General features: G+C 65.5%; 54 protein-coding genes (2 of these 54 running past the window's edge). 11 read left to right on the top strand and 43 right to left on the bottom strand.

From position 1 onward, the window contains the following. Both U5775_RS06450 and U5775_RS06445 read left to right on the top strand, forming a co-directional pair. Positions 1-564 carry the 3' portion of an alpha/beta hydrolase gene (locus tag U5775_RS06450; RefSeq protein WP_322057297.1) on the top strand. The gene continues 321 nt to the left of window position 1, outside the view, so only the last 564 of its 885 coding nucleotides appear in the window; its start codon lies off the left edge, out of view; it ends in the stop codon at positions 562-564. Positions 565-598: 34 nt separating this feature from the next. Then, complete coding sequence (locus U5775_RS06445) at positions 599-1684, top strand: porin (RefSeq protein WP_322057296.1); 1086 nt, start codon at positions 599-601, stop codon at positions 1682-1684. Between the two features lie 45 nt (positions 1685-1729). On the opposite strand, the gene U5775_RS06440 is transcribed toward U5775_RS06445, so the two are convergent. The 12 genes from U5775_RS06440 to U5775_RS06385 all read right to left on the bottom strand — a co-directional run bounded on the left by U5775_RS06440 (position 1730) and on the right by U5775_RS06385 (position 14566). Continuing rightward, the gene (locus U5775_RS06440) at positions 1730-1942 is read right to left on the bottom strand and encodes a hypothetical protein (protein WP_322057295.1); all 213 of its coding nucleotides are present in this window, start codon (positions 1940-1942) and stop codon (positions 1730-1732) included. A 56-nt stretch (positions 1943-1998) separates the two neighbouring features. Next, on the bottom strand, positions 1999-3036 hold the full coding sequence (locus U5775_RS06435; RefSeq protein ID WP_415913525.1) for a GlxA family transcriptional regulator: 1038 nt from the start codon (positions 3034-3036) through the stop codon (positions 1999-2001). A 184-nt stretch (positions 3037-3220) separates the two neighbouring features. After that, a complete protein-coding gene (locus U5775_RS06430; protein ID WP_322057294.1) occupies positions 3221-4222 on the bottom strand; it encodes a LysR substrate-binding domain-containing protein in 1002 nt (333 codons plus the stop codon). A gap of 251 nt (positions 4223-4473) precedes the next feature. After that, on the bottom strand, positions 4474-5967 hold the full coding sequence (locus tag U5775_RS06425) for an aldehyde dehydrogenase (RefSeq protein ID WP_322057293.1): 1494 nt from the start codon (positions 5965-5967) through the stop codon (positions 4474-4476). A 17-nt stretch (positions 5968-5984) separates the two neighbouring features. After that, on the bottom strand, positions 5985-7316 hold the full coding sequence (locus U5775_RS06420; RefSeq protein WP_322057292.1) for an FAD-binding oxidoreductase: 1332 nt from the start codon (positions 7314-7316) through the stop codon (positions 5985-5987). Between the two features lie 6 nt (positions 7317-7322). Further along, entirely contained in the window at positions 7323-8210 is an 888-nt protein-coding gene (locus U5775_RS06415) for a dihydrodipicolinate synthase family protein (RefSeq protein WP_322057291.1), read from the bottom strand. Positions 8211-8268: 58 nt separating this feature from the next. Next, entirely contained in the window at positions 8269-9564 is a 1296-nt protein-coding gene (gene glyA / locus U5775_RS06410) for a serine hydroxymethyltransferase (RefSeq protein WP_322057290.1), read from the bottom strand. Between the two features lie 118 nt (positions 9565-9682). After that, entirely contained in the window at positions 9683-10567 is an 885-nt protein-coding gene (locus tag U5775_RS06405; protein WP_322057289.1) for a glycine betaine ABC transporter substrate-binding protein, read from the bottom strand. 83 nt (positions 10568-10650) lie between these two features. Next, positions 10651-11532, bottom strand: a complete 882-nt coding sequence (locus U5775_RS06400) for a proline/glycine betaine ABC transporter permease (protein WP_322057288.1) — start codon at positions 11530-11532, stop codon at positions 10651-10653. Further along, entirely contained in the window at positions 11529-12818 is a 1290-nt protein-coding gene (locus U5775_RS06395) for a glycine betaine/L-proline ABC transporter ATP-binding protein (RefSeq protein WP_322057287.1), read from the bottom strand. The genes U5775_RS06400 and U5775_RS06395 overlap by 4 nt, the downstream gene beginning before the upstream one ends. 554 nt (positions 12819-13372) lie before the next feature. After that, a complete protein-coding gene (locus U5775_RS06390; protein WP_322057286.1) occupies positions 13373-13618 on the bottom strand; it encodes a hypothetical protein in 246 nt (81 codons plus the stop codon). A gap of 72 nt (positions 13619-13690) precedes the next feature. Further along, entirely contained in the window at positions 13691-14566 is an 876-nt protein-coding gene (locus U5775_RS06385) for a glyoxalase/bleomycin resistance/dioxygenase family protein (protein WP_322057285.1), read from the bottom strand. A gap of 201 nt (positions 14567-14767) precedes the next feature. Between U5775_RS06385 and U5775_RS06380 the strand changes: the two genes are divergently transcribed. From U5775_RS06380 to U5775_RS06370, 3 genes are all read left to right on the top strand, one after another. After that, positions 14768-15604, top strand: a complete 837-nt coding sequence (locus tag U5775_RS06380; protein ID WP_322057284.1) for a cytochrome c — start codon at positions 14768-14770, stop codon at positions 15602-15604. Positions 15605-15741: 137 nt separating this feature from the next. Then, positions 15742-16299: a carboxymuconolactone decarboxylase family protein gene (locus tag U5775_RS06375; protein WP_322057283.1), complete on the top strand. Its 558-nt coding sequence runs from the start codon at positions 15742-15744 to the stop codon at positions 16297-16299. 33 nt (positions 16300-16332) lie between these two features. After that, positions 16333-17187 carry a helix-turn-helix transcriptional regulator gene (locus U5775_RS06370; RefSeq protein ID WP_322057282.1) on the top strand — a complete coding sequence of 285 codons (855 nt, stop codon included), beginning with the start codon at positions 16333-16335 and terminating at the stop codon, positions 17185-17187. Between the two features lie 111 nt (positions 17188-17298). Here the strand turns inward: U5775_RS06370 and U5775_RS06365 are convergent, their stop codons facing one another. After that, positions 17299-17697: an FKBP-type peptidyl-prolyl cis-trans isomerase gene (locus tag U5775_RS06365; RefSeq protein WP_322057281.1), complete on the bottom strand. Its 399-nt coding sequence runs from the start codon at positions 17695-17697 to the stop codon at positions 17299-17301. A gap of 248 nt (positions 17698-17945) precedes the next feature. Here U5775_RS06365 and U5775_RS06360 point away from each other — a divergent pair, with 248 nt between their 5' ends. Next, entirely contained in the window at positions 17946-18866 is a 921-nt protein-coding gene (locus U5775_RS06360) for a LysR family transcriptional regulator (RefSeq protein WP_322057280.1), read from the top strand. 200 nt (positions 18867-19066) lie between these two features. Here U5775_RS06360 and U5775_RS06355 read toward each other — a convergent pair whose 3' ends face one another. The 13 genes from U5775_RS06355 to U5775_RS06295 form a co-directional block, all read right to left on the bottom strand. Next, positions 19067-20257 carry an NAD(P)/FAD-dependent oxidoreductase gene (locus U5775_RS06355; protein ID WP_322057279.1) on the bottom strand — a complete coding sequence of 397 codons (1191 nt, stop codon included), beginning with the start codon at positions 20255-20257 and terminating at the stop codon, positions 19067-19069. Next, positions 20254-20424 carry a rubredoxin gene (locus U5775_RS06350; protein WP_322057278.1) on the bottom strand — a complete coding sequence of 57 codons (171 nt, stop codon included), beginning with the start codon at positions 20422-20424 and terminating at the stop codon, positions 20254-20256. Before U5775_RS06350 ends, U5775_RS06355 begins: the two co-directional genes overlap by 4 nt. Before the next feature lie 22 nt (positions 20425-20446). After that, positions 20447-21502, bottom strand: coding sequence for an aromatic ring-hydroxylating dioxygenase subunit alpha (locus U5775_RS06345; protein WP_322057277.1), 1056 nt, complete (start codon positions 21500-21502; stop codon positions 20447-20449). Between the two features lie 225 nt (positions 21503-21727). Then, entirely contained in the window at positions 21728-23110 is a 1383-nt protein-coding gene (locus tag U5775_RS06340) for an MFS transporter (protein ID WP_322057276.1), read from the bottom strand. Positions 23111-23478: 368 nt separating this feature from the next. After that, positions 23479-24729 carry a YbfB/YjiJ family MFS transporter gene (locus tag U5775_RS06335; protein WP_322057275.1) on the bottom strand — a complete coding sequence of 417 codons (1251 nt, stop codon included), beginning with the start codon at positions 24727-24729 and terminating at the stop codon, positions 23479-23481. Between the two features lie 161 nt (positions 24730-24890). Beyond that, positions 24891-26150 carry a serine hydroxymethyltransferase gene (gene glyA, locus U5775_RS06330; protein WP_322057274.1) on the bottom strand — a complete coding sequence of 420 codons (1260 nt, stop codon included), beginning with the start codon at positions 26148-26150 and terminating at the stop codon, positions 24891-24893. Between the two features lie 72 nt (positions 26151-26222). Beyond that, positions 26223-27434, bottom strand: coding sequence for a M24 family metallopeptidase (locus U5775_RS06325; RefSeq protein ID WP_322057273.1), 1212 nt, complete (start codon positions 27432-27434; stop codon positions 26223-26225). 165 nt (positions 27435-27599) lie between these two features. Beyond that, positions 27600-28643 carry a GlxA family transcriptional regulator gene (locus U5775_RS06320; protein WP_415913524.1) on the bottom strand — a complete coding sequence of 348 codons (1044 nt, stop codon included), beginning with the start codon at positions 28641-28643 and terminating at the stop codon, positions 27600-27602. 121 nt (positions 28644-28764) lie between these two features. Beyond that, positions 28765-29646: an intradiol ring-cleavage dioxygenase gene (locus U5775_RS06315; RefSeq protein WP_322057272.1), complete on the bottom strand. Its 882-nt coding sequence runs from the start codon at positions 29644-29646 to the stop codon at positions 28765-28767. 190 nt (positions 29647-29836) lie between these two features. Continuing rightward, positions 29837-31129 (bottom strand): TRAP transporter large permease subunit, encoded by a 1293-nt coding sequence (locus tag U5775_RS06310; protein ID WP_322057271.1) that lies wholly within the window; start codon positions 31127-31129, stop codon positions 29837-29839. Then, entirely contained in the window at positions 31126-31686 is a 561-nt protein-coding gene (locus U5775_RS06305; protein WP_322057270.1) for a TRAP transporter small permease, read from the bottom strand. The genes U5775_RS06310 and U5775_RS06305 overlap by 4 nt, the downstream gene beginning before the upstream one ends. Next, entirely contained in the window at positions 31683-32699 is a 1017-nt protein-coding gene (dctP, locus tag U5775_RS06300) for a TRAP transporter substrate-binding protein DctP (protein WP_322057269.1), read from the bottom strand. Before dctP ends, U5775_RS06305 begins: the two co-directional genes overlap by 4 nt. 69 nt (positions 32700-32768) lie before the next feature. Beyond that, positions 32769-34349 (bottom strand): alkaline phosphatase family protein, encoded by a 1581-nt coding sequence (locus U5775_RS06295; RefSeq protein ID WP_322057268.1) that lies wholly within the window; start codon positions 34347-34349, stop codon positions 32769-32771. Positions 34350-34450: 101 nt separating this feature from the next. Here U5775_RS06295 and U5775_RS06290 point away from each other — a divergent pair, with 101 nt between their 5' ends. Continuing rightward, positions 34451-35263 (top strand): IclR family transcriptional regulator domain-containing protein, encoded by an 813-nt coding sequence (locus tag U5775_RS06290; protein ID WP_322057267.1) that lies wholly within the window; start codon positions 34451-34453, stop codon positions 35261-35263. On the opposite strand, the gene U5775_RS06285 is transcribed toward U5775_RS06290, so the two are convergent. From U5775_RS06285 to U5775_RS06250, 8 genes are all read right to left on the bottom strand, one after another. Beyond that, positions 35260-37239: an FAD-dependent oxidoreductase gene (locus tag U5775_RS06285; RefSeq protein ID WP_322057266.1), complete on the bottom strand. Its 1980-nt coding sequence runs from the start codon at positions 37237-37239 to the stop codon at positions 35260-35262. The genes U5775_RS06290 and U5775_RS06285 overlap by 4 nt on opposite strands. Before the next feature lie 23 nt (positions 37240-37262). Further along, positions 37263-38081, bottom strand: a complete 819-nt coding sequence (locus tag U5775_RS06280; RefSeq protein WP_322057265.1) for an enoyl-CoA hydratase/isomerase family protein — start codon at positions 38079-38081, stop codon at positions 37263-37265. A 66-nt stretch (positions 38082-38147) separates the two neighbouring features. Beyond that, positions 38148-39164 (bottom strand): succinylglutamate desuccinylase/aspartoacylase domain-containing protein, encoded by a 1017-nt coding sequence (locus U5775_RS06275; protein ID WP_322057264.1) that lies wholly within the window; start codon positions 39162-39164, stop codon positions 38148-38150. Further along, a complete protein-coding gene (locus tag U5775_RS06270) occupies positions 39157-40341 on the bottom strand; it encodes a pyridoxal phosphate-dependent aminotransferase (RefSeq protein ID WP_322057263.1) in 1185 nt (394 codons plus the stop codon). Before U5775_RS06270 ends, U5775_RS06275 begins: the two co-directional genes overlap by 8 nt. Positions 40342-40438: 97 nt before the next feature. After that, positions 40439-41134 (bottom strand): ABC transporter permease subunit, encoded by a 696-nt coding sequence (locus tag U5775_RS06265; protein WP_322057262.1) that lies wholly within the window; start codon positions 41132-41134, stop codon positions 40439-40441. Between the two features lie 49 nt (positions 41135-41183). After that, a complete protein-coding gene (locus U5775_RS06260) occupies positions 41184-41900 on the bottom strand; it encodes an ABC transporter permease subunit (protein ID WP_322057261.1) in 717 nt (238 codons plus the stop codon). A 34-nt stretch (positions 41901-41934) separates the two neighbouring features. Beyond that, the gene (locus U5775_RS06255) at positions 41935-42729 is read right to left on the bottom strand and encodes a transporter substrate-binding domain-containing protein (protein ID WP_322057260.1); all 795 of its coding nucleotides are present in this window, start codon (positions 42727-42729) and stop codon (positions 41935-41937) included. 93 nt (positions 42730-42822) lie between these two features. Then, positions 42823-43659, bottom strand: a complete 837-nt coding sequence (locus U5775_RS06250; protein ID WP_322057259.1) for an ABC transporter ATP-binding protein — start codon at positions 43657-43659, stop codon at positions 42823-42825. 238 nt (positions 43660-43897) lie between these two features. Here U5775_RS06250 and U5775_RS06245 point away from each other — a divergent pair, with 238 nt between their 5' ends. Next, positions 43898-44551 carry a TetR family transcriptional regulator C-terminal domain-containing protein gene (locus U5775_RS06245; protein ID WP_322057258.1) on the top strand — a complete coding sequence of 218 codons (654 nt, stop codon included), beginning with the start codon at positions 43898-43900 and terminating at the stop codon, positions 44549-44551. 106 nt (positions 44552-44657) lie between these two features. Here U5775_RS06245 and U5775_RS06240 read toward each other — a convergent pair whose 3' ends face one another. From U5775_RS06240 to U5775_RS06200, 9 genes are all read right to left on the bottom strand, one after another. Next, positions 44658-46265, bottom strand: coding sequence for a 5-guanidino-2-oxopentanoate decarboxylase (locus U5775_RS06240; protein WP_322057257.1), 1608 nt, complete (start codon positions 46263-46265; stop codon positions 44658-44660). Between the two features lie 52 nt (positions 46266-46317). Continuing rightward, positions 46318-46956: a MarC family protein gene (locus tag U5775_RS06235; protein ID WP_322057256.1), complete on the bottom strand. Its 639-nt coding sequence runs from the start codon at positions 46954-46956 to the stop codon at positions 46318-46320. 35 nt (positions 46957-46991) lie between these two features. Continuing rightward, the gene (locus tag U5775_RS06230) at positions 46992-47927 is read right to left on the bottom strand and encodes an electron transfer flavoprotein subunit alpha/FixB family protein (protein WP_322057255.1); all 936 of its coding nucleotides are present in this window, start codon (positions 47925-47927) and stop codon (positions 46992-46994) included. Between the two features lie 22 nt (positions 47928-47949). Next, complete coding sequence (locus U5775_RS06225) at positions 47950-48699, bottom strand: electron transfer flavoprotein subunit beta/FixA family protein (RefSeq protein WP_322057452.1); 750 nt, start codon at positions 48697-48699, stop codon at positions 47950-47952. Between the two features lie 24 nt (positions 48700-48723). After that, entirely contained in the window at positions 48724-49440 is a 717-nt protein-coding gene (locus U5775_RS06220; protein WP_322057254.1) for an NAD(P)H-dependent oxidoreductase, read from the bottom strand. A gap of 25 nt (positions 49441-49465) precedes the next feature. After that, positions 49466-50260 carry an ABC transporter permease gene (locus U5775_RS06215; protein ID WP_322057253.1) on the bottom strand — a complete coding sequence of 265 codons (795 nt, stop codon included), beginning with the start codon at positions 50258-50260 and terminating at the stop codon, positions 49466-49468. 28 nt (positions 50261-50288) lie between these two features. Continuing rightward, positions 50289-51164 (bottom strand): ABC transporter permease, encoded by an 876-nt coding sequence (locus U5775_RS06210; protein WP_322057252.1) that lies wholly within the window; start codon positions 51162-51164, stop codon positions 50289-50291. Positions 51165-51251: 87 nt separating this feature from the next. Then, positions 51252-52361 carry an extracellular solute-binding protein gene (locus U5775_RS06205; RefSeq protein WP_322057251.1) on the bottom strand — a complete coding sequence of 370 codons (1110 nt, stop codon included), beginning with the start codon at positions 52359-52361 and terminating at the stop codon, positions 51252-51254. A gap of 97 nt (positions 52362-52458) precedes the next feature. Further along, on the bottom strand, positions 52459-53616 hold the full coding sequence (locus U5775_RS06200; protein WP_322057250.1) for an ABC transporter ATP-binding protein: 1158 nt from the start codon (positions 53614-53616) through the stop codon (positions 52459-52461). A gap of 177 nt (positions 53617-53793) precedes the next feature. Here U5775_RS06200 and U5775_RS06195 point away from each other — a divergent pair, with 177 nt between their 5' ends. From U5775_RS06195 to U5775_RS06185, 3 genes are all read left to right on the top strand, one after another. Further along, complete coding sequence (locus U5775_RS06195; RefSeq protein WP_322057249.1) at positions 53794-54582, top strand: enoyl-CoA hydratase/isomerase family protein; 789 nt, start codon at positions 53794-53796, stop codon at positions 54580-54582. Positions 54583-54585: 3 nt separating this feature from the next. Continuing rightward, entirely contained in the window at positions 54586-55743 is a 1158-nt protein-coding gene (locus U5775_RS06190) for an acyl-CoA dehydrogenase family protein (RefSeq protein WP_322057248.1), read from the top strand. Positions 55744-55868: 125 nt separating this feature from the next. After that, positions 55869-56787: the start of an acetate--CoA ligase family protein gene (locus U5775_RS06185; protein ID WP_322057247.1), read on the top strand. Its footprint extends 1217 nt past the window's final position; 919 of the gene's 2136 nt are visible here — the first part of the coding sequence; it begins with the start codon at positions 55869-55871; its stop codon lies off the right edge, out of view.

Raw genomic sequence — 56787 nt, 5'->3', positions numbered from 1 at the left:
AACAACTACGCGCTCGCGCCGGACGCATCGCTCGACACGATGGTCGCGCAAACGCGCAAGGCACTCCATTGGCTGCACCGCCACGCGGCGCGCTTCGGCATCGACGCGAATCGCCTCTACGTCATGGGGCATTCGGCCGGCGGCCACCTGGCCGCGATGATGCTGACGACGCACGGCGCGATGAACGACGTAGCCGCGCCGGTGCGAGGCGCGATCGCGCTCTCCGGCGTGTTCGATCTCGTGCCGCTCGTGAACACGAGCATCAACCGCGCGCTCGGTCTCGACGAGGCGAGCGCGCAGCGCCTGAGCCCCGCGCGCCTCGCGCGTCACAGCGATGCGCCCATCCATACGCTCGTGGGCGAAGGCGAAACTCGCGGCTTTCACGAGCAGCGCACGCTGTTGAGCCGCCAGTGGCCGGGCGTGCATCATCTCGCGCCCGTTGCGGGCCGCCATCACTACGACATCCTCGATCTGTTTCGCGAGCCGGACAACGCGTGGCTCGAATCGATCGTCGGCATCGTGAGCGGAACACCGAACGCAAGCAACGCAGGCCCCGCCCTGTAGACGCCATTCGAATCAAACCCACTCTGGAGCACACGTGAAAAAGAGCTTGATAGCGCTTGGCGCAATCGCACTCGGTTCGACCGCGCTCGCCCATGCGCAAAGCAGCGTGACCTTGTACGGCAATCTGGATACCAGCGTTGCGTTCTTCAACAACGTCGGCGGCAAACAGCTTTATTCGACCGAGGACGGCAATTTCATTCCCGACTTCTTCGGCCTCACCGGCGCCGAAGATCTGGGCGGCGGACTCTCGGCCATTTTCCGGCTCGAATCGGGCTGGCTGCCCAGCAGCGGCAAGTTGACGGTTCCCAACCAGATCTTCCAGCGCGAAGCCACGGTGGGACTTTCGTCGGACCGGTTCGGCACGCTGAAGCTCGGTCATCAGCCGAGCTTCATGTTCGACGTGCTTTCGCCCATGAGCACGGGCTGGATCGGCGGCGGATTCAACACGTTCCATCAAGGCAATCTGGACGAGCTCGCCAATACGTTCGAATTCGATAATTCGGCGAAATACGTGAGCCCGACCTGGTACGGCGTTTCATTTGGCGCGCAATTCGGCTTTGGCAATCAGCCCGGCAATTTCGCCGAAGGCCGCAATTACGGTTTTACCGTTCAATATAAAAATGGACCGGTGAAACTGGGCGCGGTTTATACGAATGAAAACAACCGCTTTCTCGAACTCGTCGACTTCGTGGGGCTCCGGTCATTGCTGGGCGCGCCGCTGCCCGCGCAAGGCATGACGGCCGACCGCGTGCAGAACTGGGGCGTGGGCGGCACCTATGCGCCCGGCAACTGGCTGCTGCACGCGCTGTTCACGCAAACGCGCATCGACATGCCGGGGCAAAGCACGAATGCCAATACCGTCGATGCGGGCGCGAGCTATACGTTCGCAAAAGTCGATACGGTCGGGTTTGGCGGCTCGGTCGAGAATCTCGACGGCGGCCATTGGGTGACGCTGAGCCTCTCGAATCTTTATTCGCTATCGAAGCGCACCGTGCTCTATCAGCAGGCGATGTATCAGCACGCGTCGGGCGCCAATGCCGTGGCTTCGCTGCTCGGTGCGGGTCCGGCTTCGGGAAGCTCGCAGGTGGGCGTGGCGGTCGGTATTCAGCACTTCTTTTAAGCAGACGGCGTCAAACGGGCCATCTTTTATTCGATGGCCCGTCAATTACGACGCCAACGCGCCAGCCGAGGCTTTCAACGCGTCATAGAGCGACGCCATCGGCAAATCGCCAATCTCTTTGCGCACATACGCCGTGAATGCGCGATCGTAGAGCGCGCGTCCCTCGGCGCTTTCCATCGTCATCTCGAAGCCGCCCAGCACCAGTTCGGCAACGGAATCGGCCTCGATCAGAATGTGCTCGGCTCTGTCCCTGTTCATGCTCGTATTCATGTTCATGTTCGTTCTCGCTTCCAGCATCGTCATGATCGGGAATTTTAGGGGATTTGCGCGGAGCCGGGCAGCGCCTCGTGCATTTCGCGCGTCTCGTGTGCGCCGTGCACGTCTTGCGCAGCCGGCACCCGCGTCGTGCGATATTCATTGGGCGATTCGCCGAACTCCTTGCGGAACTCGCGCCCCAGATGCGAGGCATCGGAAAAGCCGCACGACGAGGCGATATCGGCCACGGTGCGGTCCGAGCTCGTCAACAGCCACGAGGCCATGCGGATCCGGATCTGCCTCGCATAGGCGCCCGGCGAGCGGCCCGTTTCCGTGGTGAACAGGCGCTCGAGTTGCCGCACCGACACTTCGAGCCGGCGCGCCAGTTCCGGCAGGCTCAGCGGCTCGCCGATGTGCTGCTCCATCAGCAGAATCGCGCGCCTGACCTTGGGATGCGTGGCGGGTTCGAGCCCCGGCGGATGCGGTTGCGGCGCGTTGCCTTTCTGCGCGTCGTCCACGAGCAGGATACGCAGCGCCTTGCGGACGATCGTGGCCTCGACATGGCGCAGCAGGATGGCCGCGGCCACGTCGATCGACGCACGGCCCCCGGAGCAGGTAATGCGCCGCCGGTCGATCACGAAGAGCCGGTCGGCCACGAGATCACGCTCGTCGACGTGCGGGAAACGCTCGACGAAATCCCAGTAGTGGAACCAGCTCACGCAGACCCGGTAGCCGCTCATCACGCCGGCCCGCACGAGCGCGAACGCGCCCGTGCAAATGCCCACGAGCGTGGCCGGTGTTTCGGCCATCGCGCGAATGAAGGCGATGGTCGCGTCGCTGGCCGGCTGGCCCGAATGCAGCAGTCCGCCCACGATCACCACGTAATCGAATGCCTCGGCCTCGTTGAACGTCGACCACGGCGTGATCTGAATACCGCAACTGGCCCGCACGGGCACGAGATTTTCGCCGACGATGGTCCACGAGCAGCGCACGGGCCGGCTCATATCGCCTTCGTCGCTCGCGAGGCGCAGCAGGTCCACGAAGCCCGAGAAAGCGGTCAGCGTGAAGTTGGGCAGCAGCACGATGCCGAAGCGCAACCGCTTCGGCGCGCCGGCCTCGCTATCAATCGCGCTGTTGGTTACGCTGTTATTCGCGCTGTTAATCGGATGGTCAATCATGGGGAGCCGCCTGCATCAAAGCATTCCAGACAATCGAAGACGATGGAAAACAATCGGGTTTCGCCGGCGCCGGCGGGGCGGGCAAACTCGACATCGTCGTTCGCTACCCCGTCACCGTCACGCCGGTATCCACCCAGTCGCGCATCATCGCACTCGCCTCGTCGCTTAGCCAGTCCCTGAACTGCATATATTCGGTGCGCGGCCGCGCGTTCCGGTTGGTCACCAGATAGTGATAGCGGTCGCGAAACACGAGCGCGTCGGGCACGGGCCGGATCAGCCGCCCTTGCCCGATCTGCTGATGGAGCAGATGATGCCAGCCCAGCAGCGTGCCTTCGCCGGCCTCCGCCTGCGCGACGAGCAGCCGATAGTCGTTGCTCTCCAGATGCCGGTTGTCGGTCAGCGTATCGGTGCCGTCGCCCTGCTGAAACCAGTTGCGCCACACGCGCCAGTCCACGTGCTCGCAAACCTGGGCTCGGCCCAGCAACGAGAGATTGAGCGTGGGATGCGATAGCAGGTCCAGCGGCTTGAGCTTCTTGCCGCGAAAATACCGGTCATGGAACGACGGGCTGCAGACCGGATAAACGACGTCATGAAACAGGGGCTCGACCTCGTATTCCGGCTGGCGCGGCGGAATCTTCGTGATGATGATGTCGGGCTCCATGAGCTCGTCGAGCTCCATGAAGTGCTCGGTGACCATCACGTTGAGGCGGATATCGGGGAATCGCTCGCGAAACGCGGGCAGCCGCGACGAGAGCCACAGCGCCGAGAACGTATGCGAAACGCAGATCGTCAACGCGTGCCGATCGGTGCGGCGCACCGCCTCCGCCGCCTCGGCGATATTCATGATCGAGAGATACGACGCGTTGTAGAGGATGCGTCCCGCGTCGGTCAGCGCGATATGCCGGCCGGTGCGCTCGAACAGCGCGACGTCGAGCGAATCTTCGAGCTCTTTTATTTGTCTGCTGATTGCGGCCTGCGTCACGCAGAGCACCTCGGCCGCCTGCGTGAAGCTTTCATATCTCGCGGCCGTCACGAAGCATCTGAGTGCCCGGAGCGACGGCATCTGGGCCAACAGTCGGTCTGCGAATAGTTGCTTCTTTAACATGGCTGCGCTCTCAAGACGGATAACTCGCGGATGCTCGCATGGCGCGCCGAACGCCGCTGGAGCGGCGAGGCTGCGCGCCGGCGACGCGCGCTTATCCCGCCACGAACCGTAAAGGGATCCGGATGACAATAGTTTGCGAGCCCGCTTGCCTGGTGGCAAGTGAGGAATCCATATTCGGGGTTGGATAAGCGCGGAATGCCCGAATGCGAGCGGGCCCGGACGGGCCGCTCGCGTTTTTTATCGTTGCGGGTTCAGGCCAGCTTCAGCCAGGTGGTCTTGAGCTCGCAATACTGATCGTGTGCATAGACAGACTTGTCGCGCCCACCAAACCCCGATTGCTTGAAGCCGCCGAATGGCGTCGAAAGGTCTCCCTCGCCAAAGCAGTTCACCGTGACGGTTCCCGCGCGGATGCGCGCCGCGACCTTGTGCGCGCTGTTGACGTTATCGGTCCACAACGAAGCGGCGAGCCCGTAGCAGGTATCGTTGGCGATCCGGATCGCGTCTTCCACGTCCTCGTAGTCGATCAGGCAGACCACGGGCCCGAACACTTCCTCGCGCGCGATGTCCATCTCGGGCGTCACCTGATCGAAGATCGTGGGCTCGACGAACCAGCCGCCGGTTTCCACCAGCGCGGCGCGTCCTCCGCAAACCACGCGCGCGCCCTGCTCCTTCGCCTTCGCAATGTGCGCGAGCACTTTCTCGTAGTGCTTCTGCTCGATCAGCGCGCCGAGCTTCACCTCGGGATCGAGCGGATCGCCGGTCCTCCAGCCCGCGAGCACGGCCTGAATTTTTTCGACGAGTTCGGCACGCTGGCTCGCGGGAACGATGATGCGCGAACCCGCGCTACAGTTCTCGCCCATGTTCCAGAACGCGGCGGCCACGGCCTGTTCGGCCACCGCCTCGAGATTCGCGACGTCGGGCAGAATGAGCTGCGGATTCTTGCCGCCGCACTCGAGCACCACGCGCTTGAGGTTGGTGTCCGCCGAATAATGGAGGAAGCGCTTGCCGGTCGCAGTCGACCCCGTGAACGCCACGAGGTCGACGTCGGGATGGCGCCCCAGCGCCTGGCCCGCGCTCTCGCCGAAACCCGTCACGACGCTGAACACGCCTGCGGGCACGCCGGCCTCCAGCGCGAGATCGGCGATGCGCAGCGTGGAGAGCGAGGTCTGCTCCGCGGGCTTCACGATCACGCTGTTGCCGACCGACAAGGCCGGACCGAGCTTCCAGGCGAGCATCAGCGCCGGAAAATTCCAGGGCAGCACCGCGCCCACCACGCCAATCGGCTCGCGGGTAATCATGCTGACGACATCAGCGCCCGAAGGCGAGAGCGCGTCGTAGCGCTTGTCGGTTACTTCGGCATGCCAACGAATGCAGGCTGCCGACTCGGGAATATCGAGCCCGAGGCATTCGCCGATGGGCTTGCCCGCCTCCAGCGCTTCGAGCAGCGCCAGTTCCTCGGCATGCTCGTCGATCAGCTGCGCGAGGCGCAGCAGCACCGCCTTCCGGTGAGCCGGCGCCGCCTTCGACCACACACCCGATTCGAACGCATTGCGTGCCGCCACGACGGCGCGATCGATATCGGCCTCGCCGCATTTCGCCACGTCCGCCAGCGCCTGGCCCGAGGCGGGATTGAGCGTGGCGAAGGTTTCGCTCGAAGCCGCCGCGCAGCGCGCTCCGTCGATGAAGGCCCGGCCGTCCAGCGACAAGGCCGCTGCCTTCTGCTTCCATTCCTGATGCGTCGTCATTTAGTATCCCCAATGAATTAAAGCTCGGCCCCGGCCGACATTTCCTTCGCCCAGATCGTCGCCGAGACCGCCACGTCCACAATGGGCCGAACCGGCAGCGAGCGCGGGTGCGGCTGGTTCAGCAATTGGCGCACGAGTTCGTTGGTCTGGCCCAGCGCATATTCGGCAATGAGCTTGCCCGACGAAGACCCCCGGCTCAGTCCCAGGCCATTGCATCCGACCGCTTCCAGGATGCCGTCTTCGCGCCGCCCGAACAGCGCGCCGTTGTTCGCGGAAAGGCATAGCGGGCCGCCCCACGTGTACTGAAGCTCGACGCCCTTGAGCATGGGAAAGCGCCGGTCGAACGAGCGCTGATGCAGACTCTTGGCCTTCGTGAGATCGGCATGGGACACCTGCAGCCCCGGCCGGAACGCGAAATGGTTGCGCACGCAAATACGGTTCGTGCCTAGCCTGCGCACGGTCGTGCCCATCGGGTCCGCGGGAATCAGCGACCACGAGGGCGTGCCGCCCAGCCTTTCGATCTCGGCCGCGTTCATCTCGCGCGTCATCGACGCGAACGTATAAACGGGCAGCAAGCCGTTCGGGTGAATGCCGAACGTCGCCGCATAAGCGTTGGTGCAAAGAATCACCTGCCCCGCGACGATCTTGCCGCCCGCGAAATGCAGCACTTTCACGTCGCCGCGATGCTCGATTTCAGTCACCGCGCTCAGCTCGAACACCTTGACGTTGTCCGGCTGCGTGGCCGCGAGGCCACGCATGAGCGCCGCGGGCTGCACCGTGCTGCAGCCCGGCGTGAACAAGGCGCCCTGATAGAAGTCCGTTCCCGTTACCGCGCGAATGGCCGGCTGATCGAGCCACTCGAAGGCCTCGTCGATGCGCCGCAGGCCCTCCGCGAAATGCGTGAGCGCATCGAGTCCCTTGCTGTTGACCGACGCATGAAATTTGCCGTCGTCGCGCCAGTCGCAATCGATGCCGTGCTGGCGCACGATCGAGCGCACATAGTCGATCCCGTGCCGCTGGAACCGCACGTCGGCCTTGTCTTCTTCCACGCTGCGCGAGTAGCTTTCGCTGCTGATGTCGTGCGGCAGGTCGACGAAGAACCCCGAATTGCGTCCGGCCGTCGTGCGCCCGATGCGGTCCGCCTCCACGAGCGCGATCGACGCCCCGGGCGCAAGCTCGGCGAGCCGGCGCGCCGCGCACAGTCCGGTGATGCCGCCGCCGACCACGACCCAATCGAAACGATGCTCCGACGACACCGTGCGGGCCGGCGTCGCGCCCGGCAGCGTCTCCCACCACCCGTTAACGCCGTCGGGCGCGGGAAACCGTGCGAATTCCAGGTTCGAGACCATGTTCGGTTATTGGGCGTTGCGGATCAGCGGCTTCACGAGCTGGGCAAACGCGCTGCGCTCCTGCTCGGAGAGCGGGCCGAGCGGTGCGCGCGCCACGCCCACGGGCAGCCCCGCGAGTTCGCAGCCGTAGCGAACGTATTGAATGAACTTGCCGCTGCGCTCGAGCAGTTCGAGCACCGGCAGCAATTGCGCCATCAGCTTGCGGCCCAGCACGAAATCGTTCTGCTTCACGCAGGCGTCGAAGAGCGCCGTGTGCGCTTCGGGCAGGAAGTTGGACGCGCCGCCCACCCAGCTCTTCGCGCCCCACGCGAAGAATTCGAGCGCCTGGTCGTCCATCCCGCAACTGAGCACCAGCCGGTCCTTGAGGTGCGTGACCAGATAATGCAGATGCGAAATATCGCCGGTGCTCTCCTTCATAGCCATGAAGTTCGGACGCTCGAGCAGCGTTGCGAGCACGCCATCGCTGATTTCCGTTCCCGTGCGGGCCGGGAAGTTGTAGAGCATGACGGGCATGTCGAGCGCGTCGTCCACCTTCAGCAGATGGGCGAGCAGTTCTTCCTGGGTCGGCTGCGCATAGTACGGCGCGGCCACCAGCAAGGCCTGCAAGCCCGCGCGCCTGGCTTCCTGGCCGAGGCGAATCACTTCGCTCGTGGTGGTCGCGTTGATGCCCGCGGTCAGATACGTCTTGCCGCCGGCGGCCTCGGCAACGGTGTTGAAGGTCTTCACGCGTTCATCGAAGCTCAACGCGTAGTATTCGCCCGTGGTGCCGCCAATCCCGAGCCCGGCCACGCGGCCGGCGAGATCCAGCGCGTGTTTGCCGAGCAAGGCATGGTCGATTTCACCGTCTTCCTTGAACGGTGTGACCAGCGGAGTATGTACGCCCTCGAAACTCATTTGGATTCCTCTCTTTATCGATCCTGAAACGGGTAATCACTCGCGTTACGCGATCACGTCACGCCAAAGCGTCCGCATGCGAATAAATCGGAAACTGGTTGCACAGCTCTCTCACGCGGCTGCGCACCGCGCGCTCGACCTGGTCGTCGCCGCCGGGCTCGCGCGCGAGCGCCGACAACACTTCAAGAATCATTTCGCCGATCTGCTCGAACTGCGCCGTGCCGAAGCCGCGCGTCGTGCCAGCGGGCGTGCCGAGCCGGATGCCCGAGGTCACGGTCGGGTTTTCCGTGTCGAACGGAATGCCGTTCTTGTTGCAGGTGATGCCCGCGCGTTCGAGCACTTTTTCGGCCTGCGTCCCCGTGATTTTTCTGGAGCGCAGATCGACGAGCAGCAGGTGGTTGTCGGTGCCGCCCGTGACGAGCGAGAGCCCGCCCGACTGCAGCACGTTGCCGAGCGCCTCGGCGTTGCGCAGCACGCGATCGATATAGGCCGGGAATTCCGGACGCAGCGCTTCGCCAAACGCCACCGCCTTGCCCGCGATCACGTGCATGAGCGGGCCGCCCTGCAAGCCGGGGAACACGGCAGAATTGATCTTCTTCGCAATGTCGCCGTTATTGGTGAGGATGAAGCCGCCACGCGGGCCGCGCAACGTCTTGTGCGTGGTCGACGTCACCACGTCGGCGTAATGGATCGGGTTCTCGTGGCGTCCCGCCGCGACGATGCCCGCGATATGCGCCATGTCGACCATCAACAGCGCGCCCACGCTATCCGCGATCTCGCGGAACGCTGCGAAGTCGAGCGCGCGCGGATAAGCCGAGTAGCCCGCGATAATGAGCTTGGGGCGGTGCTCCTGGGCAAGGCGGCGCACGGCGTCGTAGTCGATGCGGTACGTCTGCGGGCTCACGCCATACTGCACCGCGTTGAACCACTTGCCCGAGAGCGCGGGACGCGCGCCGTGCGTGAGGTGGCCGCCCGCGTCCAGCGACATGCCCATGACCGTCTCGCCGGGCTTGACGAGCGCGAGCATGACCGCGCCATTGGCCTGTGCGCCCGAATGCGGTTGCACGTTCGCGTATTCGGCGTCGAACAGTGCCTTCACGCGGTCGATGGCGAGCGCCTCGATGCGGTCGACGTGCTCGCAGCCGCCGTAATAGCGCTTCGACGGATAGCCCTCGGCGTACTTGTTGGTCAGTACCGTTCCTTGCGCCTCCATCACCGCGGCCGAAACAATATTCTCGGAAGCGATCAATTCGATCTGCGTTTGCTGCCGGCGCAATTCGAGCGCGATCTCCGAAGCAATGACCGGGTCACGGCTCTGGAGCGTTTCAGAAAAGAAGCACGAGTTTTCGCTCACTGGTCACTCCAGGAAGTAATCGTGTAAAGCAGGCCTTGCGAGACTGCGACCATCGTCGGGGCAGCGGCCCTTTCCTGCCCCGACGACCATGAAACTCCGGTTACGGGTGACTGCGCGGTTACTGCTGCAGCCACGCCTTGACCTTGTCCGGGTGCGCGTCGACGAACTTCTTCGCGGCGGCCGCATAGTCGTTGGTGCTGTTGCCGTCGAATTCGATGGCCTCGACGTCGGCGAGCGTCAGCTTGAAGTGCTTGAAGAACACATCGGCGCGCGGGAACTTGCCGGCGAACTGCTTGGACGCGAACGCGTGGATCTGCTCCTCGCCGCCCAAAGTCCCCTTGGGGTCCTTCAGGTAGCGCATCTGCCACTTCTGCCAGAGCCAATGCGGGCTCCAGACCGTGGCCACGACCCATTGCTTCTGCTGATACGCGCGCGACACGGCCGCCAGCATCCCGGCCTCGCTCGACGATTGCAGGTTGTAGCCCGACAGGCCATAGGCCTGCACCGTCTTCTCGGAGGCCTGCATCAGGCCCGAACCGGGGCCGATGCCCTGGATCGTGCTATTGAGCTTGCTTTTGACATCCGGTTTGTTCAGGTCCGCAATCGACGAGAGTTCGGACTCCGGAACATAGGCCGGCACCGCCCAGCCGTTGCGGCCGCCCGTGTAGATGACGCCCACGTCATCCATATCGTTCTTGTACTTGGCGTAGTACACCGCGTGGGTGACCGGCAGCCAGCCGCCCACCATGATGTCGAGGTCGCCGCGCGCCACACCCTGGTACTGGATGCCGATGTCGGCATTGACGAACTTGACCGGCTGGTTCAGCCTGGTCTCGAGCACGTACTTGGCGACGTTGGCCGTGGCCAGCACGTCGGCCCAGTCGGTGATCGCGAGCTTGATCGGCTCGGCGGCCGAGGCCGATCCGGCGCCCATGCCCATACCCATGGCGACCACGGCCGAGATCGCCACCTTGGCTACGAGCGATTTAAGAATGTTGTTCATCACATTAGGACTCCAGATTTATATTGACATTACGAACGCTGCGCAGAGGTCGGCCCCGTGATTTCAGATGGAGCCGGGACTGCTCAGGTACGTGCCGCGTCGGTGGCGCCCACCTTTGCCGCCTTCGCGACGGGTCTCCTCTTCTTCGACTTCACGCCGAACGTTTCCGTCAGGCGGTCCAGCACGATGGCCAGCAGCACGACGCCGAGGCCACCTTCGAAACCGATGCCGATGTCCAGACGCTGGATGCCGCTCAGCACATACTCGCCCAGCCCGCCGGCGCCGATCATCGAGGCGATCACCACCATCGAAAGCGACATCATGATGGTCTGGTTCACGCCGGCCATGATGGAGGGCAGCGCGTTCGGCAACTGGATCTTCCAGAGCAACTGGGCGTCGGTGCTGCCGAACGAGCGCCCCGCTTCCAGCAGCTCCTCGCGAACCTGGCGGATGCCCAGCGTCGTGAGCCGCACGACGGGCGGCATCGCGAACACCACAGTGGCGATCACCGCGGGCACGCGGCCGAGGCCGAACAGGATCACGGCGGGAATGAGGTACACGAACGCCGGCATCGTCTGCATGAAGTCGAGCAGCGAGCGCAGGATCACTTCCACGCGCCTGTTGCGGGCGCCCCAGATGCCGAGCGGCACGCCGACGATGAGACTGAAGCATGTCGCGGCCACGACGAGCGCCAGCGTGGAAGTGGTTTGCGGCCACAGGCCCATGTAATGAATCAGCATCAGCGCGATGCCGACGAACACCGCGAACGCGATGCCGCGGCGCCACAAGGCGAACGCCACGAGGAAGACGAGCATGGCGACGAACGGAATCGCCCCGAGGCCGTCTTCGAGCAGCTTGACAACGGCGCCCAGTGCCGCCGAGAACGCGTTGAAGCCGCCCTGGAAATGATTGAAAAGGAAATTGACCGCGTTCTCTGCAAACTGGCCGATGATCGACGAATTCATGCTGCCCTCCGCTCCATAACCTGCTTGAGTATCGTTCGGCACGACACGACGCCCGCGAGCTTGCCGGCCGAGTCGGTCACCGGCACGTCGTGCTGCTGGCCCAGCGCAATCGCGCTGAGTTCGTGCAGGTCGGTGTCGAGCGAGACCGTGCTCAGGTCCTGGAGCAAGGCTTCGCGCAGCGGCCGTGCACCGGTCTTGTGCAGCGACGCGGGCGTGACGCAACCCTGGTAGCGGCCCGATTCGTCGCACACGTAGCCGCACTCGACGCCGCTGTCGATCAGTTGATTGAGGTAGCGCTCGGCCGGTGCGCCGATGTCGGCGGTAATCAGGCCGCGCTCGACGCGGGTCAGCAGGCTATGGGCCTTGAGGAAGCGCGAGACGTCGACGTGGCGGAAAAAGTCCCGCACGTAGTCGTCCGCCGGCGACTGGATGAGCTCGGCCGGCGTGCCGACCTGAATCAGGCAGCCGTCCTTCATGATGCCGATGCGCCCGCCAATCTTGATGGCCTCCTCGATATCGTGCGAAATGAACACGATGGTGCGCTGCTCTTCCTTCTGGAGGCGCAGCAGCTCGCTTTGCATTTCGAAGCGGATCAGCGGATCGAGCGCGGAGAACGCTTCGTCCATCAGCAGCACCGCGGGATTGACCGCCAGCGCACGCGCGAGGCCCACGCGCTGCTGCATACCGCCCGAAAGCTCGACGGGCAGCAGCTTTTCATACGAACCCAGGCCCACGCGCGTGAGTGCGGCCCGCGCGATTTCGTAGCGCTCGGCCTTCTTCATGCCGGCCACTTCGAGGCCATATGAAATATTGTCGAGCACCGTGCGGTTCGGGAGGAGTGCGAACGACTGGAACACCATCGCCATTTTCTTGCGGCGGACTTCGCGCAGCTCCAGCGTCGACATCGGCGCGATGTCGCGGCCTTCGAGAACGACCTGGCCCGAGGTCGGCTCGATCAGCCGGTTGAGCAGCCGCACGAGCGTGGACTTGCCGGAGCCCGAGAGTCCCATGATGACGAAAATCTCACCGGCCCTGACGTTGAGGCTCACGTCGTTGACCGCCACCATGTTACCGGTGCGCTTGAAGACTTCGTCTCGTCCGAGCCCCTGCTTGATCAGTTGCGCGGCAAGCTCGGGCTTCGGGCCGAAGATCTTCGAGAGGTTCTTGACCGTCAGGATATCGGTGCCCGACACGGCGACGGGCCGCGCCACAGAGGCCGTGTCCGTGGGATGGATTGCGCCTGGCGGTAGCACGTCGTTCGGCGCGAACGTCAGATTTGGGGTCATTCTGTCTTCCCAACTGGCTGGTTCAAAAAATTGACGCTGGCGAACTCCCGCTTGAGAGGAAGCTCGCCCACTCGCCACCGCACGCCTGCCGTTGCTTTTTTGCTGCGTTGTTGCTACTCGGGCAAATTCGTGTGCTGGTGGGCCGTTGATGCAGTGATTGCAGCGTATCAATCCAATTTGCGCGCTCCAGCTACATTTTCTTCGCCCTTTTCCATACCTTTGGTAATGCAAAGGAGGCGCGGCGCGGGCCATCGCGCGGCGGCGCCGAAGGGGAAATGACGTGCAGGTGCCCTATTGGCGGGGCTGTGCGGGGAAATGAAGTGCCGTATGGGGGCGCCTGCGCCGCTCGTTCGTGGATCGGCGAAAACCAGGCTGGACAAGGGAAAGTCCTGGGGCGCTTATTCCAGGGAAACTACCAGGGCGTGGGCGAATGCTCGCACCAGAAAGGGGCAATGTGGCTCGCGCGAGCCGCCTGGGCTGGCGATATCAACGCACAAATCAGCGGACGAATTGAGGATCGCCCGAAGCAGAAAAAGATATCGGGAGCGCCTGGCTCATCCGTGGCTATACCGGAGATCGTCTTCTCCGCGCGCCACGCCTGCATTGTGCCGGTCGAGTGCACGCGCCAGATCCTCCAGATAAGCGTTCGCGGCCCGCTCGAATTCCGGCGATCCATAAGCGAAATCATCGGGATTCGTTTTCCCCTGGGCGCGGCGAATGACCGACACGGTCATCACCATGGCGCGATCGAAGGCGAGATCGATTTTCGCCTTGCGCTGCTTGCGATTTGTATTTTCCATGCCCGCTTTTTCGGCACGGATCGAGCGAACTTTAGGGTGCGTTCCAGATGCGATCCGCGTGACGACAAACGCCTAAAACACCCCGCTGCGCCCATCGCCGCCGCTGCGATAGTTCCGGTTGCTCTGCGCAGGATTCCGGTTCACCAGCGGTCTCGCATAGAGCGGATGGCGCTGGCTGCGGACCTCGTGTTCGAGCTTGAAGCAGTGCGCGCCGCTCACGGGATCGACAATGTCGGCGAATCGATATTGATGAGGCTCCTCGCCATAAGTCAGCCCGCGCGCAGCGAGCCACGCATGCGGCCCGGAAAAGTTGGCGACATAGATCTGGATATGGTGCCCGTCGTACTCGGGAATCGCCGCGCGCGTTTCCGCAAAGATCAGTTGCTGATGCGTGCCGACCGCGATGACCGCCTGCTGCAAACCGTTGCCGTCGCGGACCTCGGCGGGCGCGTCGAGCACCTCGCGGTAAAAGGCGGCAATCGATCCCGCGCAGCCGGCCGGAACGTCCAGTTGCACATAAGCAATGCCGAGATCGAGGCCCGACCACGGCGCGCTCCCGCGCGAAGCCTCTGGGTCGAGGCAGTCGTAGCGGTTGCCCCACGGGCAACTCACCTCTACCCGATCGGCCTGCTCCGTCCATCCGAACGCGGTTCCATCGAGCACCGGCCGGACCGCGCGCAGCCTCTCCAGCAACGCCTGGCGTGCGCCCACCACCAGGCCAACGCGCCCGCGCAAATGCTGCGCGTGGCCGTGCGGCAGATGAATCTGCGAGCGGCCCGCATTGATCCACATATTGGTCACGCCGGTCATCAGATACGGATCGCGCGTGAGTCCCAATGCGCTGACGTAGAACGCCGTCGCAAGATACTGGTCCGGTATCGTGAGGTTGACATGCTCGAGCAGCACGATATTGCCCGTGTCCTCGCGCGCGTAATCGGAACGTTTCATTTTTCGCCTTCCGAACATGCTGTGTCAGATGACGCCATGTTAACGAAAGCGCGTTGCGGATGTGTTCGCCTGAATCGCGCGGCGCGCCGCCAGCGTCGCGGCAATATTAGCAAATGTCCGCACGCGATCGGGCCGCTGGTCACGCTTTCTCCGCATGTCGCCGAGCCGCTATGATGTATCGATACGAACCACGGAGGACGCATGTTGAAACGCATATTGTTCGTGGTCCTACTGCTCACGCCAGGTATCGCCGGGCGTTGCATGGCCGCGCAGCCCGCCATGGAACTCACGATCGGCGGCAAGACGCAGTCGTTCACTCAGGCGGCCTTGCTCGCACGCCCCGACACCACCGAAATTCACGTTCCGCGCGACGTTGCCTACGGGACCTCGACCACGTATCGCGCAGTGCCGCTGGCCGATTTGCTCGAAGGCGCGGCGATACCCTCGGACGACGTGCTCGAAGCGCGCGCGACCGACGGCTTCGCCGCGCAACTGCCGATGGACCTCGTGCGCAACCGCGATCCCGCCACCGCCGTCGCGTGGCTAGCCGTGGAAGACCCGGCGCGGCCCTGGCCGTCGCTGCCGGGCAAGACGGTCAGCGCGGGGCCGTTCTACCTCGTCTGGATCGGCAAGCAAGCGGCGTCGGTTCGCAGCGAGCAGTGGCCCTATCAGATCGCGCGGCTCGCGACGCAGCCGTCTCCGTCCGCGCGTTGGCCCGCGCTCGCCGTCGATCCCGCGCTGCCCGCAACCGACCCCATCCGCGCAGGCCAGAGCCTCTTCATCACCCAATGTCTCGCCTGCCACCGGCTCAACCACGCGGGCAGCGCGAATACGGGCCCCGACCTCAACGTGCCGATGAATCCCGTCGAATATTTTCAGCCCGCCGCATTGCGCCGCTATATTCGCAATCCCGCTTCGGTTCGCGACTGGCCGGGCCGCACCATGCCCGCTTTCCCGCCGGACCAGCTCAGCGATCGCGAGATCACGCTGATTGTCGATTATCTTGCGTATATGGCGCGGCGAAAGGTTGGGCAGTGACGGACGCTTCTGCGGAATTCGTATGCGGCCTTGCCGCGCGATGATTACATCGCATGTAATTGGCGCATGGAGCAAGCGCTTTTACTCTTCGGCTAGCGCGCCTCCATTCCGGTGGCGCTCATCGCCAAGGAGTTAGCATGTCCCGCTATCCGCTTCACACGATCGACACCGCGCCCGCAGCCTCGCGGCCCGTTCTCGAACAGCTACAGCAGGCGTTTGGCATGGTGCCCAACGTCGCGGCCAAAATGGCCGCATCGCCGGTGCTCATCAACGGCTTTATCGGCCTGTTCGAGCGCGTGCATGCGAGCAGTCTGAGCGAACCGCAAATTCAGACCTTGCTGCTGACCAACGCCGTCACGAACGCAAGCGAATGGCCGGTCGCCTTTCACTCGGCGCTCGCGTTGAAGGCGGGCGTGCCTCGCGCCGAAGTCGACGCGATCCGGCACGGCGTCCTGCCCGACGACGCCGGACTGGCCGCGCTATCGGCATTGGCGCGCACGCTGATAGAAAAGCGCGGCCGCCTTTCCGAAGCGGACCAGAAGCGCTTTCTCGATGCAGGATTCAGCGACGAGCAGATCCTGGAGGTCATCGCGGTCGTGGCCGCGTCAACGATCACGAACTTCACGAGCAGCGCGACGCATCCGCCGCTCGAAGCGCAGTTCGAGACGTTCGCGTGGCAGGCGAGCGCGCCCTGATTCGTCGCCATTCATACAACGTCAGGAGAGCCAATGAACGCCACCCGTCCCGATCCGAAAGCACCCGGCGAACTCGGCGACTTGCTGCGCTATTGGCGCGACGTGCGTGGCGTGAGCCAGCTCGATCTCTCGCTCGAGGCCGGCGTCTCGCAGCGGCAGATCAGCTTTATCGAAAGCGGGCGCAGCGTGCCGGGACGGGACACGCTGCTCACGCTTGCGCAGACGCTCGACGTGCCGCTGCGCGAGCGCAATGCGCTGCTGCTCGCCGCCGGCTATGCGCCCGTCTATTCGGAGGCGCCCTGGAACGCCCAGGAGATGCACAGCGTCATCGGCGCGCTCGAGCGCGTCGTCCGCCAGCACGAGCCGTTTCCGGCCATCGTGATGGATCGTCACTGGAACGTGCTGATGACCAACGACGCGGCGCCGCGCTTCTTCGACTGCTTCATCGACATGGCCGCACGCGAAGGTCCGCGCAACATGCTGCATCTGATCTTCGATCCGCAGGGGATGCGTCCGTTCGTGGCCGACTGGGAGACGGTCTCGCGCAGCCTGCTGCAACGCGTGCATCGGGAATCGGTGGGGCACGTGGTCGACGCCGGCACGCGGCGCCTGCTCGACGAACTGCTTGCATATCCGGATGTGCCGCGCGACTGGAAAACGCCTCGCGAGTCGTCGGCCGCGCCTACGCTGCCCGTTATCCCGATCGGCTTCGTGAGCGAGGGCGCCGTGCTTCGATACTTCTCGATGGTGACGACCGTGGGCGCGCCGCAGAACGTCGTGGCCCAGGAACTGCGCCTCGAATGCATGTTCCCCGCCGACGATGAAACCGAAGCGCGGCACCGGGCGTTGCTGGCCGCGCATTCGAAGCATCACCGAACGGCGGGCTGAGGTTCGCCCGCGCGCGCGAGCAACCGGATCACTTCGTTGGTGTGGCGCTTTTCGACTACCGTGCGATCGGTCGCATGGAGCGCCCGATCGCACGGCTCTTATTGGCCGATATTACTGACCGATGCCGATCAGTTCGACTTCGAACGTGAGGTTGCTATTCGGCGGAATCGGGCCCACGGCGCGATCGCCATAAGCGGTCGCGGCCGGGCAGGTCAGCTTCGCCTTGCCGCCGACCTTCATCTTCTGCAGCCCTTGCGTCCAGCACGGAATCACCTGGCCGAGCGGAAAGGTCGCCGGGCCGCCATGCTTGGCGGAACTGTCGAATTCGGTGCCGTTCGCCAGCGTGCCGCGATAGTTGACGCGCACGACGTCGTTGACGGTCGGCTGCGGACCCGTGCCCTGCTTGATGTGCTCGACGACGACGCCGGACGGCAGCTTATCGATGGTGTTGGCCGCGAACGCAGTCGTTGCAAGGGTGGCGGTGGCGAGCAACGCAATCAGTGATTTCATAAATGTCCTCGTTGAATGGCCCGGCAATTATATCGGGTGCCTCGCGCGACCCCGAGTTGGCGGGCCATGCGTCGGCGAGCGATGCGTCGCGCGACCGGCATGCAGGCGAGAACATAGTCCGGATGTTCGCCCCGTTATGAGCCCCGCGCAGCAAGGCGCCCGCGCAGGCCCCGCAATTTCCCTCAATTGACACCCCGTTATATCAGCCCGTATACAGCAAGGAACGATGTCCAGTCACGGCGGTTCGCATGTCCAGGGAAGTCATCGACTCCTATTTGTTGAAGGTGCTCCATACGCTCATCACCGAAGCCAGCGTCTCGCGCACGGCGGCGCTGCTCGGCCAGTCGCAGCCGACGATCAGCGTCGCGTTGCGCAAGCTGCGTACCATGACGGGCGATCCGCTGCTCGTGCGCAGCGGCAGCCGCATGGTGCCCACGAGCCACGCGCTCACGCTGATCGAGCCCGCGGCGCAGGCGCTCGCCGGCATTGCCGCCGTGCTGCATCCGCCCAAGGCTTTCGATCCGGCCACCACGCGGCGCACCTTTCTCATTGGCTCTCCTGATTATCTGGATGCGTTCTTCCTGCCCGCCGTGGTCGATGCGTTCCGCACCGAGGCGCCGCGCGCACGGATCGAATTCCAGCATCTGATGATGGTGGACGGAGGCTACGAGCATGGTCTCGAAAGCGGCACGCTCGACCTCGTGATCGGCAACTGGCGCACGCCGCCCGAGCACCTGCATCTGCAGCCGCTGTGCAAGGACGACCTCGTTTGCCTGCTTCGCGCGGAACATCCGATCAAACCGGGCAAGCTGAGCCGGGCCATCTATCAGGAGGCCGAGCATCTGGCCGTCACGACGCACAATGCCACGGGGCTGGGCACGATCGATGTCGAGCTCGCGCGTAGCGGCCTGTCGCGCAACATCACGACCACGCTGCCCTATTTCGGCATGGCGCCCTATGTGCTGATGCGCTCGAATCTGCTTTTCACGACCACGCGCGCGCTGGCCGCGCACTACAGCAAATTGCTTCCGCTAAGGATGGAGCCGCTTCCCGGCGATCCTCAGGCGCTCACGTATTACCAGCTCTGGCACGACCGCACGCATCGCAGCGCGGCGGCCGTCTGGCTGCGCCATCTCGTGGCCGGTGTCGCGAAGGGACTCGCACGCTAAGCGTTTCAAGGCACGCGATACCAACGGGCGGCGTCCAGAAAAAAAAACCGCGAGCGAGGCTCGCGGCACGAAAACGCCTGGCCGCTCAGTCCGGGGACAGGGAGCCGGAAATGAACGCCAGTGCGCAACAGGTGTCGGTCAGCGCAAGCTGCCTGTCGTCGGGCGCGTGACGGCCGCGCGCCGTTGTTAAGGATTCCTCGCTACGTCTGGGTGGCCACGCGCGACGCCATCTGCTTGAGCAAAGCGGCCTTCTCCGTGGTGGCGGCACCCACCAGGGCGAAGCCCGTCAAGCATTGCGTCGCGGCGTCTTCGCAGAGCGCGCGTACCGCGTGCGCAGCGTCCTGTGCGACCGTCTCGACAGTCCAGCGGCCGCCCGTTGCCGTTGGCGTCACCACGACCGCAGGCACCGCCGGCGTCTTGACCACAACCGGCATCACCGGGAACTCGACGCGCGTGAGCGTGCCGGAGAGCGTGCGCGCGAGCGCGCGCGCCGCATGCATGATGGGCAGCACGTAGGGCTGCACGCGGCCTTCTATCGCGGCGCAATCGCCGAGCGCATAGACGTCCGGCGCGTCGGTGCGGCACCAGGCATCGGTGCTGATGCCGCCTTCGATCCGCAACCCGGCCGCACTCGCAAGCGCCGTTCGAGGCGCGAGGCCGATCGCCGAGACGACGATATCGACGTCGAGCGCATGGCCATCGGTCAGCGTCAGGCGATAACCGGCGCTGCGTCGCGCCACCGCCACGACCCCGCAACCGAGCCGCACGTCCACGCCCGCGCAAGACAGGGCGCGCGCATACACGGCCCCCGCCTCGGCCGGCAGCAGGCGCGAGAGCGGCGCGCTGGCCGGATCGATCAGGCAGACCCGGTGGCCCGCAGCGGCCAGATCGTTGGCGAACTCGCAGCCGATCAACCCAGCACCCAGCATCGCGACCGAATTGCTCGACGCGAGCACCTCGCGAAAACGCGCGTAATCGCCGAGGTCGTTGATCGAGAGCACGTCGCCGGCGCCGTCGCCTTCGAGCGGGACGCGGCGGGGGTCGGCGCCGGTGGCGAGCACCAGCGCGCGATAGCGCAGCCGCTGTCCGTCGACGACGATCGCGTGCTCGTCGGGCACGATGCGCTCGACATGGCGATGAGTCCAGACGCGCGCATCGAGTTGCGTGGCCATCGCCTGCGCCGTGAAGCTCGCGAGTTCGTGAGGCGCCTTTTTCATCGCCAGCGCATTCGAGAGCGTGGGCTTCGAATAGAAGCTACCGTCGTCGCGGCTTACGATGACCATGGGCAGGCTCGCGTCGAGCTTGCGCAACTCGCGCGCCACCGTATACCCGGCGAGACCCGTGCCGACGATCACGACCGGATCGCCCTCAGTGTGTTCGGAAGGCCTCATGCCGCCACCACCTGCATTTCGAAGTCGTGCTTGCCCGTTGCGCAGTCGGGGCACATCCAGTCATCGGGCACGTCCTCCCAGCGCGTGCCCGGCGCAATGCCCGCCTCGGGCAATCCTGCGGCCTCGTCGTAGCGAAACCCGCAAATCACGCATTCCCAGATCTTCATGAATTCTCCTTTGCCTCCCGCATCAGCGGACATAGCTTTGTCCGAGCCCGATTTCCGCGAGCGCGCGGCGGTAGGCACCCGAAGACCGGTCGGCGAAAATCGGCGCCTCCAGCGAGCGGTCGATCGGCAGATCCTCGGGACACTGCAGCTCCACAATCGCGCGGTCTTCCTCGAATACCTGGCGATTGAATTCGTAGACGTCGTCGAGCGGCAAATTCTGGTCGAAATTGCGCGCGATGGGCACGAACAGGCGCGTGAGCCGTGCCGATACCGGACTCGCAGCATTCAGGATTGCCAGGCGTCCGTGTTCAGGAAAATGCACGGTGAGGCGGGCGAAGAACGGCACGTCCACTTCGAACACCCGGCGCCACAGAAAGCCCTCGGGTGCGCGATGCTGCATCGACTTCGGGAAGTTGCTTACGGTGCTCACGTATTCGGCACGCAGACCGTTCGGGCGCCGCTCGACGCTATATTGCGGCACCACGGGATTTCTGCGGTCCGCGAAGCTGTCGTGATGAATCCACGCGAAATGCGCGACGTCGATGAAGCCCTCGGTTTGCCGCCCCGCCGAAGCGCGAATGTCGATCGACGGCGGCAGGATGCGCTGATAGCCGTCCGAGTTCCAGGCCGGGAACTCGGGCAACGGCAGTTCGCCGCCGCCGAGCGACACCCACACGAGCCCATACGCTTCCTGCGCCGCGTACGTGGTCAGGCACAGGCGGTCGGGTATCGCGCCCTCCGGCTGCGAAGGAATGTGATTGCATTTGCCGTTCGCCCCATATTCGAGGCCGTGGTACGGGCAGACGAGATTGCCTTCGTTGACCCAGCCGCGGCTCAGCGGCGCGCCGCGATGCGGGCACACGTCGCGCGCCGCGACCACGCGCCCTGCCGAGCGAAACAGCACGAGCGGTTCGTCGAGCAGCGTGACGCCGAACGGCCGGTCGCCCACGTCGTGCGCGAAGGCGACGGGGTGCCAGTAGCGGCTCAGGATCTCCCAGTCGCGGGAGTCGAAGGTGCAATTGCGGGGCATGGCGGGCGCCCCCGCCCGGGTCAGCGTCACCACCTGGGGCTGAGTCATTCGCGTCTCCTGAATCGTATGAGTGGGGTCATGGCGCGACGGGCTATTCATTCCGTCCCGCCATGTGCACAACGATAGGCGGATGCGAACGCGCTTCCCATCCCTCATTGGCCATGTAGTTCATGTACCGATCCACATGGCCCGAGCGCGCGAGAACGTCGGGCAACGCTCATTCGCGGCCGGTATCGGCTTGCTTCGCTTTTGAAACGCGCGGGCAGCAGGCCCTCAATCGTCGGCGAGCGGCAGCCGCGATGTTTCGCTGCTCGCGAGCATGGCAACGAGCGCGACGCCCGCAGCCCCCACGAGATACCACGCGGGCGCGAGCTTGCTGCCCGTCACCGCAATCAACCAGGTGGCGACCAGCGGCGCGGTGCCGCCGAACAGCGCATTGGCCGCGTTGAAGCAGAACGCGAAGCCGCTGTAGCGCACGCGGGTCGGGAAGATCTCGGAGAGAAAGCACGGCAAGGTGCCGTCGTTCAGCGTGAGCAACGCGCCGAAAGCAATCTGGATCATCACGATGGTCGCGAAGCTCGCGCCGGCCAGCCCCTTGAACAGCGGAACGGTAAGCAATGCGAACAATACCGAGGCGCCGATCAGCATGGTCTTGCGTCCCACGCGGTCGGACAGCGCGCCCATCAGGAAGATCAGGCCGATATAGGCGGCGAGCGAGAGGGTCGCGGCCACGAACGACGCGGTCTCGCTCATGCCCATTTCGGTCGACAGATAAGTCGGCATGTAGCTGAGCACCAGATAGAACGCCACGGCGTTCAGGCAAGTCACGCCGAACGCGATGATCATCCTGCCGCGATGGCGAGTCATCAGTTCCTTCACGGGCGCCTTCGCCACGTCGTGCGCGCCTTCGAGCGCCTTGAATCGCGGCGTATCTTCGAGCCGCAGGCGGATGTAGCGGCCGACCAGCCCGAAAGGCGCCGCGAGCAGGAAGGGCAAACGCCAGCCGAACGTATGCAGTTGCCCCGTGGTGAGCACCGCGTGCATCACCGCCACGAACACCGAGCCGAACAGCAGGCCCGCAGCCGTGCTGGCCGGCACGATGCTCGTGTAGACGCCGCGCTTGCCCGGCGGCGCGAATTCGGCGAGAAACGCCGACGCGCCCGCATATTCGCCCGAGGCCGAAAAGCCCTGCACGACGCGCACGAGCAGCAGCAACACGGGGGCGATCATGCCGACCTGCGCATAGGTCGGCAGGAACGCGATCAGGAAGGTCGAGCACGACATGATCAGAATCGACAGCGAGAGCGCCGCGCGGCGCCCATGCCGGTCGCCGAAGTGCCCCCAGACCATGCCGCCGAGCGGCCGCACGACGAACGACACCGCGAACACGCCATAGGCCGCGAGCAGGCCCGTCGTCGTGTCGCTCTTCGGGAAGAACATCACCGCAATGATGGTCGCGAGATAGCCATACGAGGCGTAATCGAACCACTCGACAAAATTGCCGATGAAGCTCGCGAGCGCGGCCCGCTTCAAAACGCCGGCGTCGGCGCCCGAAAGGCGCTTCGCTGCGCTGCTACCGTGGGCGGTTTCATCATCGCCCTGCTGCCACTCGCTGGCCGCCGCGAGGCTGCCCGGCATTGCTTTTCTGGCACTCATTCAAGTCTCCAATCCAAAGATGCTGCTGGTTCGCTCCGACGTAAGCGCATTCGCGTTTCCATCGCTGCCTCTCCGGGCATTGCCGGCTGTTGCGAATTGCGCGGGTTCAAGGAAATGGTAGAAGTTGCAGCCATTGGAAAATATCTTATTCGGACAAGCGACTTTCTCCATTCGACATCGAGGGTAAACACCGCCGGCACGCGTTCGCGCTGCACCGCAAGAAGGCATGGGCACGAGGGCCATGCACCGCTCGTGCACCGCTATGCGCTGAAGACGCGACATAGCCGTGCATACGCACAGTAAAGGACGTCGATGGGGAAAATGCGGAGAAAGAATTGGGCGCTCGCCGCGCGGGCGAGCGGGAAGAATCAGGCGAGCCGTTCGAGCGGACGCTGGCACGCCGCGAGCAGCGCGCCAACGAGCAGCACGGCGGAGGAGTAGACGAGCCCGCGCGTGAGGCTCGCGTTATCGGATACCCAGCCGATCGCGACCGGCCCGGCGATCTGGCCGGCCGCGAATACGATCGTGAACGCGCTGATGCCGCGCGTCCATTCGTCGGACGGAAGATTGTGGCGCACGAATGCCGTGGTCGAGGCCACGGCCGAGAGGAATGTCGAGCCGAAGATCACGCCCGAAACGGCCGCCGCCACGGGGTGAGCGAACGCGGCCGGCATGAGCGTCGCGAGCCCCAATAGCGCATTGAACGTGGCCAGCGCCAAGCCGCCGCGCGTGCGGTCGAGAAAGCGCGACCAGATGCGCGCCGAAACGATCGTGGCGATGCCCAACGCGATATAGAACGCGGCCACGGCGCCCTGGCTCATGCCCTCGCTGCGCAACAGCGCGACGATGAACGTCATGTAGCCGATATAGCCCACGCCGAAGAGCCCATATCCGCCCAGCGCGGGACCGTAGCGCCACCACGCGGTTCGCTGCCTGGCTGTATCGGCCGGCGTACTCGAAGTGGTTGCGCTCGCAACGTCTATGCTGCGGGCGGCGCCTCGCGCGAGCAGCGTGCAAGCCGCGCACGCGGCGGCCAACGCGAACCACGCGGGCTGCCAGCCATGCGGCGCGGCGCGCACGGTGACCGGCACGAGCACCGACGAGAGCACGATGCCATAACCGGTGCCGCCGTAATAAAGACCGAGGATCAGTCCGCCGCGCCACGGCACGGCCGCCGCGAGACGCGCCGCCAGCACGCCGCCGCTGATGAAGACCAGCGCGCTGCCGATGCCGGCCACGAGCCGCTGCGCGAGCAGCACGGAGGTATCGGAGACGAACCCGCACAAGGCCATCAACACGATCACCACATACGCGCCGGCAACGAACAGCGCGCGGGGCGAGCGATGGCGCGCGAGCCACGGGAACATGGCCGCGCCGATCAGATAGCCCGCCGCGTTGGCCGTGTTCATCGCGCCGGCCTGGGCGAAGCTCCATCCCAGATCGGCCTTCATCGCGGGCAGGAGCAGCGCATAGGAAAAGCGCACGAAACCGAGGGCCATCGCACTGCCCAGCGAAAGACGCACGGCAAGCCATAGCGGCGCAAGAAGCTCGCTATCCTCGCGATGCGTGAACGCCGGAGCGCTACGCTTGCGTGCCCGGCTGCGGGTATTCGCCTCCATCCCGGTTCAGTTCTCCGTCTTCTCGTTGTGCTCTCATACGTTTTGCTGATCGGGATCCGCACATTCGCAGACGGCCCGCACCGTCCGCGATAGTGCCAGAAAATGCCCTGCCTCGGGGGCATTCGGGGCGTGGGCGCAAAGCGTCCGCCCTTCGAAGCGCCTCACAGATCGCGATAGACCGGATAGCGCGCGCATAGCTGCGCCACCTCCTCGCGCACGCGCGCTTCCACCTGCGCATCGCCCAGATGATCGAGCACCTCGCAAATCAGCCGCGCGGTGAGCGCCGCGCCGTCCTCGTCGAAACCGCGCGTCGTGATCGCGGGCGTGCCGATGCGAATGCCGCTCGTGACGAACGGCGACTGCGGATCGTTGGGCACGGCGTTCTTGTTCACCGTGATATGCACGCGGCCGAGCGCGGCGTCCGCGTCCTTGCCGGTCATGCCTTTCTTCACGAGACTCACGAGAAACAGATGGTTGTCGGTGCCGCCCGAAACCACGTCGTAGCCGCGCGCATTGAAGACCGCCACCATGGCGCGCGCGTTGGCGAGCGTGCGTTGCTGGTACGCCCTGAATTCGGGGCTCTGCGCCTCCCTGAACGCGACCGCCCTGGCCGCGATCGCATGCATCAACGGACCACCCTGCGTGCCCGGAAACACCATGGCGTTGAGCTTCTTTTCGATCTCGGCGTTCGCGCGCGCGAGAATCAGGCCGCCACGGGGGCCGCGCAAGGTCTTGTGCGTGGTCGTGGTCACCACGTCGGCAAACGGCACCGGGTTCGGATACACCCCCGCGGCCACGAGCCCTGCCACGTGCGCCATGTCCACGAAGAGCCACGCCCCCACCTCGTCCGCGATGCGCCTGAAGCGGGCGAAATCGAGCACCCGCGAGTAAGCGGAGAAGCCCGCGACGATCATGCGCGGACGATGCTCGAGCGCGAGGCGCTCCACCTCGCCGTAGTCGATGAGGCCCGTGTTCGTGTCCACCCCGTATTGCACCGCGTTGAAGATCTTCCCGGAAAACGAGACCTTCGCGCCATGCGTGAGATGGCCGCCGTGCGCGAGACTCATGCCCAGGATGGTGTCGCCGGGCGAAAGCAACGCCAGGTACACGGCCGCATTGGCCTGCGATCCGCTATGCGGCTGCACGTTCGCGAAGTCGGCGCCGAACAGCGCCTTGGCGCGCGTGATCGCGAGTTGCTCGACCACGTCGACGTGCTCGCAGCCGCCGTAATAGCGCTTGCCGGGATAACCCTCCGCGTATTTGTTGGTGAGGACGGAGCCCTGCGCTTCGAGCACGCGCGGGCTCGCATAGTTCTCCGAAGCAATCAGCTCGATATGCGCTTCCTGGCGCGCGCGTTCGAGCTGCATGGCTTCGGCGAGATCCGGATCGAATCCGGCAATCGTTTGTTCCCTGGAAAACACGATAACGTCTCCTGCCACGACGAAAGGGAAAAGGGAGCCCGCAGCAGGCGCCGCGGGGCAGCGAGATCCGGATCAGGCCTTGATGATGTTGTGCTGCGGACCGTACGGGAACGCGGTGATGTTGGTGGCGCCCTTCTCGCCAACCACGAGGATGTCGTGCTCGCGGTAGCCGCCGGCGCCGGGCTGGCCTTCGGGCAGCATGATCATCGGCTCCATCGAGACGACCATGTTGGGCTCGAGAATGGTGTCGATGTCTTCGCGCAATTCGAGCCCCGCCTCGCGGCCATAGTAGTGCGAGAGCACGCCGAACGAGTGGCCATAGCCGAAGGTGCGGTACTGCAAGAGCCCGTATTCCGCGTAGATCTTGTTGAGTTCGAGCGCGATGTCGCCGCAACGCGCGCCCGGCTTGATGAGCTTCAGACCGGCTTCGTGCACTTCGACATTGACCTTCCAGAGGCGCAGATGCGCTTCGGGGCAATGGTCGAAAAACATCGTGCGCTCCAGCGCCGTGTAATAGCCGGCGATCATCGAGAAGCAGTTCAGGCTCAGGATGTCGCCCTTCTGCACTTTGCGCGTCGTGACCGGGTTGTGCGCGCCATCGGTATTGATGCCCGACTGGAACCACGTCCACGTGTCCATCAATTCCGAATCGGGAAAGCGGCGCGCGATTTCGCGCACCATCGCCTGCGTGGAGGCGAGCGCCACCTCGTGCTCGGGCACGCCTTCGCGCACCGCCGCCGCGAGCGCCGCGCCACCGATATCGCAGACGTTCGCGCCATGCTTGATGAGCGCGATCTCCTCGTCGGACTTGATCATCCGCATGCGCATCGTTTGCGCGCCGATGTCGACGAATTCGACCGACGGCAGCGCCGCCTTCAGCTTCGCGAGCACCTCGACCGGCACGTGATCGAACTCGATGCCCACGCGGCCCTTGTTCGCGATCTCGCCCTGCACGGCCCGGAAGAAGTTATCGCGCTGCCAGTCCGTGTAGACCACGTTGTAGTCACCGACCGTGCGCCGCCACGGCTGGCCGCCGTCGATGTTGGCCGAGATCGAGACGACCTTCGTGGGCGTGACGACGAGGCCGTATTTTCGGCCGAACGAGCAGTAGAGGAAGTCCGAGTAATAGTTGATGTTGTGGTACGAGGTGAACAGCGCGGCGTCGATGTTCTCGCGCGCCATCAGCTCGCGCAGCTTGTGTTGGCGGGTTGCGTATTCCGCGTCGGAAAACGTGTGCCTGGCCTTCTCGCCGTTCTCGATTCGAATCAGGTTCTCCATCTTCATGAGCTCGCTCCAGAGATAAATAAAGCGTGGTGGGTGTGAGCCAATGGTAGAAGCTGGGGGATTTGGAGAATTTCTGAAATGGACGGTGCAATTGTGGAATTGGACAAATCGGGTTAACCATGAATTCCGCCCGCCCGGGTGCTCCCGGCCGCTATCGGGGCGGCACTACAGCGCGTCCTGATAGCGGCGCCGGTCGGCGATTGGAGAGATCTGGAATTGCGCCTTGTAGCGCGTGGAGAAATGTGTCGTCGAGGTGAAACCTGTGCGTACGCACACTTCCTCGAGCGAAGTGGCCGTGCGATACAGAAGCTGCCGCGCGCGCAGGAGCCGAATCTCCAGGTAGGCTTCGGCCGGCGACTTGCCGAGGCGCTCCTGGAACCAGCGCTGAAGCTGCCGTTGCGAGACCCCCAGGTGGGACGCGATCTCGGGCACGGCCAGCGGCTCGTCGACGTTGCTTTCCATGAGTTGCAGCGCCTCGTCGAGCTTGGCGTGCTCCGCGCCGATATATTGGCGCAATGAGGTCTGCTGACGATATTCGCGGCTGCGCGGCTCCGCCACCAGCAGTTCGAGCACCCGCGCCGCCAGCGCCTGGCTGCCGGGCGGGTTCGCCAGCAGATGCACCATCAGATCGAGCGGCGCCACGCCGCCGCTGCAGGTATAGCGGTCGCGGTCGACTTCGAACAGCCGCGTGGAAACGGTCAGCCTGGGGAACTGCTCCATCAGCACGTCCTGGTCTTCCCAATGGATCGTGCAGCGATAGCCGTTGAGCAATCCCGCGCGCGCCAGAAAGTAGCTGCCCGTATCGAGCCCGCCGAGCGCCGCGCCCTTGCCCGCCTGGCGGCGCAGCCAGTCGACGACGGCCCCCGTGCCCTTGCGCGCAATGGGATTCGGCCCGACCACGAACACCACGTCGAAGGGCTCGCTGGCCGACATCGAAACGTCGGGGACGACGCGGATGCCGTCACTCGACGGAACGAAATCGCTGCCCGGGCCAATAAGGCGATAGTCGTACACCCGGCGCCCGACGATCATATTGGCGATCCGCAGCGGATCGATGGCGGCGCCCAGCGCGATCAGCGAAAAATTCTCGAGCAGCAGGAAGCCATACCGCATCACGCGCAGGTCGTGCATGCCGTCACGCGCATCACGTGGGTCACGTGGGTCACGTTCGTTGGACGGCGGCGAGTGCCGGAGCGGAGTCGTCATCATGGGAATCGGGGTCGACAGCAGGGAGTGGCCAGCCAGGTCCCGACATCTTAACGTCTGTCCATGCAAGCGACCAATCTGCGCTGACCCGCACTACGGGAGTGCGCGTTCGCGCCCCGGCGCGTCAACGCTCTCCCGCGCGCTCCAGCACGAAGTCGTAGCGCGCTTCGCTAAAGCCCTCTTCGAAGCCGAACTGCCGCCCGGTCTCGTCCCCCGCCGGGCGCTCGCAATAATCGACGAGCAGCGAAGACTTCACGCCGAATACGGCGTCCGATTCGAGGTACGGGTCGTTCTGGTTGAACAGGTGCGTCACGAGCGTGCTGTGGCCTGGCGCCGTAATCATGAAGTGCAGATGCGCGGGCCGCCACGGATGCCGCTTCGTCGCCTGGAGCATGCGCCCCACCGGCCCGTCGGTCGGAATTGGATAGCACACCGGAACAATCGTGCGGATCGCATAGCGGCCTTGCGCGTCGGTCCGGTAGCGCCCGCGCAGGTTGCCGTGCGGCTGCGCGGTGTCCTGCCCCGAGTACATGCCGTTCTCGGCCGTCTGCCACACGTCGAGCAACGCATTGGCCACGGGCTTGCCGTCGGTCGAGAGCACGCGGCCATGCACGAGCGCCGGCGTACCCGGCGTGAACGCCATGTTCTCGCCGTAGGTGCGCTCGGGCATGCCTTCGATGTAGAACGGACCGAACACGGTCGTGTCGGTCGCGCCCGTGGCGTAGCGGTGATTGATCGCGTCGACGAGCATCGAGACGCCCAGCGTATCGGATAGCAGAATGAACTCCTGGCGCACGACGTTATCGCACATCTGGCCCGTCTCGGTCAGAAAGCGGATGGCCGCCAGCCACTCGGCCTCGGTCGGCTCCGTTTCGTGCACGAAGGCATGCAGATGGCGCACGAGCGCTTGCATCAGCGTGCGCAGGCGCGCATCGGGGGTATCGGCAAAGCGCGCGACGACCTGCTCCGTCAAGGCGCGCTCGGCCTCGGTGCCATTGATCGACATGGTGTCTCCTTTCCGGTTTTTCTGGTGCCAGGCAGATACGCTTCGTTCAACCGCCTTGCCCACCGCTTTGTTCACTTTAGGGCCTTGATGGGGCGACAACAACCGCCACCTCAGCGATTACGGCATTCGCAGTTCGCAAATAATCGCGCTCCGCGCGGATGCTGCGCCGCGCAATCCGCGCGCGCGGCATTCAGCGCATGAGCTTGACGAGTTCGAGCGCAATGCCGGGCACGAGGATCACCACGACGAGCGCGACGATATTCGCGCAGAGAAACGGTAACGTACCGCGAAAAATGGTGCGAATCGACAAGTCGGGCAGCATGGTTTTCACCATGAACACGTTCATGCCCACGGGCGGATGAATCATGCCGATCTCCATCATCATCGCCACGTAGATGCCGAACCAGATCATGTTCGCGCCGAGCGGCTGCACGACCGCCGCGAAGACAGGAATCGTGAGCAGCATCATCGCGAGCGCTTCCATGAGCGAGCCGAGCACGATGTAGATGCCGGTGATGACGGCGATCACGCCGAGCAGCGGCAAATGCAGCGCGTGTATCCACGCCACCAGCGTGGCGGTGAGGCCCGAAAGCGTGATGAAGTTTGCGAACACCATGCCGCCGAAGGCAATGGCGAAAATCATCGCCGTGGTCTTGCCCGCCTCCACGAGCGACTCGAACAGCAGCGCCCAACTGAGCTTGCGGCGCAGGCCCGCGAACACGAGCGCGCCCGTCGCGCCCACGCTCGACGCCTCGGTCGCCGTGAAGACGCCGCCATAGAGGCCGCCCACCACGATCAGGAACAGCGCGAGCACGCCCCAGATCTTGCCGAGCTTGCGAAAGCGCGTGCGCCAGTCCACGCGCTCGCCGCGCGGGCCTTTGGCTGGATCGCGGCGCACGGTCCACCAGATCGACAGCAGAAACAGCGCGCCCAGCAGGAGGCCGGGGCCAATGCCCGCGATAAAGAGCTTGCCGATATCCTGATCGGTAAGGACTCCGTATATCAACAGCGGGAAGCTCGGCGGAATCAGCGCGCCCAGCGTGCCGCCCGAGCTCACGCAGCCGGCGGCGAGGCTGTCCGCGTAGCGGTGGCGGCGCATGGGCGGCATCGCGACCTTGGTCATGGTGGCGGCCGTGGCGATCGAGCTGCCCGACATCGAGGCGAAGCCCGCGCAGGCCAGCACCGTAGCGTGCGCGAGTCCGCCCTTGAAGTGGCCGATCCATGCGTTGGCCGCGTCGTAAAGCTCCTCGGCTAGATCGGCCTTATAGATGAAGGTGCCCATCAGGATGAACATGGGCAGCACGGAAAGATTCTCGTTGGCCGCGAGATCGGCGATCGTCATGCCGGCCATGGCGAGCGCGGGCTCCCAGCCGCGAATCAGCGCGAAAGAGGCCACGCCGATGCCGAGCATCGCAAAGCCGAGCGGCACGCCGACGAACGCAAACAGCAGAACGGCGACGAAGCCGGAAAGGGCGAGTGTCATGGCGATTCCTTGCGGCCGAGCGCGGCGAGATGATCGAACGTGAGCGCGAGCAGCACGAGCAGCGTGACGCCCGAGAGGACACTCATGAAATAACTGAGCGGTGCGAGCGGCCATTCGAGCACGGTCGTGGTGATGCGGTTGCGGGCGAGATCGGCGCCGTCGCTGGCAAGCTGCCAGGTCATGATGCCCACGGCCGCGAGACTCACGAGCAACACGAACAGATGTTGCAGCCAACTGCCCATGCGCCCGAAGCGCCCTTGCAGCAGGTTCACGGTGATGTGCTGCTGGCCGAGCGTGACGAGCGGAAACGCCGAGAAAATGAGGATCGCCATGCCGAAACGCACGATCTCCGATGCGCCGCGGATGGGCGCGGAAAACCAGTAGCGCATGAACACGTCGCAGAACGTGAGGCCCATGATCGAGAGCAGCACGAGCGCCACGACCGCGCCGAGAATGCGCCGCAGCCAGCGTGCGGCGACGCGTTCGCGGCGGCCGCACGCGCCATCGGCGAGCATGCCTGGCGGGTGCAATGCGGCGGAAGGATTCGCGTGGCTCATCTTGCCTCCTGTTTCGCTTCGTCACGGTAGTAGGCGAGGGCCGCCGCGCCGTCCACGTGCAGCTGGTCCGCCTCGGCGATCCATTGCGCGTCCAGCGGCTGCGCCAGCGCACGCAGCTCGGCGACGAACGCGGGCGGCGGATCGACGAGCTTGAGTCCGCTAGCCACGGCTTGTTCGCGCGCCTGCCGGTTCGCCGCGTCGATCACGGCCATCCGGTGCGCGAACGCCTCCCCCGAGAGCGCCGTGATGGCCGCGCGGTCGGCCGGCGCAATCGACGCCCAGACCTGCTTGTTCACGAACAGCGAGAAGCTTGGCGCGGTAATGCCGCCGGGCACGGTCGTCTCGAAGCGCGCATAGCGGACCACGTTGAAACGCGCGGCGTCCATCTCCGGAATGCCGGCGAAGCCGTCCACGGTGCCCCCCGCCACGAGCTCGCTCATTTTCGCGGCGGGCGTGGCCACCACGCCCGCACCGCCGCGGTCCATCAGCGTCGAGGCAATACCTGGCAGTGCCCAGTATTTCACGCCGCGTATCGCCTGCATCGACGTGACAGGCCGCTTGAGGCTGTAGATTTCGCCCGCCGGAAACACCACGAGCGCGAGCAGATGGACGTCGCGATACTGGTCCGCTTTGGCGAAATACTTCTCGTAGGTGCGCCAGAGCGCGACCGACATGCCCTCGGCGGACGAGGAGCCGAGCGGCAGATGCGCGAGCTGCACGAGGCTCGCCTGGTTCTGGATGAGGCCGTTGAAGATATAGGCGCCGTCCACGATGCGCTTGCGCACGACGTCCCACTGCTGCTGCGGCGAGCCGATGCTGGTGGGCGGAAAGACGACCTTGACGCGCCCTTGCGTGACGCGCTCGACGTCCTCGGCCCACGGCTTCATGACCTCGGCGTTGAAGATGTGCTGCGGCGGCAGAAAGGCGTTGACGACCAGCGTCGTGGCGGCGTGCGCCATGGCCGGTAACGCCAGCGCCAGCGCCACGAGCGGGGCTGCGATAAGGCGATACATGGTGTCTCCTGCATGTTTGAATTTATGAGCCGGCTCGACTGCGGCGGGGGCCGGCGCCCGTGAAAACCCCTACCAGTCGCCGAGCAGGATGCCGCCCTTCTCCGAGACCTCGGTCCAGCGCTCGACCAGGCGCGCAGGCGCCGTCTGCCTCAACGTGCGATGGCGCAGCCAGTCGAACAGGCGCTCGTGCAGTTCGGCGCGCACGCTCGCGTGCTGCGCGTCGGACCCCAGGTCGTTCAGCTCGCGGGGGTCCATCGCGAGATCGAACAGTTGCGGCGCGAAGCCGTCGTAATGGATGTATTTCCAGCGGCCGTCGAACACCATGAAGCAACGGCAGCCGTCGAGTTCGCGGCCCAGCAGCGTGCGCGTGCGCGAGCGGAACGAATAGTCGAACTCGCTGAACACGGCGTCGCGCCACGACACGTCACGCGCGCCGTGCAGCAGCGGCTGCAGCGAGCGGCCCTCGACGATATGGCCGGGCACTTCCACGCCCGCCGCTTCGAGAAACGTGGGCAACACGTCGATCGCCTCGACGAGCCGCCGCTCGACGGTGCCGCGCGTGGCGTCGGCCTCGCGGCGCGGATCGACGACGATGAGCGGCACGCGCGACGAAGCATCGTGAAAGAGCTCCTTCTCGCCGAGCCAGTGGTCGCCCAGGTAGTCGCCGTGGTCGCTCGTGAACACGATCATCGTGTCCTGCTCGCGGCCCGTTTCGCGCAGGAATGCGAACAAACGACCGAGGTGGTCGTCGATCTGCTTCACGAGCCCCATATAGGTGGGAATGACCGTCTCGCGCACTTCGTCGCGCGAAAAGCTCACGCTTTCGTCGTGCTTCATGAACGCGCCGACGACCGAGTGCGGACGCTCGCGCTCGTCGAGCGCACGCACGGCGGGCTTGACGTCCTCAGGGCCGTACATGTCGTGGTAGGGCGCGGGCGCCATGTACGGCCAGTGCGGCTTGATGAGGCTCAGATGCAGGCACCACGGCGCGTCGCCCTGCTCGCGGATGAACGCCATCGCGCGATCGATCATGTACGGCGTTTCCGAATGCTCCTCGCGAACGCGCGCCGGCTTTGCCGCGTGGCGCATCTTCCAGCCGCTCAGGATCTCGCCGTTCTCGCCCTCGGCCGAATTGGCATAGTCATGCCAGGGATTGTCGCCCTCGTAGCCCTTGCCGCGCAGATAATCGCAATACAGCGTTTCCACGCGAGCGCCAAACAAACCCGGATGGATGCCGTCGTCGCGATCGAAGGGCTCGAAGCCGCACTCCTCCACCAGCACCGCGCCCGGTGACTCATGGCTCATGCCGAGGCGCTCCATGCCCGCCTTGTCGGCGACCATATGCGTCTTGCCCGCGAGCGCGACGCGCATGCCGCGCGTGCGCAGGTAGTCGCCGAGCGTGAGTTCGCCCACGGGCAGCGGCACGAAATTCCAGTACGCGCGATGGCTCGCCACGTAGCGGCCCGTGTAGTACGACATGCGCGACGGCCCGCACACCGGGCTTTGCACGTACGCGCGCTCGAAGCGCACGCCGCGCCGCGCGAGCGCATCGATATGGGGCGTGTGCAGCGTCGGGTGGCCGTAGCAGGACAGGTAGTCCCAGCGCAATTGATCGCACATCACGAACAGGATGTTCTTGACTGTCTCCATCGCTTCTCTCCTTTCGATGGAGGCAAGCGTAGAACAGCCCAGGTGCGCGACCCAGCGATTTCTGAGAAGATTTCACTCAGTGAAACGCAATGGATTCGGCTATGTGGTCCCCCAAAGTCAAGACTATCGACGCCCTCGAACGGGGGCTCGTCACGCTCAAGACCCTGCAGGAACTGCAGGCCGCGAGCCTGCACGACCTGCATCTGCACACGGGCATTGCCAAAGCCACGCTGCTGCGCATTCTTCTGACGTTAGAGCGCCAGGGGCTGATCTGGCAACGGCTGGCCGACGGGCTGTTTCGCCCGAGCTATACGCTGCAGGCACGCGCGCGGCGCCTTGATCGCGTGGACCATCTGATCGAATGCGCGGTGGCGGAGCTGGACCAGTTGCAGGGCCACATTCTCTGGCCATCGGACCTCGCCGTGCGGCGCGGCACGACGATGGCGCTGTGCGAGTCGAACCGCACGCGCTCGTACTTCGTCGTGAACCGCGACAAGCTCGGCTATGAGATCAACATGCTGCGCTCGGCGGTCGGGCGCGCGTATCTGGCGTTCTGCCCCGACGAGGAACGCGAGTCGATACTCGAAGCGCTGCGCGAAGGCCAGCGCCCCGGCGACGAGCGCGCCCACGACCGGCGCTACGTCCAGCAACTGCTCAACGAAACGCGCCGGCGAGGCTATGGTGCGCGCGAGCGCAATTTTGGCGGCGCGTACGACAAATCGCGCGCGCAATACGACGATGGCTTGTCCGCGCTCGCGGTGCCGATCGATGCGCCCGATGGCGCGATTGCCGGGTGCATCAACATCGTGTGGTTCGACCGGCTCTTCAAGGTCGAGGAAATGGCCGCGCGCCATCTGGAGGATCTGCGCGGCGCGGCCGCGCGGATTGGTGCGCGTCTCGCTAGTTCGCCCTAAACCTGCCACCCCGCCTTCAACCCTTCGTACACGGCCTCCTCCGCCGTGCGCGGCGCCATGCAGTCGCCGATCACGATCAGCTCGGCGAGCGGCGTATCACGGCCATCGGCGAGCGGTCGCAAGGCCGCTTCGAGCCCCGACTCGGGCCGATGCCCGTGGCAGAGCACGAGCGTATCGACGCCCTCGAACACGATGGGCTCCTCGCTCGTGGTGTGCTGCATGAACACGGTGTCGCCATCGCATCCGTACAGGCGCGCGTAGGGCGTCACCGGAATCTGGCGGCGATGCAATTCGGCGGCAATGTCGTCGCGCACATAAAGCGGCAGCATCTCGCCCGCGTGCGTGCCGTTCACCGCGAGCCGGACCGCCGTGCCCGCGCGCGCGAGCAGTTCCGCCACGCCGGGCCCGATCCAGTCGGAGCGCCAGTCGACCACGAGCGCGCGAGCACCCACTGGCACTTCGCCGCGCAGCACCTGCCACGCGTTCACCACGACCACGCCGCCGTCGCTCTCGAACTCGGGCAGATAAGGCGTCGCGCCCGTCGCGAGAATGACCGCGTCGGGCCGCAGATCGCGGATCATCGCCGCATCCACGCGCGTGTGCTTCACCACGCGCGCGCCCGACAATTCGAGCTCGCGCGCGAGATTCGTCGCGAGGCCGCCGAATTCGCTGCGGCGCGGCAGCAACTGCGCGATCAGCGCCTGGCCGCCCAACTGGTTGCCGGCCTCGTAGAGCGTGACGTCGTGCCCGCGCTGCGCCGCCGTGGCCGCCGCCTTCATGCCGGCCGGGCCGCCGCCCACCACCACGACCCTGCGCCGCCGCGCGGCCGGCTTCATCTCGCCGTAAGTGAGCTCGCGCCCCGTCTCGGGATGCTGGATGCACGAGATCGGATAGCCGCGATGGAAGTGGCCGATGCAGGCCTGATTGCAGCCGATGCACGCGCGAATATCGTCGGTCTTGCCCGCCTGCGCCTTGACCGGCATCTGCGGATCGCAGATCAGCGCGCGCGTCATGCCGCACACGTCGGCCTGGCCCTTCGCAATGACCGCTTCGGCTTCGTGAGGCTGATTAATCCGGCCGCCGACGAACACCGGAATCGAGAGACGCTCCTTGAACGCTCGCGAATCGGCGGCCACGTAGGCGTTGGCGAACGCCATGGGCGGCACGATATGCACCGCGCCGCCCAGCGACGCCGAGTTGCCCGCGATGATGTTCACGTAGTCCAGATGCGCCTGAAGCTGCGTGCACGCGTGAAGCGCGTCTTCGGCCGTGAGGCCGCTCGCGTCACGCTCGCCCGCGCTGATGCGCATGCCGATCACGAAGTCTTCCGAGGTCTCGCGACGGATTTCGTCGAGCACTTCGCGAAGGAAGCGCAGACGGTTTTCAGGCGTGCCGCCATAGGCGTCGGTGCGATGGTTCACGCGCGGATTCAGGAATTGCGAGGGCAGATAGCCGTGGCTCGCCACGAACTCCACGCCGTCGAGTCCCGCTTCGTGCATGCGGCGCGCGGCCTGTCCGTAGCCGCGCACGATCTCGTCGATCATCGCGTGCGAGAGTTCGCGCGGCATCACGCGAAAGCGCTCGTTGGGCGCCGACGACGGCGCATAGGCCACCGCGAGCAGCCCGTCGGCCGACTCCATCAGCTCGCGCCCGGGATGAAAAAGCTGTGAAAACAAGCTGCAACCGTGCGCGTGCACCGCATCGGCGAGGCGCTGGTAGCCCGCAATGCAGCTGTCGTCGGTCGCCATCAGCAGGTGCGAGGTATAGCGCGCGGTCTCGTGCACGCCAGCGACCTGCATCACGATCAGTCCCGCGCCGCCGCGCGCACGGGCCTCGTGATAGGCGACGAGCACGTCGTTGACGTGACCGTCGGTGGGCATCGTCGTGTCGTGCCCCGTCGACATGATGCGGTTCTTGAGCGTCACGCCGCGCAGTTTCAGCGGCGAGAAAAGCTGGGGAAACAAGGAAGCATTCATGAAAGCGTACCTGACCGGTTGCATCAATGAGTTCTGCCAACGAAGCGCGCCGCGCGTTTCTCGAAGAACGCGTCCAGCCCCTCGCTGAAATCCGTCGTCGCGGCACACGACAGAAAGCCCGCGAGTTCCGCCGCGAGCTGCTCGTCGAGCGAACGATCGAGCGACGCGCGCAATAGCTGCCGCGTGCGGGCCAGCGCAACGGGCGGCCCGTCGGCAAGGCGGCTCGCCATGGCCTGCGTCGCGGTCTCGAGATCCGCGGCGGCGACCACGCGGTTCACGATGCCCAGACGCAGCGCCTCATCGGCGTCGAAACGCTCGCCGAGCAGCGCGATCTCGGCCGCCTTGCGCAGCCCGACGAGCCGCGGCAGCGTCCACGAGGTCGAGCAATCGGGCGACGTGCCCACCTTCGCGTAGGCAAAGTCGAAGCGCGTGCCCTCGGCGGCGATGCAGAGATCGGCGGCCAGCGCCAGGCCCAGACCGCCTCCGGCCACGGCGCCCTGCACGCTCGCGATCACGGGCGCCGGCATCGCGGCCAGCAGCACGATGGCCTCGTGCATGGGCCGGATCAGCGCATGCGCGCCTTCGACGGGTCGCTCGCGCATCGAGGCGAGATCGCCGCCGACGCAAAAGGCGCGGCCTTCGCCGCTCAGGACCACGGCCCGCACGCTCGAATCGGCGGCCACGGCGCGGCACGCATCGCGGAACGCGAGCGCCGTGGCCTCGTCAAGCGCGTTCAGCGCCTGCGGACGGTTGAGGCGGATATGCGCGACACCGGAGCGGTGCCAGCAGCGCACGCGGTCCGGCGTGTCGTGCGGCGGCAGGAACGGCGCGTCGTGTTGCACGATGGAATCTCTCCGATGGTTGCGATGGTCTGAATTCGTGCATCCCGCACAAATCCTTCGCAGTTCTTATGGATCGAGCGCGCCACCACGCCAGTTGGCCGACGGCTGCGAGCCGGTCAGCTTGAGCGCGACGTCGCCCTGCGCGATCAGCCGGTCGCGGCTACGGGTCACGACCCGGCCGCATTGCGGCGCCCTCAGTACGACCTCGCTGGACAGATCGCCCGGCCGCGCGACGATGCGCGCAATCGGCGCGCCCTGCGCCACCCGCTCGCCCAGCTCGCAGGTATAAACGAGCACACCCGAGACCGGCGCGAAAACCGTTTCCATGTGCGCGATGGGCACGGCCTCACCTTCCCAGTCGGTGCGCTCCACGGGCTCGTCAATGACGCCGCGCGCGCACAGGAAGCGGTAGAGGCCATCGGCATCGCGCTGCGCGAGGGCGTCGCTCACGTCCGATTGCCCGCGCAGCTCGATCGTCGCCGCGAGGCGCAGCCGCGGCTCGCGCTGGCCGTGCGCCACGATCGCACCTTCGAACGCGCCGTCGTCGTCCTCGTCCCAGACGATCGCCACTTCGGCACGCAATGCGGCGGCAAGATCGCGCGCCTCGGGCCAGAAACTCCCATGAACGTAGAGGTAAGGCAGTGCGTCCGAATCCGTATGCAGGTCCAGGACGATCTGCGCCTCGCGCGCGAGTTCGAAGAGCGTCTTTTGCCACGCGGCGAACGTGGTGGGCCCGCGCTCGGTGGCGATCGACTCGTGAAAATGGCGGTTGAAGTTGCGACTCGTCGCGTCGTGGAAGCGGCCGAGCAGCCGGCCGTGGCGGAACTGCGCGAGGCCAAGCGGATTCGCCTGCGGCACGACCGTGACCGTGCCGGCGAGGCGCCCGTTCTCGCGCGCCTCGCGCAGGCGCGGCAATAGCGTGTGCAGTACGTGCATGCCCGCGATCTCGTCCGCGTGCAGGCCTGCCTGCAAATAAACGCTGGGGCCGCCGGGTCCGCTATCGCGCCCCTGCAGCCGCCAGGCGCACAGCGGCAGCGGCGCGCCCGAGTCGCCGGCCACGCTCAGATCGAGCGCGTCATGCATCGACCGCCTCCAGGCTCGCGACGAACGACGCGATCCGCTCGCAGGCATCGACAAGACGCTTCTCGTCCACCACGAAGCCGAAGCGCACGAAGCCCTGCGCGGTATCGCCGAACGCGCTCGCGTCGAGCAGCGAGACCTTCTGCGCATGAAAGAGCTGCCACGTGAACGCGTGCGTATCGAGCCCGGTGCCGCGCACGTCCACCATCATGAACATGCCGGCCTCCGGCAACAGGCAGCGCAGGCCGGGCACGCGGCTCAGGCGTTCGTGGACGACGTCGCGGCGGCGCCGGTAGACATCGCGCATCGCGCTCACGATCTGCTCGCGCTGTTCGAGCCCCGCGAGCGCGCCCTCCTGGATGAAACCTGGCAGTCCGTAAAGCATGCACAGCGCGAGCCGTTCGAGATGCTCGACGAGCGGCGCGGGCGCCACGGCCCAGCCCACGCGCCAGCCCGGCATCGCGTGCGACTTGGAAAAGCTGCCCAGCGTGATCGTGCGCCCGGCCATGCCTTCGAGCGATGCAATGCTCACGTGCTCGCGCTCGAACACGAGGTCCGCATAGACTTCGTCGGCGAGCACCCAGAGGTCGTGCTTGCACGCGAGCCGCGCGATGGCTTCCAGATCGCTGCGCGGCATGACCGCGCCCGTGGGGTTGCACGGCGTCGCGAAGAAGATCGCTTTCGTGCGCGGCGTGATCGCCGCTTCTAGCCGCGCGAGGTCGAGATGGAAGCCACGCGCGGGATCGACGGGCACGGGCACGAGCGTCGCGCCCGAGGCGCGCACGCTGGCCTCATAGGTCAGATACATCGGCTCGGGCACGATCACTTCGTCGCCCGCTTCGCAGATGCACTGGGCCACGGCGTACAGCCCGTTCTGCGCGCCTGCGGTGACGATCACGTTGTCCATCGTGACTTCGCAGCCCGTCGCCCGCGTATGCTCGCGCGCGAGCGCCGCGCGCAGCGCCGGGCGGCCCGCCACCTCGCTATAGTGGGTGTCGCCGCCGCGCAAGGCGGCCACGGCGCGCTCGACGATGGGCGCGGGCGTCGCGAAGTCGGGGTCGCCCACGCTCAGCATGATCACGTCCTGCCCTTCGGCCAGCGCGCGCTGCGCGGCGTAGTGAATCTCCCAGGCCGAGGTGCGCTTGCCCTGCAGGCGCTCAACGAGTTTCGAAAATTTCATGGAGTCTCCTTGCGGCGGCCACTGCGCCGCGCCTTGTTCCTGAGTTGTCGTTTCCGACGGTGCTGTCTCGTCCCTTCAACGTACCCTCAACGTACCTTCAGCGCGCCGAGCGAACCGGCACGCGACGTTCGAGATAGCCGAAGCCCCGCTCGATCAGGAAGGCGAGCACGACGTAGATCACCGCGATCGCGAGCAGGGGCTCGTAGGTGCGCAGCGTTTGCGCGCGAATATAGTTAGCAGCGCCAAGCACGTCCATGACCGCCACGGTGGAGGCGAGCGCTGTCGACTTGAGCAGCATCACCGACTCCCCGGCGAGCGTCGGCAGCAGGATCTGGATCGCGCGCGGCAGCCAGACGCGGCGCACGATCAGCAGCGGCCGCATGCCCATGGCGCGCGCGGCCTCGAGCTCGCCCTTGGGCACGCCGCGCAGCCCCGCGCGAATCACCTCGCCCACATAGGCGCCCACGCTCACCACGAGCGCGAAGGCCACATACCAGAAGCCGTCGCGCAGGAACGGCCACAGCACGCTCGTGCGCAGCCACGGCCACTGCGCGAACAGCGAGCCCACGCCGTAGTAGAGGATGTAGATCTGCACGAGCAGCGGCGTGCCGCGTATCAGCGCCGTGAAGCCCTTGCTCGCGCCCGCGACGAGCGGGTTGCGCGAGATCCGCGCGAACGCGACGATCACGGCAAACGCAAAGCCCGCGACGCCCGAGACCAGCAGCAGCTTGAGCGTGACCACGAGGCCCAGCAGCAGCATGTTTCCGTACGACGATATGACAGTCCAGTCCATCACAGTCACCTGCGAGAGTCAGGCCGGCAGCGTGCCGGCCGCGGTTTCATCAAGCCTGCGGCATCCAGCGGCCGAAGCGGCGCTCGATCTCGCGAAAGAACGCGCCCGAAACGGTTGTTATCACGAAGTAGACCGCCGCCACCATCAGGTAGTAGTGCAGATATTCGCGCGTCGATCCCGCCGCCTGCTTGGCCGTATAGAGCAGCTCCGAATACCCCACCACGCTGATCAGCGCACTGTCCTTGACGAGGATGAGCCAGAGGTTCGCGAAGCCCGCGAGGGCATAAGGCGCCATCGCGGGCAGGATCACGCGCCGGAACACGAGCACGGGCCGCGCGCCGAATGCGCGCCCCGCCTCGATCTGCCCGTACGGAATCGCGAGCACCGCGCCCCGGATGATCTCGGCCGCGTAGGCGCCCTGCACGATGCCGAGCACCGTCACCGCCGCGGCGAAGCCGTTGACGCTCACGTCGCCCACGCCGATCGCGCGCATCAGCAGATTGACCGCGTCCGTGCCCGCGTAATAGAGCAGCAGGATCAGCAGCAACTCGGGCACCGCGCGGCACAGCGTCGTATACGCGTTGGCGATGCGCTCGAGCGTGCGCACGCCCGAGAGCTTGGCCGCCGCGCCCGCAAGCCCGAGCACGATGCCCACGGCAAAGGCGCCGAACGAGATTTCGAGCGTGACGAGCGCGCCCTGCAGCAGGGCAGCGCCCCAGCCGTCCGGGTCCATGCCGAGATACGCCACCCAGGTCCACGTATTCATGCTATTCCCCCGTTATGCTTCGCGCGCGCGGCGCTCAATGCGGCCAGAGGTCGATGGTGAAATACTTCTTCGCGATGTTGTCGTATTTGCCCGAGTCGTGGAGCTGCACGAGCGCCGTGTCGATACGCTGCTTGAGTGCCGCATCGTTCTTGCGCAGGCCCGCGCCAATGCCGCTGCCATAGATCGCGGGGTCCATCTTCACGCTGCCCGGGCCTTTCATTTCGACCGTGGCGCCGTCCTTCGTCTTGAGGAAGTCGATCACGCCGAGCTTGTCGAGAAACATCACGTCGATGCGGCCCGCGACGAGGTCGGCATTGCAGTCGTCCTGCGTGTTGTAGAGGCGCACCGTCGCGGTCTTGCCATAGGCGGCCTTGATGAACTCGGCGTTGCCGGTGGAGCCCTGCACGCCGATCACCTTGCCCGCGAGACCCGCCGGCGTGAGCGTCAGCGGCACGCCCTTCGGTCCGACGAAGACGCCCGGCGTTTCATAGTACGGGCGCGAGAACGCGATGACCTTCTCGCGCTCGGGCGTGATCGACATCGAGTTGAAGATCACGTCGATCTTGTCGCTCTGCAGCGCCGGAATGATGCCGTCCCACGACACTTCCTTGATCTGGCATTGCGCCTTCATCTGGTCGCACAGCGCACGGATCAGGTCGGCCTCGAAGCCGGTCCACTGGCCCGTGGGCGTCTTCATGAGAAACGGCGGATAGGGCTCGGCGGCCACGCCGAAGCGCAGCGTGTCGGCGGCCTTTGCACTGCCCGGCACGCTCAGCATCGTCAGGGCGGCGGTTGCAACCACAGCGAGGGCGCGAATCATTTTCTTCATGGTGGTGTACCTTTTTCGATCAACGGGTTGGACGCTACTGAGGCAATCGAGTGCGCCGGCGCCGTGTCTCGCGGCGCCGGGCGCGCATGACATTCAACGACGCTGCTGATGCGCAGTGACGAACTGCCGGCAACGCTCGCTCTGCGGCGCGCCGAACACCTGTTCGGGCGTGCCGCTTTCCTCGATACGCCCCTGGTGCAGGAAGACGACCTTGCTCGACACGTCACGCGCGAAGTCCATCTCATGCGTGACCAGCAGCATCGTGCGGCCTTCGCAAGCGAGATCGCGGATCACCTTGAGGACCTCGCCCACACGCTCGGGGTCGAGCGCCGAGGTGGGCTCGTCGAACAGCATCACCTTGGGGCGCATGGCGAGCGCGCGCGCAATCGCCACGCGCTGCTGCTGGCCGCCGGAAAGGAACGCGGGATAGACATGGCGCTTGTCGGCGAGACCGACGCGTTCGAGCAGTTGCTCGGCGCGGGCGATGGCTTCGGCGCGCGGCTCGCGCAGCACGTGCACCGGCATTTCGATGATGTTTTCAAGTACCGTGCGGTGCGGCCAGAGATTGAAGCTTTGAAACACCATGCCGAGCCGCGTGCGGATGCGCTCCACCTGGCGCGCGTCGCACGCGATGGTGCGGCCCTTGCGGTCGGTGCCGAGGCGGATCTCTTCGCCGTCCACCACGATCCTGCCGCTCGTGGGCATCTCCAGCAGGTTGATGCAGCGAAGCAGCGTGCTCTTGCCCGACCCGCTAGCGCCGATCAGCGAGATCACCTCGCCTTCGTTCGCGCTGAGCGATACGCCCTTGAGCACCTCCAGATCGCCAAAGGACTTGTGCAGGTTCTCGACGCACACACATTGCGCGCCCCCTTCCCGCTGTGCATAGCGGTTCTGCGCAGGGTCCGCAGTTTCGTTAGCCACGGCCAGCATGTTGTCTCCAGTGCCATCTGCTGAAGCGATACGGAGCCTCGCCCGCAGTGGCTTGTTGAATGGTCAACCAACCTTCATGGGTTCACGAGTATATGTTCTATTGAACGGTGGTTCAACACGTTTCGATAAACTTTTTGAGTCGCGAAGCACCGGTGGCTCTGGGGTCGTAGCCCGTCAATTGAACAGATTTCCGACAGTCGCATATAATCAGCCGGGTAACGATAGTGAAAGGTGAACTGTGCCAAAAACCACTCGCAAGGAACCGGTGCCCACGCGCGGGCGCGGCGTGCGCGAAACACCTGAAGTACGCCAGCAATCGATCATCGAGGCGACGATGCGCTGCATCGCGCGCTACAGTTATTCGGACACGACGATCGATCGCATCTGTGCCGAGGCCAAGGTCTCGCGCGGGCTCATCAACCATCACTTCCAGTCGAAAGACGAGCTGATGGTGCAGACCTACAAGCGTCTCGCCGCCGATCTTCAGGAGGTCTCGCGCGCGGCGGCCGCGAATGCGTCGGGTCCCGAAGCGAAGCTCGATGCGATCATCCGCGTGTGCTTCGCGTCACCCGTGTTCGCGCCGAAGAACGTGAAGGTCTGGTTGGGCTTCTGGAGCGTCGTGCATAGCGATCCGGTGATCCGCAAGGCGCACAAGGAGCTCTATGCCGGCTACCGGCAGGCGCTCAAGAAGCTGTTCGACCAGATCGGCGAAGTCCGTGGCGTGGAGGTGGACAGCGAGCTCGCGGCGCTGACGCTGACCGCCTTGATCGACGGCTTCTGGCTGGAACTCGCGCGCGACCCGAGTTCGTTTACGGCCGAGGACGCGCTGCAGAGCTGTCTGGGCGCCGTCGAGAACTTCGTGACGGCCAGGGCGATACGCAAGCGCGCGTGAGCGCGTTGGGGTTCGTTTCGGCTCGTTTCGGCCCGCGTCAATGAAGAAGCCGCCGCCTTTTTTAAAGGGCGGCGGCTTTTTTTGCAGTGCGTTTTTGAGTGCTATTTCATGCGACGCAGATTTCGATCAGCGTCGGCGCTTCCTGCGCGGCCGCGCGTTGCAGTGCCTCGCCGAACGCTTCGCCTTCGGCCACGCGTTGAGCCTGCCAGCCATACGCCTGCGCGAGCGCGACGAAGTCGGGCGTATGCAGATCGACGCCGATCGGCTCGACGCCACGCTGCACCATTGCGTTCTTGATCTCGCCGTAGCCGCGATTGTTCAGCAGCAGCACGATCACGCGCGCGCCATGCTGGACCGCCGTGCCGAGCTCGCCGAGCGTGTACTGCAGGCCGCCGTCGCCCGCGAGACACACGACCGGCCGCGACGGGTCGCCCAGGCTCGCGCCGATCGCCGCCGGCAAGCCGTAACCGAGCGAGCCGAAGCCCACCGACGCGTTGAACCAGCTACGCGGCCGCGGCGCCGCATAACCGATGTTGCCCGAGTAGACCATGCGCGTGGAATCGCCCACGATGCACGCCTGTGGCAACGCCTCGCGCACGCTGTCGAGCAAGGCGAGATCGCGCTGCGTCTGTGCATCGGCTTCGAGCCGGGCCGCGTCGCGGCACGCGGCCGCGCGCTGCGCGCCGGGCGAGCCCGCCCCTTCCGCGCGCGCGCCGGGCTCGCTCCACGAGCGGCGCAGCGCCGCGAGGGTCTCGCCCACGTCGCCCAGCAGCGGCAGGTCGGGCGGCGCGTTGCGAAAGAGCTGCTGCGCGTCGATGTCGATGCGCGCGAGCGTGCGCGGCGCGACGAAGGTGCCGTCCGCGTAGAGATCGTAGTCAGTGGGCCCGAGCTCGGTACCCAACGCAATCACGAGATCGCTCTCGCGCATCAGCGCGCGCACGGCCGCACTCGAAGCCGACCACGAGATCGCGAGCGGATGCGTGGGCGCGAGAATGCCGCGCCCGTTGATGGTCATGACCACGGGCGCATCGAGCGCTTGCGCGAGCCAGCGCACCTCGTCGGCGGCGCCCAGCGCGCCGCCGCCTGCGAGTATCAGCGGCGCCTTCGCGTGCCGCGTGGCCTCGCGCAGCGCGTCCAGTGCGTGCGCGGCGGCCGGGCCGACCTGCACGCGCTTCGGCGCGGGCGGCGGCGACGGCAATGCGCCCGCAGGCGCGTTGATGACGTCGAGCGGCAGCTCGATATGCACGGGGCGCGGGCGCTCGCCCGAAAACACGGCGAATGCGCGCGCGAGCACTTGCGGTAGCTCCTCGCCGCGCGTGACGGTATGGCTGAACGCAGCGACGCTGCCCGCGAACTGGCGCTGGTCGGGCAGCTCGTGCAGATGGCCGTTGCCCGAGCCCATTTTCCCGAGCGCGTTGACGCTCGAAATCACGAGCATCGGTATCGAGTCCGCGCTCGCCTGGGCCATCGCCGTCGCAATGTTCGTGACGCCGGGCCCCGTGATCACGAAGCACACGCCGGGGCGCCCCGTGGCGCGCGCGTAGCCGTCGGCCATGAAGCCGAGGCCCTGCTCGTGACGCGCCGTGATGTGGCGCATGCCGCTGCTTTCGAGGCCACGGTACAGGTCGATGGTGTGCACGCCGGGAATGCCGAAGACGGTATCCACGCCATAGGCCGCGAGCAACTCGACGAGGTACATGCCGACTGTTTTCATAAGCTGTCTTGAATGAATCGGTGGAGATATTGGGAACCGGCAAGCCGATCTGTCATGAAGCGAGGCCCGGCAACAGTTCGCGTATGCCTTGCGCCAGCATCTGGAACGCGATGGCGGTCAGCACGATGCCCGAAAGCCGCTCGACGATGGTCCGGCCGATCTCGCTCAGGCGCTTGCACCACGAGCCCGAGCACAGGTACGTGACGGCGATCACGCCCGCATGCAGCACGCAGGCGGCGCTCACGATGCACAGGTCGGTAATCGTATGAAAGCGCGTGGCCGTGGTGATGACGAGCGAGATCACGGCGCTGCCGATCGAGAGCGGGAAGATCAGCGGCACCGCGATATAGCTGCGCCACTGCGCGTGCTCGAGCCGGCCCGTGCCGCCGCGCCGCTCGTCCTTGTCGGCGTGCGTGCCGCGCATCATCGGAATCGACCACAGGCACAGCACGAGACCGCCGGTGAGCGTCAAGGCGCCTAGCGTGAGGCCCAGCATGCGCAGCAGAAACTGGCCGGCCCACACCGCGGCGACCATAGCCGCTGCGATCCACACGAACAGGCGCAGCGCGATTTGCCGCTGCGTCGCGTCGGGGAAATGACCGGTGACCGCCGCGTACATCGGCATCGCAACGGGCGGGCAAAACAACGTGAGCAGGCCCGTGAGGAACAGCAGCAGGTCGCTGGACGTCATGGTGGTCTCGGTCTGTTTTGTTGGGCGATTGGGAATCAGGCCGGTGCGTTCGCCCACTCGGGAACGGCCGCGAACAGATCGCCCACGAGGCCGTAATCGGCCACGCTGAAGATCGGCGCTTCTTCGTCCTTGTTGATCGCGACGATTACCTTGGAGTCCTTCATACCTGCGAGGTGCTGAATCGCGCCTGAAATTCCCACTGCAATATAGAGCTGTGGCGCGACGATCTTGCCGGTTTGACCCACTTGATAGTCGTTGGGGACGTAGCCCGCATCGACCGCCGCGCGCGAGGCGCCGAGTGCCGCGTTGAGTTTGTCGGCGAGCGGTTCCAGCACTTTCGTGTAGTTCTCGCCGCTGCCCAGGCCACGACCACCCGAAACGATGATCTTCGCGCTCGTGAGTTCCGGGCGATCGAGCTTCGTGACTTCACGGTTCACGAATTGGGAAAGGCCGCTGTCTGCTGCTGCTTCGATCTTTTCAACCGATGCACTGCCGCCTTCGGCCGCGACGGCATCGAATGCCGTGGTGCGGACCGTGATGACCTTGATAGGGTCTTGCGATTGGACCGTCGCAATCGCGTTGCCCGCGTAGATCGGACGCTCGAACGTATCGGGCGAATCAATGGCCGTGATATCGCTGATCTGTGCGACGTCGAGCTTCGCGGCAATGCGAGGCGTGACGTTCTTTCCCGCTGCGGTAGCCGGCGCAAGGATGTGCGAGTAGTTCTTTGCAATTGAAAGCACCGTCGCTTCGACGTTCTCAGCGAGACCCACTTCGAGTTGCGGCGCATCGGCCAGCAGCACCCTCGAAACGCCTGCGATCTTCGCCGCTGCTTCGGCAGCGGCTTGCGCGTTGTGACCCGCGACCAGCACATGCACGTCGCCGCCAATCTTCTGTGCCGCAGCAATCGCATTCAGCGTTGCCGCTTTAATCGACACGTTGTCGTGTTCCGCAATAACCAGGTTCGTCATTTCTTTCTTGCTCCACTAACCTTTAAAGCACCTTGGCTTCGGTCTTCAGCTTTTCGATCAGCGCCTTCACGTCGGCGACCTTCACGCCGGCGGTGCGTTTGGGCGGCTCGGCAACCTTCAGCGTCTTCAGGCGCGGCGCGACATCGACACCGAGGTCCTCAGGCTTGACCGTCTCCAGCGGCTTCTTCCTGGCCTTCATGATGTTCGGCAGCGTGACGTAGCGCGGCTCGTTCAAGCGCAGGTCCGTCGTGACCACAGCGGGCAATTGCAGGGAAAGCGTTTCCGCGCCGCCATCGACTTCACGTGCCACAGTGGCCTTGCCATCGGCGATGGTGATCTTCGAAGCGAAGGTCGCTTGCGGCAAACCAGCCAAAGCGGCCAGCATCTGTCCGGTCTGGTTCGAATCATCATCGATGGCCTGCTTGCCAACGATGATCAACGAAGGCTGCTCCTTATCGACGATGGCTTTCAAAAGCTTCGCCACCGCGAGCGGCTGCAGATCCTCATTCGATTCGACGAGAATCGCGCGATCCGCGCCGATCGCCAGCGCCGTGCGCAGCGTCTCCTGCGCCTGCACGGCGCCCGCCGACACGGCGATCACTTCCGTCGCCACCCCTGCTTCCCTCAATCGCACCGCCTCTTCAACGGCAATCTCGTCGAACGGATTCATCGAGAATTTCACATTGGCGATATCCACACCCGTGCCGTCCGACTTCACACGCACCTTGACGTTGTAATCGACCACGCGCTTCACACCCACCAGAAGCTTCACACTCATCGCAATCTCACCGATTAATTAGTTATGCACAGCGAGCGCACGCGGGCGCATCTCCGAGTCGAAGTCGTCGAGCGTCGGAAATTCGAGCGGCTTCAACTGGTCGAGCTTCGTGAGCGTGTCGGCATAGTGCTCCAGCATGGCCACGCGCGCTTCGTTGGCGATATACGGCACGTGATACGCGACGAACGACGGCAGCACCTCGAACCCCGCATAGCCCAGCGTGCCGCGCAACATATGGCGCAGCATGAGGTCCATCTCGCCATGCACGCCATCGGGGCCGAACATGAAATCGCGGCCGCCGCACGTATAAGCGAGCATCGCGCGCTTGCCGCGCATGCCGCCCCGGTCGTAAAAGCGCAGGCCACCATACACCTTGCCCGAGACCATCACGCGATCGATCCAGCCCTTCATGATGGCCGGCACCGAGCACCAGAACAGCGGGAAGCTGAAGATCACCAGATCGCACGCCAGCAGCTTTTCCAGTTCCGCCGCGATGTCGGGCGCGATTGCCTGCGCGGCCACGTTCTCGCGCTGCTCCAGCGCATAGACGAGGTAGTCCGCGTTGCGGCGCATGCCGAAGTCGGCCGCGCTCGCCACCGGATTCCAGTTCATGGCGTAGAGGTCCGATACCATGACCTCGTGACCCTGCGCTTCGAGCGTGCGCACCGCGCAATCCTTCATCGAGGTGGTAAACGACTGCGGCTCGGGGTGGGCGTGAACGATCAATACCTTCATGTTGTTTATTTCTCCAGTGCAGCAGTTAGAGTTCGCCAGCCGTGCGCCGGCGCGCGAGCGACACGGCAATCGCGGCGCAGGTGCCGACGAGCATCAGGGTGGACACGGCGGCAATCGCCGGATCGACGTTCTCGCGCATGCCGTCCCACATGCGGCGCGGCAGCGTATAGATATGGCGGCTCGAAATGAACAGCGTGACCACGAGTTCGTCCCACGAGAGGATGAACGCGAACACCGCCGCCGAAAGCACGCCGGGGCGTATCAGCGGCAGGATCACGTGGCGCAGCGTCTGATAGAGGTTCGCGCCGAGATTGCGCGAGGCCTGCTCGACCTTGAGCCCGAGCGTCGCGAGCGAGGTGGAGACGGACACCACCACATACGGCACCGTGAGCACCACGTGGGCGAGGATCGTGCCCGTGTAGCTGTCGAGCAGGCGCCAGTCGGCCCAGAGCCGGTAGAACGCGAGCGCCGAGACGATGGGCGGCACGATGAGCGGGAACAGGATCACGAGCCGCACGGCCTCGCCGCGAGGCGACGCGATCTTCCACAGGCCGATCGCGCAGAGCGTACCGAACGTGACCGATATCGACGCCGAGACCAGCGCAATCACGCCGCTTTGCGCGAAGCTCGCGAGCCAGCCGTCGTCCTCGAACAGCACGGCGTAGTGGCGCATGGAGATCGTGCCGCCCGGCATCGAGAGATAGTCGTTCGGCGTGAGCGACACCGGCACCGAGACCAGCAGCGGCAGCAGCAGGAACAGGATGGCGGCCCATGCCACGCCGATCACGAGTGCGCGCCGGATGGTGAGTCTGGAATTCATGAGATCTCCTTGATTTCCGTGAAGCCGCTTACTTCGCGCCGAACAGCTCGCGCAGGTTGATGAAGCGCGAGAGCACGACCAGCACCGCGACAATCGCCATCAGCAGCACGGAAGCCAGCGCCGCGCCGCTGCCCCAGTTCACCAGTTGCAGGATCTGCGTGCTGATGTATTCCGCCACCATCACCGTGCGCCCGCCGCCCAGGATCACCGGCGTCACATAGAAACCGAGCGAAAAGATGAACACCAGCAGCGCCGCGCCGAAAATGCCGGGCAGCGTCTGCGGGAAATACACCTTGCGGAACGTGAGGAAGGCGCTCGCGCCGAGCCCTTGCGAAGCGCGCGCGAGCTGCGGATCGATGCCCTTCATGTTCGAGTAGAGCGGCAGCACCGCATACGGAATCATGAAATGCACCATGCCGACCACCACGCCGAACTGGTTGCGCATCAGCTGCAGCGGCTCGTCGGTCATGCCGAGCGCCATCAGTGTGCTGTTCACTAGCCCCTGCTCGCCGAGCAGGAACAGCCACGAGAACGCCCGGATCAGCACCGAGGCCCAGAACGGCACCAGCAGGCCGAAGAACAGCGCCATGCGCTGGCGCGGCCCCACGTGCACCATCGCGAACGCAATCGCATAGCCCAGCGCCACCGAGATCACCGTGGTCATGCAGCAGATGCGCAGCGTGGTCCACAGTACGCGGTGCACGCTCGCGTTGTCGAAGAAGCGCGCGTAGTTCTGCAGTCCAGGCTGCGGGACGGAAAAGCTCAGCCACAAGACGCGCAGCAAGGGGAACAGATACAGCACGGCCAGCAGCGCGAGCAGCGGCAGCACCAGCAGCCAGTAGCGGTCGATCCGCTTGCGCGGCAGCGCAACGAGTTCGGGCGCGGAAGAAGTAAGCGTGTTCATGGCGCGACGTTCAATGAAGGTTCGGCGATGTTTCGGATGATTCGGCGCGTCGCCCGCGGGGTCATGGCCGGCGGCGGTCGATGGATTTCACGATGACATCAGGTCCGTATAGCGCTGCAGCGTTGCGTCGTAGTTCTGCGCCCACCATGCCGGATCGACCTTGCACTGCCTGGCCCAGTTCTCCGGCGTACCCGGATTGTCGGCGCGTAGCGTGGCGGGCACCTGCGCCGTTGCGACCGGCGTCACCGGCCCGTTGCCGAGCGCCGAGAGCAGCTTGAGTTGCGGCTCGATGCCCTGCACGAACTTGATGAACTGCCACACCTGGTCGCCGGCCGGATTATTCTTCGGCACCGACCACACGTCGCACGAAGCCAGCCCCTGCTCCCACGTATAGCGGAAACGCCCCTTGCTTTCGCGCTGGATCGCGTTCGCGCGCGTGTGCCAGATGCAGGCCATGCTCACTTCGCCGTCGCGCAGCAGTTGGAGACTGTCCGCGCCCGAGTCCCACAGCAGCACGTTGGGCTTGAGCACCTTGAGCTTGTTGAATGCGCGCTGCGTGTCGATCGGGTAGACCTTGTCCTTGTCCACGCCGTCGGCCATCAGCGCGGCTTCGAGCGAGCCGCCCATCCATTTCCACAGCCCGCGCTTGCCCGGGAATTTGCTCACGTTCCAGAAATCGGCCCAGTTCTTCGGCGGATTCGCGCCGAACTTCTGCGAGTCGTAGGCGAGCACGTAGCTCAGCAAATAGGCGGGCGCGCCATAGTCCGAGGCGAGCCCAGGCAGCGCGAGCCGGTTCACGACCGAATAGTCGATCGTGCGCAGAAAGCCCTGCTTGCCGAGCTTGATGGCCTCGAAGCCGTCGAGGTCCATCACGTCCCAGATGACGTTGCCGTTCTCGACCATCGCTTTGATCTTGCCGTCGTCGGGCGATGAATCGTAGTCCATACGAATTCCGGTCGCCTTCGTGAACGGGTCCATGTACGCGGTGCGGAACGCCGTGCGCCCTTCGCCGCCCCACGCGCTCAGCACGATCTCCTTCGGGTTCGAAGCGCGCGCCGCGCCGCTCCAGACCGACAGCAGCGTGGGCGCGATGCCCGCCGCCGCGCACAGCTTCAGGAAGTTGCGCCGGCCCTGTTCGGTGCGGGGCTCGAGATCGCGCGCCTGCTCGATGAGGTCGCGCATATGGCGTTGCGTCATGGTGTCTCCTTGTTATGCTTCGCTCGATGAGTGAACCGATGGATGAACCGCGAGATAGACTTCAGGCTGCATGCCGGGCCGCTCGCCCCGGCGGCAATCAACTGGCCGCAAGCGGCGAGGTCGCGTCGGGCTCCCATTGCACGAAGACCTCCATGCCGGTATGCGGCGAGGCGAGCCCCTTCCAGGCCGGCACGTCGGCGATCATGCGTCCGAGTTCATCGGTCTGGACTTCGAAACGAAACGACGCGCCAAAGTAGTTCCAGTGCACGACGCGACCGCGCACTTCATTGAGCGCGCCGTGACTCGACGTCGTGGCGATGCCGACCTTTTCGGGACGCAGCGCGAACACGACCTTGTCGCCGGCCCGCGCGCTGCCCGCGCCCGCCACAAATTGACGGCCGCCGCTGCGATAGGCCGTGGCGCCGTCGTGCGTGCCCAGCGCCTCGCCTTCGATGAAGTTGCTTTCGCCAAGGAAATCCGCCACGAAGCGATTGCCGGGCCGCTCGTAAAGCTCGCCCGGCGCGCCGATCTGTTCGAGCCGCCCGTCGCGCATGATCGCAATGCGGTCCGACATCGACAGCGCCTCCTCCTGGTCGTGCGTGACGAACAGGAACGTGGCGCCAAGCCGCTCGTGCAGCGCCTTCAACTCGATCTGCACTTCACAGCGCAGCTTGCGGTCGAGCGCGCCGAGCGGCTCGTCGAGCAGCACCACGTCGGGGTTGAACACGAGCGCGCGGGCGAGCGCCACGCGCTGCTGCTGGCCGCCCGACATCTGGCGCGGCAGGCGCTCCGCGAGATGGGCGAGGCGCACCTGATCGAGCGCCTGCTTCACGCGCTTGACGGTGTCCGGCCCTTTCTGGCCGCGCACCATCAGCGGATAGGCGACGTTCTGCTCGACCGTCATGTGCGGGAACAGCGCGTAGCCCTGGAACACCATGCCGAAATTGCGCTTCTCGGGCGGCAGCGCGACGATGCTTTTCGCCCCCACGCGCAGGTCGCCGCCCGTGGGCTGCTCGAAGCCCGCCACCATCATCAGCAGCGTGGTCTTGCCCGACCCGGATGGCCCGAGGATGGTCAGAAACTCGCCACGCGGAATGTCGATCGTGGTCTCCTGCACCGCCACCACTTTCCCGTAACGCTTGGACACCCGGTCGATCAGCAGCCCCGCGCCGGCCGCCACGCGGCTCGCGCTGGCCGGCTCCGCCCCGGCGCGCCAGGCGACATCCATTTCCGCACTCGCATGACCTGCTTCCACTCTTCGTCTCCTGATCGTCTTTCCGATTTGGGTTGAACGTTCATTTAACAGAACTTATACTATGCCGGAATGGCGGCTGCAAGTAGAGCGGACCCTTGCCCGCCGCGGGGGCCCGCACAATCAATCAACAACCCAGCGCAACGCCGTTGCATGGGACACAGGAGACTGGCGAAAACCATGATTACCGAAGAGATCCGTATCGATTCGCGCAACGGCGTCGTCACCGTGCGCATCGACCGGCCGGCGGCACGCAATGCGCTCGCGCGTCCTCATCTGGACCGGCTGCGCGAACTGCTCGAAGGCTACGCACAGGACCCGTCGGTGCGCTGTCTCGTGATCACGGGCACCGGCAACGCGTTCTGCGCCGGCGCCGACGTGGAGGAATGGGCTCAGGCGCAAGCCAATGGCGAGCTCGACACCTATGGCTGGACCGACAAGGCCCATGCCTTCGTGCAATTGCTCGCGGCGTTTCCGCGCCCCACGGTGGCGGCGCTCAATGGCTCGGTGGTGGGCGCCGGCACCGACATCGGCTTCGCCTGCGACTTTCGCATTGCGGCCGCCAGCGCGTCGCTGCGCTGCGGCTACACGGGCATGGGCTACAGCCCCGACATGGGCGGCAGCTGGTTCCTCCCGCGGCTCGCGCGGCCCGACGTCGCGCGTCGCTTCGTATTCCTGAACGAACGCTGGAGCGCCGCGCAGGCGCTTGCGGCAGGCCTCGTTTCCGAAGTGGTCGACGACGACGCGTTCGAGTCGCATGTCGCCCGCTTCGCCGCGCAGCTCGCAGCCGGTCCGAGCGTGGCGCTCGGCCATACCAAGGCCCTCTTCGCACGCTCGCTCTCGAGCACGCTCGCCGAACAGCTCAAGGCCGAGCTCGCCGCCGGTCTCGCGTGCGGCCATAGCGAAGACGGTCAGGAAGCCCTTCGTGCGTCGAAAGAGCGGCGCGCCCCACAATTCGCAGGGAGATAACGCGTGGAATTCTCGTTGACCCATGAGCAGGAAATGCTGGTTTCGTCGGTGCGCACCTTCGTGGAAAAGGAGCTGCAGCCGCACGAGTTCGCCGTGGACCGCGCCGACGAAGTGCCGCCGGCGCTCGCGGCCTCGATCCGCAAGAAAGCCATCGAGCTCGGCCTCTACGCGTTCAACATGCCGGAGAGCGCCGGCGGCGCGGGGCTCGACTATCTGAGCCAGGCGCTCGTCGAGCGCGAGCTCGGGCGCACGAGCTGGGCGCTGCACGTGTTCGTCGCGCGGCCGAGCAAGATCCTGATGGCCTGCAAGGGCGAGCAGATCGACCGCTATCTGAAGCCGAGCGTGCGCGGCGATCGCGTGGACTGCTTCGCGCTCACGGAGCCCGGTGCGGGCTCGGACGCCATGGGCATCCGCACGCGCGCGGTGCGCGACGGCGACCATTACGTGATAAACGGCAGCAAGCACTTCATCAGCCATGCGGAGACCGCCGACTTCGTGATCCTGTTCGCCGTCACGGGCGAACAGGAGTGGCGCGGCCGCCCGCGCAAGCGCGTGACCTGCTTCCTGATCGACAAGGACACGCCGGGCATGACCGTGCGGCGCGGCCCGCATTGCACGAGCCTGCGCGGCTATCACCAGTCGGAAATCTTCCTCAGTGATTGCCGCGTGCACGTCTCGCAGATCCTCGGCGAGGAGCATCACGGGTTCGACCTCGCGAGCGAATGGCTCACCGCCGGGCGCGTGATGGTGGCCGCCAACAATATCGGGCGCGCGCAGCGCGCGTTCGACATGGCGGCCGAATGGGCGGCCACGCGCCAGCAGTTCGGCAAGCGCATCGGCGACTTTCAGGGCACGTCGTTCAAGCTCGCCGACATGGCCACGGAGATTCGCGCGGCGGAGCTCGTGACCTTCTACACCGCCGACAAGCTCGACAAGGGCACCATGACCGACGGCGACGCGGCGCTCGCGAAGCTGCTCGCGACCGAAACGCTAGGCCGCGTCACCGATCACGCTGTGCAGATCTACGGCGGCATGGGCCTCATGGACGAGCTGCCCATCGAGCGCTTCTGGCGCGATGCGCGCATCGAGCGCATCTGGGAAGGCACCTCGGAGATCCAGCGACATATTCTCTCGAAGGAAATCATGCGGCAATATAGCTAGCCGACGACCCAGGCGGGCGCGCCACGGTGCGCCCGCCACCGCATGCGCTTATACGCTCAAGCGCCCTGATTTTTGCAATCGGCTTCGAATCGATTTCCATCCGGCATCCACTCCATACACCCGCCATGGCCCATACCCGTGCCACCGAGCGCGGCGACACCGCTTTCGCCGCCAACCTCCATCGACTTCTCAATCCCGCCAGCATCGCCTTCATTGGCGGACGCAGCATTGCGGCCGCGCTGCAGCGCTCGCGCGCCTTCGGCTACAAGGGCGACATCTGGCTCGTCAACCCCACGCATGCCGAGATCGACGGCGAGCGCTGCTACGCGCGCGTCGAAGACCTGCCGCGCGCGCCCGACGCGACCTTTATCGCAGTGCCCTCGGCGGCGGCGGTCGGCGTGGTGCGCGAGCTCGCGGCGCGCGGCGCGGGCGGCGCGGTGGTCTACGCATCGGGCTTTTCGGAGACCGGCGCCGAAGGCGCCGCGCTGCAGGCGAGCCTGCTGGAGGCGGCGGGCGAGATGGCGCTGCTCGGCCCCAATTGCTATGGATTGCTAAACGGTCTCGACGGCAGCGCGCTATGGCCCGTGGCGCACGGCGCGCAGCGTGTCGAGCGCGGCGTCGCCGTAATCACGCAAAGCGGCAATCTCGCCTACAACCTCTCGATGAGCGCGCGCGGCCTGCCCTTCGCGTATCTCGCGAGCGTCGGCAACCAGGCGCAGGTGGACGTGGCGCGGCTTGTCGATGCGTTCGTCGACGACGAGCGCGTGCGCGCGATCGGCGTGCACCTCGAAGGCCTCAAGGACGTGAGTGCGTTCAGCGAGGCCGCCACGCGCGCACTCGCGCGCGGCGTGCCCATCGTCGCGCTCAAGAGCGGCGTTTCGGAGTTGGGCGCGCAGCTCGCGTTGAGCCACACCAGCTCGCTCGCGGGCTCCGACGCGCTCTACGACACCCTCTTCAAGCGGCTCGGCGTGATCCGCGCACGCGACCCGGTCGAGCTCGTGGAAACGCTCAAGCTGCTCTCGATCGCCGGCGTCCCCAAGAGCA

This window comes from Paraburkholderia sp. J63, from assembly GCF_905220245.1.
In the GTDB taxonomy this organism is placed as follows: domain Bacteria; phylum Pseudomonadota; class Gammaproteobacteria; order Burkholderiales; family Burkholderiaceae; genus Paraburkholderia.
This window is presented reverse-complemented; position numbering and strand designations above follow the sequence as displayed.

Excerpts from the sequence above, each read along its gene's own strand:
- U5775_RS06440 (WP_322057295.1), bottom strand. The coding sequence starts at position 1,942 with ATGAACAGGGACAGAGCCGAGCACATTCTGATCGAGGCCGATTCCGTT.
- U5775_RS06430 (WP_322057294.1), bottom strand. The coding sequence starts at position 4,222 with ATGTTAAAGAAGCAACTATTCGCAGACCGACTGTTGGCCCAGATGCCG.
- U5775_RS06425 (WP_322057293.1), bottom strand. The coding sequence starts at position 5,967 with ATGACGACGCATCAGGAATGGAAGCAGAAGGCAGCGGCCTTGTCGCTG.
- U5775_RS06420 (WP_322057292.1), bottom strand. The coding sequence starts at position 7,316 with ATGGTCTCGAACCTGGAATTCGCACGGTTTCCCGCGCCCGACGGCGTT.
- U5775_RS06415 (WP_322057291.1), bottom strand. The coding sequence starts at position 8,210 with ATGAGTTTCGAGGGCGTACATACTCCGCTGGTCACACCGTTCAAGGAA.
- U5775_RS06405 (WP_322057289.1), bottom strand. The coding sequence starts at position 10,567 with ATGAACAACATTCTTAAATCGCTCGTAGCCAAGGTGGCGATCTCGGCC.
- U5775_RS06400 (WP_322057288.1), bottom strand. The coding sequence starts at position 11,532 with ATGAATTCGTCGATCATCGGCCAGTTTGCAGAGAACGCGGTCAATTTC.
- U5775_RS06395 (WP_322057287.1), bottom strand. The coding sequence starts at position 12,818 with ATGACCCCAAATCTGACGTTCGCGCCGAACGACGTGCTACCGCCAGGC.
- U5775_RS06390 (WP_322057286.1), bottom strand. The coding sequence starts at position 13,618 with ATGGAAAATACAAATCGCAAGCAGCGCAAGGCGAAAATCGATCTCGCC.
- U5775_RS06385 (WP_322057285.1), bottom strand. The coding sequence starts at position 14,566 with ATGAAACGTTCCGATTACGCGCGCGAGGACACGGGCAATATCGTGCTG.
- U5775_RS06380 (WP_322057284.1), top strand. The coding sequence starts at position 14,768 with ATGTTGAAACGCATATTGTTCGTGGTCCTACTGCTCACGCCAGGTATC.
- U5775_RS06375 (WP_322057283.1), top strand. The coding sequence starts at position 15,742 with ATGTCCCGCTATCCGCTTCACACGATCGACACCGCGCCCGCAGCCTCG.
- U5775_RS06370 (WP_322057282.1), top strand. The coding sequence starts at position 16,333 with ATGAACGCCACCCGTCCCGATCCGAAAGCACCCGGCGAACTCGGCGAC.
- U5775_RS06365 (WP_322057281.1), bottom strand. The coding sequence starts at position 17,697 with ATGAAATCACTGATTGCGTTGCTCGCCACCGCCACCCTTGCAACGACT.
- U5775_RS06360 (WP_322057280.1), top strand. The coding sequence starts at position 17,946 with ATGTCCAGGGAAGTCATCGACTCCTATTTGTTGAAGGTGCTCCATACG.
- U5775_RS06355 (WP_322057279.1), bottom strand. The coding sequence starts at position 20,257 with ATGAGGCCTTCCGAACACACTGAGGGCGATCCGGTCGTGATCGTCGGC.
- U5775_RS06350 (WP_322057278.1), bottom strand. The coding sequence starts at position 20,424 with ATGAAGATCTGGGAATGCGTGATTTGCGGGTTTCGCTACGACGAGGCC.
- U5775_RS06345 (WP_322057277.1), bottom strand. The coding sequence starts at position 21,502 with ATGACTCAGCCCCAGGTGGTGACGCTGACCCGGGCGGGGGCGCCCGCC.
- U5775_RS06340 (WP_322057276.1), bottom strand. The coding sequence starts at position 23,110 with ATGAGTGCCAGAAAAGCAATGCCGGGCAGCCTCGCGGCGGCCAGCGAG.
- U5775_RS06335 (WP_322057275.1), bottom strand. The coding sequence starts at position 24,729 with ATGGAGGCGAATACCCGCAGCCGGGCACGCAAGCGTAGCGCTCCGGCG.
- U5775_RS06325 (WP_322057273.1), bottom strand. The coding sequence starts at position 27,434 with ATGAAGATGGAGAACCTGATTCGAATCGAGAACGGCGAGAAGGCCAGG.
- U5775_RS06320 (WP_415913524.1), bottom strand. The coding sequence starts at position 28,643 with ATGATGACGACTCCGCTCCGGCACTCGCCGCCGTCCAACGAACGTGAC.
- U5775_RS06315 (WP_322057272.1), bottom strand. The coding sequence starts at position 29,646 with ATGTCGATCAATGGCACCGAGGCCGAGCGCGCCTTGACGGAGCAGGTC.
- U5775_RS06310 (WP_322057271.1), bottom strand. The coding sequence starts at position 31,129 with ATGACACTCGCCCTTTCCGGCTTCGTCGCCGTTCTGCTGTTTGCGTTC.
- U5775_RS06305 (WP_322057270.1), bottom strand. The coding sequence starts at position 31,686 with ATGAGCCACGCGAATCCTTCCGCCGCATTGCACCCGCCAGGCATGCTC.
- dctP (WP_322057269.1), bottom strand. The coding sequence starts at position 32,699 with ATGTATCGCCTTATCGCAGCCCCGCTCGTGGCGCTGGCGCTGGCGTTA.
- U5775_RS06295 (WP_322057268.1), bottom strand. The coding sequence starts at position 34,349 with ATGGAGACAGTCAAGAACATCCTGTTCGTGATGTGCGATCAATTGCGC.
- U5775_RS06290 (WP_322057267.1), top strand. The coding sequence starts at position 34,451 with ATGTGGTCCCCCAAAGTCAAGACTATCGACGCCCTCGAACGGGGGCTC.
- U5775_RS06285 (WP_322057266.1), bottom strand. The coding sequence starts at position 37,239 with ATGAATGCTTCCTTGTTTCCCCAGCTTTTCTCGCCGCTGAAACTGCGC.
- U5775_RS06275 (WP_322057264.1), bottom strand. The coding sequence starts at position 39,164 with ATGCATGACGCGCTCGATCTGAGCGTGGCCGGCGACTCGGGCGCGCCG.
- U5775_RS06270 (WP_322057263.1), bottom strand. The coding sequence starts at position 40,341 with ATGAAATTTTCGAAACTCGTTGAGCGCCTGCAGGGCAAGCGCACCTCG.
- U5775_RS06265 (WP_322057262.1), bottom strand. The coding sequence starts at position 41,134 with ATGGACTGGACTGTCATATCGTCGTACGGAAACATGCTGCTGCTGGGC.
- U5775_RS06260 (WP_322057261.1), bottom strand. The coding sequence starts at position 41,900 with ATGAATACGTGGACCTGGGTGGCGTATCTCGGCATGGACCCGGACGGC.
- U5775_RS06255 (WP_322057260.1), bottom strand. The coding sequence starts at position 42,729 with ATGAAGAAAATGATTCGCGCCCTCGCTGTGGTTGCAACCGCCGCCCTG.
- U5775_RS06250 (WP_322057259.1), bottom strand. The coding sequence starts at position 43,659 with ATGCTGGCCGTGGCTAACGAAACTGCGGACCCTGCGCAGAACCGCTAT.
- U5775_RS06240 (WP_322057257.1), bottom strand. The coding sequence starts at position 46,265 with ATGAAAACAGTCGGCATGTACCTCGTCGAGTTGCTCGCGGCCTATGGC.
- U5775_RS06235 (WP_322057256.1), bottom strand. The coding sequence starts at position 46,956 with ATGACGTCCAGCGACCTGCTGCTGTTCCTCACGGGCCTGCTCACGTTG.
- U5775_RS06230 (WP_322057255.1), bottom strand. The coding sequence starts at position 47,927 with ATGACGAACCTGGTTATTGCGGAACACGACAACGTGTCGATTAAAGCG.
- U5775_RS06220 (WP_322057254.1), bottom strand. The coding sequence starts at position 49,440 with ATGAAGGTATTGATCGTTCACGCCCACCCCGAGCCGCAGTCGTTTACC.
- U5775_RS06215 (WP_322057253.1), bottom strand. The coding sequence starts at position 50,260 with ATGAATTCCAGACTCACCATCCGGCGCGCACTCGTGATCGGCGTGGCA.
- U5775_RS06210 (WP_322057252.1), bottom strand. The coding sequence starts at position 51,164 with ATGAACACGCTTACTTCTTCCGCGCCCGAACTCGTTGCGCTGCCGCGC.
- U5775_RS06205 (WP_322057251.1), bottom strand. The coding sequence starts at position 52,361 with ATGACGCAACGCCATATGCGCGACCTCATCGAGCAGGCGCGCGATCTC.
- U5775_RS06195 (WP_322057249.1), top strand. The coding sequence starts at position 53,794 with ATGATTACCGAAGAGATCCGTATCGATTCGCGCAACGGCGTCGTCACC.